Raw genomic sequence first — 57671 nt, 5'->3', positions numbered from 1 at the left:
AGGATGCCATGTGTGTTCACATACTCAAAGAGCGATTGAAGCTTTGTCTTTAGCGACTGCGTAAATGCTTCATTCCCAGCGGGCAGCAGCAGAACTCTGCGGCGGCCGTCAATCGTAATGCAATGATTATCCCGCTCCTTGTTCAAGACGCTCCCGAAATGCGCGAGAATATCCGATGCCTCAAGCCCAGCATCCTTCCAAGTAAGCGGTGATGCCCAGTTCTCCAGAAGCAGCAGCACCATGAACAAACGCTGCTGCTCAGCATCGGCTGGCTTAACATGCTCCATCGCATCCGCCGCCAGCAGCCGCTGAAGAAGTGACCACGCAACACGGTCGCTACGGCTGCGTGACTCGTCTTCAATACGCGCAAGCAAGCGGTCAACCGCCTTGTAAAGGGTCTCTTTCTTAACTGGCTTCAGCAAGTAGTCCGTCACGCCCGTTTGCATTCCCCGCTGTGCATAAGCAAAATCGTCATGGACACTGAGAATAATACCTTTGGTGTCAGGATGGCTGCGGCCAAGCTCGGCCAACAGCTCCACACCGTCAATGCCCGGCATTGTAATGTCGGTCAACACGAGATGTGGGACTACAGATTTCGCTGCTTCCAGCGCATCTTCCCCGTTCTCAAACGCAAGCACACGATGCTGCGGCTCGTATCGCTTAAAGAGGGCCTCGAGCTCCGCAAGCGCCCACCGCTCGTCTTCTACCAAAAATATATTCATCAGTCGGCCTCTCCCTTCACCTTGACGAATTGTTCATACGGGAACGTCAACCTAACCGTCGTTCCACGGTCAGGGGAACTTATCAGCTCTACTCCATATTTGACACCATGGAACAGCTTGATCCGCTGTGCGATATTGGACAGGCCTATCCCCTGCCCCTCCTCGTCGTAAGCGTCCACCGCCTGTACTCTCTCCAACCTTCGTCGCAGCATGTGGATGCGTTCCTCTTCAATACCACAGCCGTTGTCGGACACTTCGATAATCAGCTCACTGCCAAGTCTCTTAACAGCGATGTCGATTTGACCGCCTGACTTGACCTTGCTCAGTCCGTGAACGATTGCGTTCTCAATTAGCGGCTGAACGGTAAGCTTCAGCACCGATGCTTGCAGCAGTGCTTCCGGCACTTCCATATTGAACTCAAATCGATTGCCGAATCGATGCTGCTGAATATTCATGTAATTGCTAATATGCTCCATCTCGTCGCGCAGAGGGATGGGACGATGAAGATTTGTCATGCTGTATTTGAACAGCTCGGCCAGCGATTCTGCCATCTCGGCAACCTCTTCGATGCCTCGAACCCTGCTGATAGACTTCATAATGTTAAGCGTGTTATACAAAAAATGAGGGTTGATCTGCGCCTGCAGCGCCGATAGCTGCGCATTCTTCTCCGCTAATTTGGATGTGTACACTTCGCTGATTAAGCGTGTAATACTATCCAGCATGTTGTTGTAGATACGGCTCAGACGGCCGATCTCATTGTTGCCGGTCACCTCCATTCTCTGGCTCAAATCCCCCTGCTCAACACGCGCCATCTTTTTCATCAAATTACGGAGCGGAAGCGTCATCTGATACGACAGCACATAGGACACAAAAGCAATTAGACCCATCGCGAGCAGGCCAACGAGAAAAAGAATATAAGTAGAATGTTTCTGCTTGGACAGCAGGAATTCGTTCGGAATTAGAATCAACGTATTCCATTTTGTATAGGAGGATTTCGACGTTGTATAGATATAGCTCTCGCCGTTCCACACCACCTCATTCGATTCATGATTGCCTTGGAAGATGGAAAGATCAATTCCAGTGTCATTGCTGCCCGTCAGCTCATTCCTGTCGTCATAGACGACACTGCCTTCATCGGTAATAATGAACGCTCTCATATACCGTTCAACGTCGTTGCTGTCGGAATTGACAAGCATGTCCTTGATGACATTCACATTAATATTAATTTTCATATAGCCCAAAACATCAAGGTATGGAATGCGGCTGATGTTCCGTATGAAGGATATCACCTGAGCTTCACGATCACCGCCCGTATTCTCCGCTGTGACCGGCAGAAGCAGAAATTTGACTCCGGGCATATCCAGTCGATTCTGATACCAGCTCTCGCTTTGAAGATTGAAGCTTATTTTAGGTCCCCCCGCCTTCGATACAAAATAAGCGATGTCGTCCGTGGTGAAAATATAGATGCTCTGGAGCTGAGGGCGCGGCTGAAGATGGGTGAACAATCTATTGTTGATCGTCAGCTCAATTTGGTTCTGCGTAACGGGTTCAGGAATTCCATAATGATCAATTAAGCTTTCTTGAATAATAGGATCGCCAATAATAGACACGGAGAGCTTCTCCATATCCTGAATATAAAGCTCGAAGGTTCGGCTGAACTGCCGAGAAATCGTGTCGGAAAGCGCTAACGTTTGATTTTTGATATCGTTTACATTTTTATAGTAGAAAATAATACAGGTCAGCATGACGATGAACAGCGATACCGCGGAAAAGACGATGAACATTTTACTCTTCAGCAAGTAGTCGTTCCAATTTTTCATCATGGCTTCTCCTTATATAAAGATGTTTCCTCTTATTTTTGCATGAGGATGATCCCACCTATGAAAGCAAAGAACATAAACCTTACACTTAATTTGTTTAATGTATAGTATTGCAAATGCGAGACTGCAAATAATAAGGAGGAAATGAGGATTGGGAGTGTGAACTTCTATTTTCGACACGCATGCTAGTTTACCTTCCATGATTCTATTTGAGATGAATAAATAATCAACTTATTATTCCTTTTATTTAGCCTTTAAAAAATAAAAAAAGCCGCCCTTAGGCAGGGCGGCTGCTCTTGCTTATTTCAAACCCCATAATGCTGGCACATTCGATGGTTCCCAGCCAGCTAATGACGTATGAGGCTGAATACAATAATAGGTTTTGCCTCCGTAAGTAACGAGGTCGTTTGCTTTGTAGCTTACATTAGGTGCCCAAGCACTTACCGTTCCACCGTTTGCATCAGTCGTAGCGGCAACTGATGTGCCGCTCGAAACATTGCCCGCGGCATCTTTCGCTACTACAGTAAATGTATAAGCCGTACTTGCAGCAAGACCGTTAATTGTTGTGCTCGTTCCCGTGACGTTCACGTTGGTAGAACCATAAGTCACGGTATAACCGGTTACGCCAACGTTGTCAGTAGATGCTGTCCATGAAAGACTGACGCTGGAGGATGTTTTGCCTGTGACTTGAAGATTCGTTGGCGCTGTTGGCGAGGTTGTATCACCCGCAGCTGGATTCGTCGTTACTGGAAGTGCATTGCTCGCTCCCGATATATTCCCAGCTGCATCCTTCGCTGTTACAGTAAACGTATAGGCTGTATTAGCAGCAAGACCGCTAATTGTCGTGCTTGTTCCCGTGACGTTTACGCTTGTAGAACCATAAGTTACGGTATAGCCCGTCACGCCAACGTTGTCAGTGGATGCGTTCCATGAAAGACTTACGCTGGATGAAGTTTTGCCTGTGACTTGAAGATTCGTTGGCGCTGTTGGCGGGGTTGTGTCTCCCGCAAGTGGATTCGTCGTTACCGAAAGCGCATTGCTCGCTCCCGAAATGTTGCCAGCCGCATCCTTCGCTTTCACAGTAAACGTATAGGCTGTATTAGCAGCAAGCCCACTAATTGTCGTGCTCGTTCCTGTGACGTTTACGCTTGTAGAACCATAAGTCACGGTATAACCGGTCACGCCAACGTTGTCAGTGGACGCACCCCAAGCCAATGTTACACTATTTGATGTTTTTGCAGTGGATTGAAGGTTACTCGGTACCGATGGCGCTATGATGTCTGCACTACCGGATCCTGCCAAATCGCTCGCCAGCTTGTTTAGCAGAACTTTGTTTCGGTCACCGCTAAACTCCCAGAACATGGCACCACCCAGCCCTTTGCTTTGAATGAAGGCTGTCTTGTGGCCCAGTGATTCTGTATCATCGTAGGAGATAAAAGTACGTTTAACAGCGTTATACAAGTAAGGTACCTTCGCTGTATCATTCCAATACCGTGTGTAGCCGTTTTTATTAATGTAGTTGTTTTCGAGATCTGTATAATCAAATAATCCCGCTTCCCATGTACCCGCAGGCACGCCAGAGCAACTTTGATACTGCCCATTACCGGTCGCTGCGCAATTGGCCCAGCCCCGACCATAGAAAGGAACTCCCAACACAATTTTACTAGCTGGGACACCGGCATCCAAATGCCCTTGCACGCCAGACGCACTGTTATATGTCGCTGCGTTTGGAACGCCCGCCGCTGCTGCTGCAGGGTCATAATTCAGCGGAGAATTGTGGGCGCTTACGGTTTGCCAGCCACCGTTGAAATCATATGTCATAATGTTGATCCAATCAACAATCGCAGCAATATTGCCTAGCTCGGTATTTTGTGCATACGTCGGACTTGCACCTGATGCTATCGTCAGCAGATAAGTTTTACCATCCGCAGCACCCGCAGCATTAAGCTTCTCGCGAATCTTCTGAAGCAGCAGCGTATAGTTTTGCTTATCAGCAGCCCTTACGCTATTGCCAGCTAACCCTCCGCTTACCGGGTATTCCCAGTCGAGATCAACGCCATCGAATTGATATTTTCGCAGGAAGTCTACCGCTGAATTAGCGAATGTCTCCCTTGTGGCTGCACTGGCGGCAACATCAGAGAATCGGTTCGACCAACTCCATCCGCCTACGGAGATAATTGTTTTTAAATGCGGATTAGCTTGCTTCTGCTTAATCAGCTGCCCAAGATTGCCCTTTATCGGCTTATCCCACGTATCCCCAGGGAACGCTTTTCCTGTGTCGATCCAAGGATCGCCTAATACGATTGTCCCATTTGGCACGTTAATCGTACCAACTTCATCCTGACAAGCCCATGTCACAGGATTAGGCCCTGTCGGATCTGAATTTCCGTGAATGCCATTCCAACAAATATCTGCAAACGCATAGTTAATATGAGTTACCTTGCTAACATCCATATCCATGACATTGTAATTTCTGCCATAGGCACCCCAAGATGGATAATACCCGATTATCTTTGAATTTGAAGCTGCTTCTACCTTCTGTCCACCAAATGCTAGGGAGTAAAATAATGAGAGGATGAGAAAAGCAACCAACAGGATAACACTACTTTTTCGTACTGATGCTCCGCCTAGTACCATTTCTTAAATACACCTCTTCCTTCAATTTTGAAATCGCTTTCAATAAGTGAATATCAAATAGACTCTGCCCAGTCACCTCCTAAAGTAAGGATAAAAACAAAGAAAACCGTCACATCATAGTTCTGCTAAGTCGTTTGAACAAGAGAAAAGAAGATTGCACAAAGAAGATCGGGGGGAAATTGCGGTGTAAAGCGAGTATCTGATATGTTTCTCTCTTTATTGTACGAGGTGTCTCCATAACCAAAAAGAAGGTTGATTATGTTATTAAGGGATAAATATCTCTTATTCTTTGAAAATGGGTTTTTATTTCAACTTCATAGAAAACGGAATCGTTTAATATTATCCTTCTATAGCCATTTGTCCCCTCTGAGTTCGTTATTAGCAAAAGATATCACAGCACAAAAAAACACGCTAAACTATAGCGTGTTTAACATAAATGCCCTGTGAAGCTTTCGAAAACCTTACCTAGTGAAACGCTTAATACGTTTTATTCAATACTTTTCAATGATTCAATCATATTAATTTGAGAAACTTTTCGCCGAAGCAGTAAATTAGAAAGCGTAGTAAGTAAGAACGCAAGCAGAATAGAAACTAACATGATCGTTAGGTTTAATTTATCTGGGATTTGCTGATGGGGACTCGACAGTGCCTGAACAATTATTGTGTAGATATAGCCGCTGATCGGTAACGCTACAATGACCGCAAAGGCGGTTAAAATGATATTTTCAGAGAAGATAAGCCGGTTTATTTTATTTTTTTGATAGCCTAATACCTTTAGTGTTGCAAGCTCACGAATCCTTTCATAAATGTTAATGGAAGATATCGTATAGATAGCCCCAAAGGAGAGTATGACCGCACAAATGATAAACATAATGAATACAAAACTATTTTGCCTCAAAATATATTGCGCGGATTTCTTTAGATCATTCTTATCTGCAATGGTGTCTACACGTTGATCCTGCTCAAAGAAATTACGAATGCTTATCAGATCTGCCGAGCTGTTCGCTTTAACTAAAACCGAGGTTGGGCGATAGTCTATGCCTAAGCTATTCATATATTCGGGCGTGCTATAAAACGAAGGATTCGAATACTGATTAGATATTTTTAAAACCTTCATGTTCACCGATTTTTGGTTAAGCTCTGGTGCTGTAAATTCCATTTGGATCGTATCGCCTTCTGCAATTTGATACTTGTCAGCGTAAGATTTGGGTATTAGTACACCATCGTTTTCTAAACGAATTCTTTTATCATTTTCATCAAAGAAATGAACAAGGTCGTTCTCTTTTTCCGTAACCACTAATGTGGCGTTTTCTTTGACATCCTCTTTTATAAAGGCAACAGGGAAGGTGGATAATCCATGGCTTTTTGCAATATTGGAAGGGAGATTAATCGAATCAGAAGATGTTCCTATCGCATAATCGACTCTCAAATCATAGGTATACACCTCTTCAACTTGATCAGCCACTTTCACCAAAGACATTTGTGTGCCAAATGCAGTGATCAATAAAACAGTGCTTACAACCACACCAACGGAGCTCGCTAAAGCTTTTTGTTTATTTAAAAATATATTTCTCAAAATGAGCTTATGGCTGTAGGAAATTCGGCTCCAAATACCCGGAATTTTTTCAATGAGCAGCTTCTTCATCTTCTTTGGCGGTTTAGGACGCATCGCCTGGGCTGCACGTTCATTTAATATCGTTCTGCCACTAAAGTAACATGACAGGATTCCAAAAGCGCTGGAGAAAATAATAGGAGGAATAATAGAAAATAATGAAAGTGTAAATGAAATGTCAGGCATAGAGTAAGCTCTTGCATTCGACGCCGTAATTAATGGAATAAATACAATAGCGGATATGACATAACCAAGAATAGAACCTATGATGCTTGCCAGCACAGGATACCCCATATAATGAAGCATAATATTTCTGTTTTTTACACCTAATGCTTTCATAATGCCTACTTGGTTTCTTTGTGAATCTATAATTCTCGACATCGTAAGGAACAGAATAATTGCTTCAATCAAAAAGAGAACAAGAGGTATAACCTTACTCATCAATTTATTATTATGTATCGTTTGGTTTAATTGAGAGTAATTGAAAGAACGTTCTTTACTTTCTTGGGTTAAATAAGGGAGTTGTTTGGATTGTTCCTCAATGGTTTGACCTATTTTATCCATATCGTAACCCTCTTGCGCCTCAATCATGACTTCATTATAGTAAAAGCCGTCTGCGATTGCAGGAATTGTCGCTTCGCCAATATAAGCGATTCCGCTGGTTTTATGGTCCTGCGTTTCGTTCTTTTTAGTATGTTCAACATTCTCAATCAAGCCGCTAATTGTAAAATTAAAGCTTCTTCCATTCCTGCTAATACTGATTGTGTCACCTAGTTGAAAATGATGTTCTTTGGCATAAGCGGAATCTATTACGATTTCATCCTGTTTTGACGGGATATTGCCCGTAATGATCGTAGGCGTATTTATTTCATTTGTTTCAGGAATTGAATGGATTTTCAAAATCGCTTTATAATCTTCAAAAGCTTGCGTGCCATCAAAGCTATACCGTCCTTCTATTTTATGAATACCTGCAATCTCGCTTAGACGAGCCACATCATCGCTTGAAATTTGGCTGTAGTATACATTTAAATCGCTTAAATGATGTTCTTTAAAATAAACCTTCGTATACGCGCCAAGATTGTCGCTCAAAGTTACAAGCCCCGTATAGAAGAAAGCTCCTACTGCGATAACCAAAACAAAAGCTATAAATTGTCCTATCGATTGTTTGACATCCCTTAATGATTTCAGTAATAATTTCATAATTACCACTCAATCCCTTCAACACTTTGTTTTTCCTCATTTATAGTGATGCTCTCTATCCTTCCGCTTTTAACCTTTATGACTTTATCAGCCATAGGAGCAATTGCAGAGTTATGTGTGACCACAACAACGCATTTTTTCGTATCTTTGTTCAAATCTTGAAGAAGCTTCAACACAGACTTGCCCGTTACATAATCCAAAGCTCCGGTGGGCTCATCACAAAGCAGCAGTAAAGGATTTTTGGCAACCGCTCTCGCGATAGCAACTCTTTGCTGTTCCCCTCCAGACAACTGGGAAGGGAAGTTTTTGATTCGGTCTTTTAATCCGACTTTATGTAAAATATCTTTAGCGTCCAAATGGTTTTTACATACTTCCGTCGCAAATTCAACATTCTCCAGCGTGTTTAAATTCGGAATCAAATTATAAAATTGAAATACAAAACCTATCTTCTCACCACGATATTCTGTTAATTTTTTTTCGCCTAATCTTGTGATTTCATGGTCACCAACAAACACTTGACCTGAAGTTGCTGTATCCATACCGCCAAGTATATTCAAGATCGTACTTTTGCCGGCACCACTTGCACCTAAAATGACAACGAATTCCCCTTCTGATATGGAAAAATCAACACCCGCTAGCGCCTTAATCGTTACTTCACCTATGTTGTATTCTTTGGTTACATTTTTGAAATCGATTAACTTTTTCACTACCTTCATCTCCTTGTATCCTATTTTTTAGAACATGGTTTGTTGTTTCACCGGTTAACTTATGGAGGCAACGCCCCATTGCTACACTATTTTTCCATCATATACCATCCAAAAGAAATGACCTTCCCTCGTTCGATGTATTTTGCGCTCGGTCTCTAGAAGGAAAGCCTCGAATTTAGCTGCTAATTCTGTTGCTCTGTTTGAAAGCATAACATTTGAATCCTGACCTCATGTATGTCTGGTATCAAAACGAAAAATAATAAATCCACCGATTAAATCCTGAAGATATTCAATATGTTTGAACCTGAGCGATGAAAGTTTAGTTGAATACGTTCTGAGCAAGAGTCAATCTTAAAAAAATAAAGTACAAGAACTCATTTTATTTACATTCAAAATGAGTTCTTGTACTTTATTTAGTTGCAGCGTGTAAACTTCTACTTAAAGCTTTGGGCCCATTCAGCAACCCTCCGACTACTTTCTTCTTCTGACAAATCCTCAATCCTAGTCATAATAGACCATCTTACTCCAAAAGGATCCAATATACTTCCGAATCGATCACCTGAAACAAAGTTTATAACCGGTTCCCTTATTTTTGCTCCTCTTGCTACCGCATTTTCAATTGCCTGATCAACATTAATTACGTAAATTCCTAAAGAATAACACGCATTGTCTTCATCTGGCGGCAAGACCAATTTATACGCCGGATTCGCTGCTCCCAGCTGCAAAAAACCATTTCCAAAATCTAATTCCGCATGAGCAATTATTTTATTGCCATTTCCATCAGGATATTCAGTAATATCCTTAACTCTTGCATTGAAAACAGTTTTATAAAACTCTATTGCTTCAGAAGGATTCTTCACTGTTATAAATGGGGTAATCGATGTGCAGCCGTTGGGTGTTCCATTCTTTGTATATTTACCTGACACTCCCATATACTCTCTGCTTTCAGTCATTTTTACTCCTCCTTTAAATGATCATAATCGATCAATTTTATATATTCCGTATTATTCATTTGCAAGTTCTCCTTATTTAACAATTCATCAAGTAATACCAACACTCCATCGGTAATTAATGATTATCATCATTATAAAATAGCTTCACTGACATCTGCTGTCAGTGAAGCTATTAAAGTTGATAATATTCCATTAATTCCGACGTAACAGCAACAAGTTTTTCCTTCAAACTCTGTGGTTCGATTACTTGAATGGATTTCCCGTAGGATAGGAGAAAATAAGGGACATATAGATGAATTGATTTTTCCTCAAGTAAAAAGATTGCTTGATTTGATGACCGCTCTTTCAGATGGTGCCCCAAAAACCAATGCAAGCATAAGTCATCCAATGCCTCTGACCTGCCTCGGATAATTAAAGAAATTAATCCGTCCTTGCCCACTAAATCAGGTAACAGATTTTGCATAAAAAATTCTCGAGCCGAAAAAGCTTCGGAACGCTTAAATAGGATTTGAGTACGCTTGATTTGTAGAATCCGATCTGCCCGAAAGCTGCGGATCTCATTCCTTAAGTGGCAAAATGCAACAGTATACCATTTATTGTTCCAGTAAACCATTCCATAGGGATCTATCACCCTATTCTTGGGTTGTTCTTCATGGCTTGTGCGATAATCAATTTCTACAGAGAATTCGTTTACTACAGCCTGCTCCAATTCCGCCAATACCGGCTGAATAGAAGGATCTCCCATGCGGTTAATAACTTCAAATCCGGCTAAATGACGGCTAAGTATTCTTTCCTGCTCCTGATTCGAATACATTTTCAATTTTGAAGTCGCATTGCTTAATGCCTCACTCAAAGGGTATCCGGCTTCTTTTGCAAAAACAGCAGCTTGAAGTAGTGCCTTTTTTTCTTCAATATCAAATAGCAGAGGTGCTCTGATAAAATTATTCAGCAAGCTATACCCGCCATTATGACCTGTGTCGGATATTATAGGCACTCCACTGGCACATAGTGCATCAATATACCGATAAACTGTTCGTATATTTATTTCTAGCTTTTCTGATATTTGTTTTGCAGTCATTTTCACGCCAGAATTCAGCATCCATAGAATGGCCAGCATATTATCGTTTTTTGGCATAACTTGTATCCTCGCCTTTTATTAAACCTCATTATTTTATAAATATATCGGAACTCTATCAACTGTCACATCTTACATAAAGGGTAGAATCAACTCAATTTCTTAATCAGTTTCTCCACTCGCTTTCGTTTTGTGTCCTTTTCAATATCACCCAGTCGTGAGGAAAGCGTCTTTATGAAAAGGCTTTTGTTTTTATCGTTAACGATGGATATTGCATTCTCCGCATACATTGGAAGCTGATTGGTCGGACATTTCTTAAGCTGTTCGATGAGTAATGTGAATGCATGATCCGCATATGGTTTGATCGAACAAAGTTTAATTAGAATATTTACCCCATGATCTTTGGTGATTACCGAACCTTTGTAGGTAATATCAACAATTTTTTCAAGGGATAAATAAATGACTTCCGGATTTTCAAGAGTTATCGCATTTAGTGCTGTCATAGCCCCCCAAACAAGTCGATTGTTTCCATGATCAAGTAATGTTACGAACTCTTTACTGTATTCAGCAATTAATGATGGCCTCAGATCTCCTATCTCATAGAGAACTTTAATGCAATCGCTTTGGATGTTCTTGTCATTGTTATGCAAGTTATCAACAAGTTCTATTACAGCTCCTTTATCATCTCGATCGGCAATATATTTCGCCAGCTCCTGGTTAGGACCTTCGTCTTTGCGGTTAAGTGACGATGCTAATTTGTCGATTATGGTCATTTGTTTTTCTCCTTCAAAGAAGCTAATGCATAATTTAATTCCACGTCCTGCCCATCGATATATTTCATCTTAAATGTTTGCTCGTTCATCGGAACCGTGATATCGGGAGTTGCTCCGCCAAATCCGCGTTCATCGCTATCGCCTTGAATCGTTTTGTCTTGATTAAGAGATCGGCCATCCGGGAACCGCACGATATATCCTCCCGGCATTTTCATTTCTATAGGAGCGGACACGACTCCGAACGAACCGTTCGTGGACGCAAAGCCGATAATCTTGACATTTTGCATTCCTATTAAGAACAAAGGCAATCCTTCCCCTGAGCTCGCGGTGTTCGAATTAATGAGGACGGCGATTTTCCCTGGAAAGTAAATCCGCGAAGGACGAATGGTTCTGGTTTCAGCGCGGTTGATTTCAAAACGTCCCGTATTTGGATTATAGTAACTGACGTATTCATAGATCTTCTTCTCGTTCACAAAATGTCCTGCCATTTGGGCAACAAGATCGTCGTCTCCGCCCGGATTATCCCGCAAATCGATGATGATTCCCTTTACGCGTTTCTCTTGAAACTCTTTTAATTGGTCTTCCAGCGCTTGCGCGGGATCGGATTGTGTCGTTCCGGGAAGAAAATATCTGATCTTCACGTACCCGTATTCCTCCCGAAGGATCTCGCCTTCTACGGGAGGATCTTCTTTTTTTAGCTTAATTTTCGTTTTCTTCAAGGTCTCGTATTGATCGTCGTAGGCTGTAAGCGTCGCAGTCTTGCTCGCTTCATCATCCCGATTCCGAAATTCGACTTGAATTTCTTTGCCGATTGGAGCTCTTGCCAAGTAACGCCCTTGATTTTGAATCCGATCGCCTTCGGTTGCCGACGGGTTCTCGCTCCAGGACGTTTGGTCCAATGCTTCCCGAACGTTTTTCCCGTCCCACGAAATGATTTCGGCTCCGAGCTTGATTCCGCTTTTGTCAGCCGGGCTGTCAGCTAACAGTAAGCTAACCAATACTTTGCCGTTATCCAATTGAACCGCGCTAATTCCAACTCCGCCGCCGACTTCATTTTTAAACGTGTTATTATCGTCGTACAGATGTTCATTCACGATTTCAATATGGCCGTCGCGGAAAGAAAAGAGGTAATCCCTTAAAGTTTTATAGTAGAGATTCGGATCATGGTTGATTTCCGCTTGGAGGAATAGAGGCTCGTATTTCTTTTTCTTTGCCTCCCAATCGATTTTTTTCCAGTCTCCGAAAGGGTATTCGGCGGACAACCTTTCGTTCATCGCGATAAAAGCTTTGGAATAGCTCTTATGGCTTAAATCGCTCACCGGATTGTAACGAACTTCTCCCGCAACGGTTAATGCCAATAGCGTAGGAAGGGTACCAAGGACGCAAACGATAACCATGACAAAGCGAAATTTCGAAGACATCGGCTTAATGGCCGGTTTAAAGACTCTTCTCGCAGTACTTAAGAATAGGATGGCCGTAGAGGAGTAAATCAGCAGAGCCAGTATAGAGGTATCGCCATTCATAAGGCTAATAACCGCAATGATTACACCTGCGCTCGGTATAAAATCCAACCAGCGGTTATTTTTGAGAATGGGCCAAGCATACCTCAGCAAGACGAACAAGTTTAGCGCACATAAAATCATTTCCCAGACAGTCAACCATTTTAATGAATCGATAACATCTTGAATAAAGCTCATCGTTTCAATTCCTCCGATCAGTTATATGTGAATCGAACTGAGTGTATTGGAGAAATATGAACGGAGCGTGAACTTATTTGCAAATGGCGGAATCGTTATGCAAGGCAGCGGGAAGCGTCACGGTAAACGTCGTGCCCAGTCCGACGGTGCTCTTCACCTCTATGCTTCCGCGATGGAGAGCAACGATTTTGTGGGAGATGGCAAGACCGAGACCATTGCCGCTTCTGTCTTGGGCCCGCGACTTGTCCGCTTTGTAGAAGCGCTCGAAAATAGAGCTTAAATCGTCCGGCGCAATGCCGATCCCGGAATCGCTTATCGCAACGGCAATCTCATGAGGATGAGGCCGGCTGATCGCGATGAGAACTTGACCGGCGCGGGGCGTGAACTTGATGGCATTCCCGAGCAAATTCAACCAAACTTGATTGAGTTGATCCCGGTCGGCCGTTATTTCGGTGCCGGCTCCCGAAGGGGACTCTATGTCGACACGAATGCTTTTGGCCGACCACTGGGGCTCGCACGCGACGATTACTCGTCGAATTTGCTCATCTAGTTTATACGATTCCATCTCGAACGGATGATGATCCGATTCGAGGGAAGCGAGCTTCAGCAGATTATCGCTGAGTCTGGATAATCTGTCGCTCTCGGTAACGATTATATCCAAGTATTGGACGCGATCGTCCTCCGCAATAACCAGATTGCCATCTTTCAGCGCCTTCGCGAATCCGGAGATGGAAGTTAACGGAGATTGGATTTCATGGGACACGTTTGATACGAAATCTTGTCGCATCCGCTCCAATTGCTTGATTTCCCGAGCCATGTCGTTAATGCTCCGCGAGAGAGTTCCAAGCTCGTCTCCGCGATTGATTTTCAACTCAACCTCAAAGTCCCCTTTCGCCAACCGCTTAGTCGCATCCGTCATCGCTTGAAGAGGCTTCACCAGGTATCTGCCGGCAATGAGAATGCACAAGCTTCCGATCGCAAGCATGAGGAACAGAATAGTGAATAATAATCGGAAGATCGTAATTTCGTTCTTGGAAGAGCTCTGCAAAATTAAAGCATAATGTTTTCCATCGGAAGAAAACGGAAGGCCGACGAACGTACCGTTATCTTTTCCATGCGAACGGTACGGTTCTCCGCGCAGTACCATGCGAACCGATTCAGAATTAATCGCTTCGACCTTCTTGCCCTTGGTCGGCACATAGGAATTCATCCCGCCATTGCCGTCGTAAAGCTGCAACGTATAGGAAACCAATTCAGCCATATCATTCATGAACTCATCCAAATCCGGAGGATTCGTTTGCTCGTACACGCGTATTATACGATCGCCGGCCGCGATCATATCGTTTTTACCCGTAGCGTTCAGATCATTCTGGAATAGAGCAAGGGCGAGAAGAAGGGATGAGACCAAGCTGATGACGATGGCGGCCAGAAAAGTCAGCACGACGCGAACGTATAACGATTTCATCCCGGATTCACCGCCAGACGATAGCCAACGCTGCGTGCCGTTTCAATGCGAAAATGGCGGACGTCCCCGGCAAAGCGTTCCCGAAGCCGCTTGATATGTACATCGACGGTTCGGTCGTCGCCTTCGTAATCCATGCCCCAAATCTGAGTGATCAGCTGCTCTCTTGTAAAAATCTGGCCCGGGTGGCCGGCAAGCATGAACAGCAGCTCGAATTCTTTTAGCGGCAATGCTAATTCCTCTTCTCCCCGCATGACCTTATACGTTTTCCGATTCAGCACGATTTCGCCCAACGGTATGACCTGGGACGAGGCAATACGGGATCGCTTCAGTAACGCTTTAACCCGCATCACAAGCTCAACCGGATCAAACGGCTTCGTCATATAATCGTCGGTCCCGAGCTGGAATCCTTTTATCTTTTGACCCGATTCGCCCTTGGCCGTTACCATTAGAAGCGGAATGTCGGGATCGCTTTTCCGAATTTCTCTGCACAAATCCCATCCGTCCATATGCGGCATCATAATGTCGAGGATGACCAGATCGATTCTCGAACCTTTGACGATAGCATGCGCATCGATGCCGTTGTCCGCCTCGGTCAGATTGAATCCTTCATTCTTCAAATAAAGGCGCATCAAGGCGCGAATGTTAGGATCATCGTCCACGATAAGAATATTGACCATATAAACAATCCTCCACTTGGAAAACAATAGCCTTACGTTTGAATGTTGAACGCTGCAATCCCCAACTTATATTTACTGGACGGACCACGCGGTAGCTTTCGTACACAATCAGAAGCACAATATAAAAAGCAGCCAAAACGAATACAATACGGCTGCTTTAAAAGTATAACATCTTCTGATTGTCTGGAGCTTTAAAACTCAATTTTCCGGTAAAAAAATGAACCAAGCATTGTGACATCACAACGATTGGTTCATCACCATCAAACACGATTTCTATGATTGCGGACTATTCCATACTGTACTAGGAACCTCTCGACGCAGCACAGGTACCACTTCAGTAGCAAATCGTTCAATTTGCTCGCGTTGCTCCATTTCTGACAAGCCATCTACACTGATGCTGACCACTTGGTGCCCGTAAGCTTCATGATAGTTTAAAATCTTCTCGATCACTTTATCAGCGCTGCCGATCAAGGCAGGCCCATTTTGTACATTGTCCTCGAGGTCTTTGAAAGGCGAGTTGTTGTGCTGCGATGCAGCCGTTGCATGGAAAGCATCGTAATAGGGCCTATATCGTTTGAGCGCTTCCTCTGTGGTGTTAGCCAAATATAAGCTTCCAAATCCCGAGCCAACCATTGCTTTTTGAGGATCATGGCCATAATGGGCCAATCTCTCGCGATAATGATCGATTAATGCTTTATATTTAGCCTGGGGGTGAAACGTATTGGAGGAAAAAATCGGTTCACCATATTTCGCAGCTAATTCGGTCGACAGCGTACTAGATGCGCTTCCATGCCAGACCGGAATTGAATGTTGAAAGGTTCTTGGTTGTGTAGTCACATTTTCAAGCGGTGAACGGTAGCGCCCCTGCCAGGTTACGTTCTCTTCGTTCCACAAGCGCTTCAGGAGTGCATACCGCTCTGCAAGGGATTCCCATTGTTCGTCTTCCGTAATTCCAAAAAGCGGATAGTGGCGAGGGTCGTTTCCTTTGCCAATAATCATCTCGAGTCGACCTCCCGAGAGATGATCCAGTGTGGCATAGTCCTCAGCAACACGCACTGGGTCGAGAACGCTTAAAACGGTGACCGTTGTTAGCAAACGAATCTTTACGGTTCTGGCAGCAATTGCGGTCAGGACTACTGGTGGCGAAGATGAGATAAATGGTGCTCCATGCCGCTCTCCAATTCCATAAGCATCAAAGCCAAGTTCTTCAGCAAGGACAGCCTGTTTAAGTACGTTCTCGAATTTCTGATGGGTGGTCAATGTCTCCCCGCTTACAGCATTCGGTATGTTCATCATTAGGCTAAACAAAGCAAATTTCAAGATTTACCTCTCCTCTCTAAGCCAGACTCAATCGTTAATAGGTTCATTTCAAACCCACCCTTTGTGAACATAAAAAAAAGCATGGATTTAATAATCCATGCTTCCGGTTGTCCAGGCAGCTTGTAATTCCGATAAGTTTAATATGTTTTATATTTTATAAGTTATCATCGTTGCACAACATTGTCAATCAACGCTTTTTGACCCTTCTTCTTGGGGTTTTATCCTTTATTCGTCGCGGCTCACACGAAAACCTTGATCGGGCCCCATGCCATTTGCCTCAAAATTGCTCAGATAAGATAACTCGCCAACATCACCAAGCCAGCCCCCGCCCTTCACAACTCGGGTAGAGTTACTATTACTTTCCGCGTCTCCAAACCCGTTCCAGCACCATTCCCTTACATTACCTGACATGTCGTAAAGCCCTAACTCGTTGGGTTTCTTGACACCGATGGATTTTGTTTTGTTATGGTTGCTTTCTACTATAGGCCAGTTCCATTCTCCTGATAAAATTTTATCTCCAGCGTTTTTCCAATACCATGCTACATCATCTGCATTATTGCTTCCGCTGTAGGTGTAACTTTTGCTCTTCTGACCACCACCTGCAGCATATTGCCACTCTGCTTCTGTCGGCAATCGGTAACCATTCGCTCCAGCATTGATCGTTACTGTCCATTTTAGATTATCGTTTTCACTTGTATTTTTCGGATCTTTATTATTCTTGTCTATTGAGTAATACGGTGTTAATCCCTCTTTGATACTCCTTTTATTACAATACTCCACAACGTCATACCAACTCACCATTTCTACCGGCAAATTGTCGCCTTTGAATTCCGAGGGATTACTCCCCATAATCTCAATCCACTCTTTTTGAGTTACCTCATATTTGCCGATATAAAAATTCGATAATGCTACTTTTTCACCATAGTAGTTGGACTTCTTGTTCATAAACGGTCCGCCCTTGACTAAGACAAAGTCATCAGGTATTTTATTCGAAGTTTTATCAGGCTTTTCTTGCGAACAAGCGCTGATAACAACCATTATTGCTATGATAAGAAAAACGATTAGTTTTCTCATTGTTATATCTCCTTTAAACGTTTAGGAAAAATTATAGTCCGTGACATACTACAATTCTCCTCTGGCAGCACCGAGGACCGTTCATCTTACGGGAAACGGTCCTCAATGCGTCCAAACTGAAGGATCCAACTGGATAGATTCTAAAAGATAATAGTCAAGTAGCATGTAGGTTCTATCATTTTTTGAAATAGATAAGGCCGCAGGCTGTGAGACCGGGCGACCTTAACATTATCAAAAGATTAAACACATTCTCAACACACTAGATTCATCGTGCGCCAATTCATCGCCCTAATTGAAGATGAACTGTTACCAAACGGTTACGTTAGAGCTGCCACTGCTTTGATATCCTTCTGTCGCTAACACCTGATAGGACCAGCTGCTTCCGAGATTCATTCCTTTACTCTGCCATGCACTTACGTGGTTGCCAAAAGTGATAGCGACGTTGCTGCCTGTCGCTCTCTTAGACTGGCGGACACTCCAGAACTGGGTGAATGTTTTTGTGCCGTCGATGGAAGGTGCATTGACTCGTTGCGTCGTATAAATATCGTATGTTCCTCCATCACTGGACACTGTGCCTTTAAATGTTCCTGTAGGTCTATAAGTGCCCCAGCTATCAACGACGTAATATTCAATGAGTGAGTTTCTTGTCCATCCATAAAGAGTCAAATACCCGTTGCCGGACGGCGCCCAGACGCCTGCATTATAGTTTATTGTTCTAGATGGCGATCCAGTATTCCAGCCTTTACCAACCACGAAATTTCCGGTGTTTGACCAGCTGACACTGTAATTCCCACCAGATCCATTAGTAGCATTTACTGTTCCGCCACCATCGGTCCAATTTTGCCAGTAGTCTGTCGCTGCACTTGCGGATACTGCAAATAAGCTGGAAATACTCATTGAAGCTGCAATAACTAGCGTAAACACTTTCTTTTTAAACTTAAACATATATTATTACCTCCTAAAATTTAGTGTTTGTTACTGCTTGCCTACACACTACTTGAATATTACCTTTTATAAATCTCTCTCCTTTCATTGTTTGTCGGTTGTTTTCCTTGCAGTACAGTGCGTAACTTGTCCTGTTTCAAATAACGTGAAATCTGTCCCTCCTAACTAAAGGAATTTTTCTTTCCATACAAGACAATTCATGTCTTGAATAACTAAATTATAGAAAGTAAGCGCATACATTACAACTTAACAAATTATAGATTTGCCCCCACATATTAACTAATATTTCGAAACGCTCAAGGAACCAAGGTTACAATGGGAAGGACCTTTACGTTGAAAGAAGCTCTTGAATAGATGCTACATACCGGCGTTGCCATTTCATCAAGGTTGTAATTGATATTTCAAATTTATCCTGCTGAGACCACAATAAGGCCAAGTTCACCACTTTCTTTCTCTTCGAGAATAATAAGTTTCTCTGATGCGAAATATTCATTTTTAGATATGATAATTCTCCCCTCATAGCAACAGATTTTTTATTATTACATTTAATTTGGGGAGCATATTACAACAAGAGCAGTCTTTTTAAATGTGTATTTCTAATTCTTAACTTTTTAAAACTCATGAGAAAGTTTCATCAACACCCTTTTCTCAATTTTAAAACATAGCTCTAACTACTCCCAAAATCCTTCACAATCTCCCGCTGCGTCCGTTCATCATCGTCATAATCTAAACAAAACCATCCAATGACAACATCTTTCTCAATGTCATCAATTAATTCAATAGTCAAAGGATGGAGATGGATTTACAATAAGGTAACTTTTTAAGGTTTGCATTATCTGAAATATTCTTCTTTAAAGTTATGTTACTTCTACTTCAAATCATAAATCAAATTTATTATTTTCTCTATAAAGTGACTGAATCTTATAATTTGAATAATTAAATTTACTTCTGAACTCTTCAAAGGTAGTTTCCTTTTTGAATAGCCGTTCTATCACTGTTTTTTTTAGTGTACCATTTAAATAAAAGATATACGGAATAAATTCTTCTAAGATCCAATTGTGTGTGTAATCAACCTTCCATTTCATTTCATTATTAAATCCATCCATTTTATCAATTAATGGCGTATATCCCGCTTTCCAAACAATATCAACGTAATTTTTATTGATATCTCTAACAAATAATTCTGCTAGTATATCTGCTTTTATTTTATTTAAATGATTTTTATAAATAATTATATGATCCTTTTTTTGTAAATTAAGAGGATGAAAGATATCCCATTGTGTATTTCCATAAAAATGATCATGTTTCTGAGCAAAATCTACCATGGCGGTCCATAAATATAGTGGTGTTCTAATTATATTAAATTCTCCTTGATTAATTTCCTCATAATTAATCGCCCCAATAATTTGATATAGCTCACGCTTTGTTAATAAGTATTTTTCATATAAACAACTAATTAGTATACAAAGTTGTTCTGCAGTCTGAACATCAGTAATAAATCTATTATTTGGAAACTGTATACCTACTTTTTCACTATCAATATTCAAAATAAATTTCCTTTTTTCACTAAAGCCACTGTTATGATCATTAAACAATATTTTTCTTATTTGATCTTCTTCAAAAGTAAACATACAATCAGACAACCCTGGTTGTTGAAAACTTATGAGACAAGATAGTTTTTCTTCTATACTTACTGGCAAATAAGCATCTATTCTAACCTTACCTAATCCATATGTGTAATAACAAATATGTTTATCTCTTACAATTATTTCATCGATATAGAGACTTTTATCTTCTTTCAGCATTTTAATCTTTTCAATTATTTTATTGCTGTACTCAGCTTTTATAAATTTAAAAATCTCATATAATTCTTTAGTTTTCATTTTTGAAATCTCTTTCACAATATCATTAGTATCAAGTAGATTGTCTTTATATGAAAAATCAAATTCCACATATTCTATTTCTTTTCGATGTTTCCCTTTATCACCTATTATCAATATAGAAATAAAATCAAAATCCTCATACAATTTTTTAGAACAATATTTATCGAGGGTCTCTTTAATCTTTCCGAAAGTTGAATTAGTAGTTACTTGAAAACAAATACGTTTTTCTTTATCTCCCAAATCAATTGCAGGAAAATTCATTTTAAGTTTATTTAAGTTTTCTAAGTTTAATTTATATACTAAATTCAATAATCCACAAAAAAAATCTTCGCTTTTCCGATTGAAATCAAAATTACCAATGTCATTATTTAGTTCAATATACTTTATTAAAATACTAAAATACTCTATTATCTCTTCTAATAATTCTGATGATCTTAACATTTTTTACTCACCTCTATTTATATAAAGTGCTCTCCTTATTACTCTATTTATTAATTAATACTTTTAAATAATATTTATATAATACTAACAAATAGTATGTAAACTTACAAAAAAATAAAGTCGACTTTTTCTTAATTAAATGGACTAGAGAGTAATTTAAAATAATGTTTTGATTTAAATCTAATATCCAAAGAATTTATGCAATTGATAGGAATATTCAATCATTTGATGTTGTCATATATATTGTGTTTGCATGTAAAGTTGACCCTTCTTCTACCTTAAATTTCTCAATCTTAAGCAGCATCCGATCCCCAACAACGTCGCCACAGTACCAAGGATATCAATCAAACGAGATCTCTTTGGCTTCCTTATCCGTGCCAATTGAATCAATCAAGGATACGTCCTTCCGGATTTTCTTAACCGATCTTAATTACATAAGCATTTCGTTCTCAATTACAATGGGCTGTTACATTAGAGAGCTTCTTCCATAATAGCCGTCGACATTCCCTTTTTAAAGTAAGATCTATCAAAAGGGTCCCTATCATTCCGCTCGGAATAACAGGGGCCCTTCGCTATAACCTAGTATGCAAATGTGAGATACGGACACTTCAAGACCCAATTTGAGCTAGCCTTCGACGGTTATTCTCGGCTTGGTCATCTTGTTACTCCATTTTGCTTAGAGCAAGCTTGGAAAACAGATCCTGAAATACCGCGTCACGGTCAATATAGCTTGCACAGCGTATCAAATGTCTTGTGCTGTCCGTGCTCCAGCGAAAGTCATCCGAAATGATTGGGCTTGGAACAAGCCGCGAAGGAACCCACTTGGGCTGATTCAGCCATGCAATAACCGAGATATCCCATATCACTCTGGAATAGGCGAAATGATCATCCTTGCAGTTTTTGTATGTCTCATAGAGGTACTCTCCAATTGCGCCGGATGGCTTCACATAATCTCTGACCTCCGATAGTGTCGTACGAAGGTTTGAAGCGACTCCCATGCATGGGATAAGAACCAAAGGCACTCCGCAGTTCATTACGGTTCTCGATGCATGAATATCCTGTTCGAGATTAAACTCACGAGTGTCAGGCCAATCCAGTGCATGGCCTCCCAGCCAGACTACAACGATGCGCTCAATGATTCGCGGCTCTATTAGAATGGCACTCGCAATATTCGTAATGGCACCGATACCGACTACATATAATGGATCATTTTTATCGCTTGCCATTGCACGTTCTACCAAATTCAGCGCTGCCTCGCTGCGAATCGGGGAGTTAACAGCAGGCAAATAAGCTTCGGAGCCGCGATAGACTGGGACATCCTCTCGATTCATTAGCTTAAGAATGCGAATGATTTCCTTATAGCTTTTCTCCATCCCGTCATCGGGCCCCGTAGAGAGCTCATTATGAAACGGTGCTGCATATAGAGCCTGAAGCTCTATTTTTTCTGGTGACAACAGCGCATAAATAACCGCAAATTGGTCGTCGATCTCGTTAAAAGTATCCGTATCGAGCACCATTTTAACTCTACTACCCGGAGCCTCCAACTTGCGAACCAACTCATCTACGGGCAATGCCCCGAAATCTAGACCCATATCATCTACCTCCATTTATATAATGAATTGGCTTTTCAGCCATGCTATAATGAATTCATTTTATAAATAATTTAAATAATGTAGTAGCATCATACGGTCGTTCTATATCACGAATTGGCTACGATGACAGGAGAGCTATGAATGGCAACCTCATTGGATTTCTTTTATCAAGAAACGAGAGCGAAGCATGAGCATATTGCAATGCATCACCATCAGTGTTATGAGCTGGTTTATTACGACTGCGGTCAGGGGACAACTCGAATCGGGGATGCCGAACATGTTTTCAAGGCAGGTGATTATGCGATAATAGCACCTTGCACGCCTCACGATGAACGGCATGGCAAACCGTCGAAGGTTATGTTTACGGGATTCACGAGCACCATCTATCCTCCCTTGAAAGAAGGAATCTACCAGGATTCCCCGTCAAGGCCTATTCTTGGCCTCTTGCAGATGATGGCCAAAGAGCTTCGTGATAAGCCCCCCTTCTATAAGCAATTGCTCGATAATTTGATTTCGCGCTTATATTTGGAAGTACTGCGGGCACATCCTGCCCAAGAACCAGATAACCGTCATGACATTATCCGATTCGCCCAGGCTTTCATCGACGAGTACTATACGCAGAAAATTGACTTCCAAGCTCTAGCCGACCAATCTGGTTATAGCTATGACCGGTGACCGGTTTCGTCATTTGTTCAAAGAGAAGATCAAGTTATCTCCCAGCCAATATATTTTGCAGCGTAGGATCGAGCATGCCAAAACAATACTTAGGCATACCCCCTTGCAAATATCGGTTATCGCGATGGAATGCGGCTTTTCAACGGATGCGCAGTTTTGCAGCCTGTTTAAGCGGGAAACGGAGATAACCCCGAAGCAGTATAGAGAGCTCGCCGGTGATTAGAGGTGAATGAGTTACTTATTCTCATAAGGTATTAAGCCGTAGTTCATAAAAATACTGCACAATGGGATGCTTTAGCTTCATCTTCTCGGTCATGTTTAAAAGCCGCTTTTTTCCAACTCGTCTGTCCACCAAAGCTAAAATATTCAATAAAATATCATTGCTCTCTAGGCTTTCCTCTATAGAAGTGGATAAAAATTTATTAGCTACAACGACAAAATTTGATTTACTTAATGATAATTGTGCTGAAAAAATTTCCTTAGCATATTCGGATAGTTTTCTGCTTCTTGCCATTACTTTTAGACGATCCTCAGGAACTTTCCCATTGGTATCTTTTCTCACCGTTTCAATTTCTTCAAGGTTGATAGGAATTTCGATAGCTGAATCATTCTTAATTTCCAGCTCCGTCTGATACCATCTAATTAAAGTAGTACTATCACTCATACTGAGTACGTTCTTTTTATCTACCGCAATATAACATTGACCTGCTTTGTCAGGTAAATAACGATAGCTGGTTGCACGATATTCGAACCTGCCATGTAAAGCAGGAGAGAGAAAACTCTCAAGCTGTTGCTTCAATTTGCTCCAGGACATATTGCCTCCTAATTTCTATGTTCTATATTATAGATACCTATTGAGGGATTCGTAGCATAAAAAAACCTCCACCGCTGTGAGTGGAGGCCAACATAACGCTTGCTATCCATTATAACAAATTCTAACGTTTATTGACGGTTTCTAAATATTACCCTATCGAGCGCTGCTGAGCCGATCCATCACTTAATCTCAGCCAAGTATCAAACGTTCTGGATCCCTGTTGCAATTCAATCACTCTTGCACCAATTGGAATATCCGTATCCCATATAATATAGCTTGAAGAGCGTCCATAACAAAGGCGAATGCCATGATGCTCGCCCGAATAATCATTTCCGTGATCATGCCCTGCAAAGGTCCCCATAACATCGCCCATCTCTACCATTGCGGAAAATAAACCGCTGTTAATACGAGGGCAAGAAACCTCTTCTCTCTTTTCGCCATGGCACTCGGACTTATCCCATACCTCTTGATACTCCGGCAGTGGAATATGGAAGAATGCCAGTGAAGGGATAGGTTGGCCTCCGTTCTGATCCGTGAATGCCTGCGATTGTGCCGCATACCAGTCAATTTGATCTCTGCGAATCCAATCGTATCCATGAATGTGAGGCAAGGCAGAATAACTCCCGCTATCCAAAAAATATAAAGCTGCCGCGAAACGTTCATCACTACCCTGTATTCTCAACACATAATTGCCTACACCGCTGATATGCTCAGCCGTCCGTTCAGCGGCGCAATAGCTATAGCTCAGTTGAATATCCATTAGCTGTTCCCTTGTAATTCCTGCTTCCGAGTCGTGATTGCCAAAAATAGCAACCCACGGGACTTTCATCGCTTCTATAGTTGATACTACATCTCGGAATGACTGCTCTGGATTGCTGCAGCGCAAACTGCCTATGACATCACCTGCAAATACAACAAGATCAGGCTGCTCCGTCTCCATGACGGTTCGCATCATGTCAGCGGTTCGCTCATTTAGGTCAGCGGCATCATCCATATACTCGGTATCAGAAAACTGGACTATTTTGAATGTACCGTCTGTACGAAACTTTAATGCTTTATCCATTCCTAATCTCCCCAACATAATAAAATGATAGCTCCTTAATAGCAGGCTCGCCTTGCGACTTTGTAACGGTTAGAGAGACGCCTCGAACTTTAACTGGCGGAATTCGTACAATAGCTTTATGACCAATGTTTTGTCCCTCATATACCGTTATGGTTCGATGCGATTTCTCTGTCATAATATTGATTTGAAAATTGAGAATATGCTCCCCAGAAGATAAATCCTCTTGAATAACAATATGATCAATCAGATGTGGATGAGCAGGCTCATAAATCCATTCATTCTGGTTGTGAGTACATTGCTCCAAGGTCGCGATGGGGCTGTCAAATCTTCTTCGTATTTCTGCACCCATTGCAGCCAGTCGGCTTGTGTCTTTCGAAGGCAGCAAGCCTTGTCTATCCGGGCCGATATTCAGCAGCAGATTCGCACCGCGCCCTACCGAATAATAGTATAAGCCCATGAGCTGATCCAGACTTTTGATCGTATGCTCGTCGCTATCGCTATAAAACCAATTCGCTCTCATCTGCACATCACATTCCGCAGGCAGCCATAGCTTATCCGTCAAAGCTTCCTTTTCCTCGGTCATGATCGAAAACTCAAGCGAATCCACGACATTCCAGCATGGAATCGGCGCAATGCCATCCTCGTTCCCCACCCACCGGAAATCAGGATCTCCCATATTAAAAATTAAAATATTCGGTTGAAGGCGGCGAATTTCTCCGATGATTCGTTTCCAATCATATTCATGATCCTCCGAGCCACAACCGTCAAACCACAAAATATCAATCTCTCCATATTGACCTAGCAGCTCAGTAATTTGATTTACAAAATAATCATCGTAAGCGCTTGCATCCTGGTTATAGAAATCCGCAGATCCGTCAAAAGGAGAATAATATAAACCAGGCTTTACATCATATTTTCGACAAGCCTCTATAAACTCCCGGACAACATCACCCTGACCATCCTTCCATGGCGATTGTTTCGTAGAGAACGAGCTGTACTGCGACGGCCAATTAGAAAACCCATCATGATGCTTAGCCGTCAGTACAGCATAATTCATTCCGGCTTCCTTTGCCGTACGGATCCATTGCTCACAATCCAATTGCTGCGGGTTAAACAACTCGGGGGACATGCCTCTTGGATCAAAATCTACATACCCTTCATAAAACGTTCGTAGACCAAAGTGCACAAATAATCCGAACTCCCAGGATTGATACTCGAGTTGTTTCGGGCTTGTCTTAATATTAGAATTAGCTGTCATCATAAGCACCTCTTCTTCATTAATGGGGTATTTTTATTCACACTAGGAAATAAGCTACTAACACATTTTCACTTTATTGTGATATTCATTCGAGCTAACACGAGTATATTCCTTGATTTTTTATAAAACTAAACCAATTTCCGATACTCTACCTCTAGAAATAAAGACCACTGGAACTCAAATTGTTTTGGGCGCAGATTGTTGGAAGTTTCATAATTTTTTGAAAAACTCCAGCTTGTATATTGAATCTACTTTTTCCAGTACATTTCGACTTTCCTGCATGAATTTTACAAGCTTAATTTTTCCCTTGTTGATGAAGACACCCGTTTTCCCCCTATTCACTCCGAATGCAGCTTCATAAAGTCGCGCACCCCCCTTGCTTGGAGCGGAAAAGAAAAGATTGCGAATCGGAATCATGTATATTGGCATCCCCGAACTTCCGTTGGGTCCTAGGCAAACACTCCTTATTTCGATACCTTCTGCAGAAGTTGACTGTGATGACATAATTTCCACATAACGTCACATGTCATAAATGCTAAAAAACCGATTATCGTGAATAGATTGCATCCTTGACGGTCTTTCTCTTATCAAGCTCGTTTCGTTTAGCCCATGTGCTTTTACGGAGGTTTTTTTCTGCTTTCGCTGCTGCTAGAGCTCGTTCAGGAGGGTGCTTCATTCATATCTACGTTGAAGATAACCGTCCAACCCCTAGCACCCTACTAGCCAAATCTACTTGCTCGTGATCCAACTTGACTGTAACAGGTCCTATACGCCGTTGCTCACGCCACTCTCGTAGATCTTCTTCCGTCTCCAGCTTCAGCTCAGCAATCTCTAAAGCTCGGTCGAACACATACTTTGAGGTGTACAAGAGCGTATAGATCCCTCGTCCCCCCGGAATGATCGACTTATCCCGTTTTACCCATTCTCCTACCGTAAACTTCACATATAATTTTTCTTCTGTGCCTGGTTTTGCTGGCCGCTCGGTAATCTCTTTGCGCCGCACGACCTTCCAGTCCGAGATTGTACCGTACCAGTGAATACCCGTTTCCCCGCGTGGCTCAAACTTCTTTATCGACTGATAGAGTGCCACGTATTCTAGCTGAGTAAGCAGCTTGTGATCGGAGATGTTCTCAAGCGGTACATGATAAAACTTAAGTTGTAACGCATCATCGAGCTGCTGTACCTCCCGGAGTGATCCTACCAGTACATTTTTGCCGATAAGCTTGTTCTCGTAATAATTTTTCGTTCCACGCGGCCTTGCGGAGCGTTCGTATGCCTTCTCTGGACTATCCATAATGATTTCATCCAGGAAGGCTTCCATCAGCTTGGTGGATCCCGGCAAGAACGGTAGCGCTCCAACATTGATCAGCTCAATGCTTTTATAAAATTTATGCTCTACATACTGCTCCTCATTGTGATAGGGAAATAGTACATAAGCCCCGAACATGCTGCGTTCTAGTTCTTTCCCGCCTCCCTCTGCGTACACAATAGCGTCACGGTATCGATGCATCGTATTAATATCGGACTCCTCCGGTCCCGGAAGCTTGTAATCCCTTCGGTAGGGAGCCCCCTCATACGCTGGATTGAGCCGATACTTCGCATCAAAAATATACTTATATTCCGCATCAGAATCGTTCTTCTTCAATGTCAGTACATTGTCGGGCCTTTGAGAAATCGTCGGCGTTTGCTCACCACTTGGCAAGGTGTTGTAGTACAGCGTAAAAATCTCGCCGTTCTTCGGATTACGGTAAACCATCTTTGCCTTTTGCGATTTGTCTAGAGTAACAAACACGCCCGTCCGGTTCACCTTAATAATATCTTGCTTCAACAGCTCATACTTACGACTCAGCAAGTCATGAATCTTGAGAAAACACCAGTATTCATATAGCTGCGCCAGATCCTTCATCGATAATCGGAACAGATCACTCTGGATAGAGAGCCCCTTCATCAACATCAAATAGTTACGATACACCTCACGGTATCCCGGCGCCATCTGAAGCACAAGCGATACGGAGAGCTGTCTCATCTCCTTAACGTTCAAAAAATCTAGCTTGAGCAGTCTTTGCAGCTGCGATTGCATATCATTCAGCTTCCGCGCCAGCAGTGGATCCTTAAGGCGTCCCTTCTCAGTTAGACGAGCCTTCAGGTCTTTAAGCTTGCTGGCAATACGGAGCAGAACCCAACGAATAAAACGATTCTCGTTCGTATCGTAATCCACATGCCGCTTCGTCTCAATCGCATGGCTCGGGTAATAACGTTGTCCGTTCATTGGAATAAAACCAAGCTTATCGTCCTGTACGAGCAGTTGCGGACGCTTGGTCAAATAGGAAATGCTCTCCTTCCCTGTCTTCTTCAAACGTCCTGATTCTACTACTCGGTTCTCCACTTGATGCTTGGAGTGAGGCGAGCTATTAATCCGTTCCACCGCCTGCACAAGTTGAGCGAATACATGCTGAAGGATCGTGAAGAACTCTGTTAAGCTTTGATGACGTGTTTCCTTGAGACTCGTTAGATTATACGTTTTACGCAAAAAATCGAAAGATAAGTTATAGATTTGTTGATTGACGTCATTTAATATCATTTGATAATCATTTTTATAATCCATTTTGACTGGAAAAACTTCAAGCTGAAGCTGTAAAATAGCCTGTCCATTCAAACGCAGCTCCAGATCAGTCAGTCCAACCTCATTCTGAAAGTTTAAAACGCCTGATAGGATCATACTGCCCAGCGGCTTGACCGCTTGCCTTAAATAAACATTTTCATGGAAAAAGGCAAGCGGAATGTCTTGTTTTTTTTCGATGACAATCTCGTAAGCCTGCGTTTCATAAAAGAGTGGATAGCTCGGTATGCCCGTCTTCCAGTCCGATAGTTTCTTTGTCTCAGGATGAAACAATGAAACCTTTTCTATTGAAAGAGCTGTCGATGGCGCAGAAATTTGCAGTTGTGCTTCTATGAGCTGATTGTCATCATTTCGATGCAATTGCAGCGTATCTACCGTTGGATGGAACGGCTTACCCTGTATGTACAAATTAAATAGGCTCGTTTCGACCCGGAGCAGCTCAACACTCTGATTAAGAGAGCCAATAGGAGGTGAATCCATCTTCCTCTAACCTCCGTAACATAAAGGCTATTTTCCGAGTACTCATCGGGTATTTAGCTCTTTCTTCAGGTTCTTGCGCACTCCACTTCATGTACAGATCGGAGGCGTCATCCATCAAGCTATTCACAGGCAATACTTTGCCTAACGCTTCCTGCATAAGGAGAAGAAGCACGCGCTTGACCGATGAGCTACTGCCTTGTACGCGTGGCAATATTTTCTGCAAAAGCTGTAAATCGAATGCTTCATCCTCACTCATAAGACTGAACCGTTCGTTGTAGATCATATAGAAGCAAACGGCATCTCGTATACGGAATCCAACATGCGAATGAACCTGCTCCAATATGTTATTCACTTTGACCAGTTTCGCTGTCACTTGCTTCACCAGCTCTTGATACTCCCCGTAAGCATCAATGAGCTGTAAATACTCACTGCGTAGAAAAGCATTTGTGGCCTTAACAGTTGCTTCATTCAATTGAACAACTTGATCTGGAAATTGCTCAAGATTAATGTAGTTAAATTCAATCGTGTTGGCGCGGTCCAGTACCTTTTTGCTAAAAGGATGCGTCGTCTCATCCATATTCACCGTTCCAATCACATAAACATTATCCGGGAGCGATAGGTTTCCGTAAATCGGTTGGTCTTCTGCTGCAAGAGTGTACTTGTTAATAAGAGGCATCGTCACGATTGCCTCACCCTGCCACTCCTGCGTTTCAATAATACTAAGTAGATCACTGAAATAGTGCTCTACTCTAGCTAGGTTCATCTCATCCAAACAAATGAAATACGGCTTGTGTCGATTGCTTGGTTTTGAAGCCTCAACAAGCACCTCCGCCAACCGTCCTGGACGAAACGCACCCGATAAATCCTTATAGCCTATAAGGTCCGACGGATCACTCCAGTCTGGACGCACAGGAATAAGCGTGAATTGATAGTTATGACTAAGAGCGCCTTGTGCTTCCGCGAATAATTTCACTAGCTTCGTCTTTCCCGTTCCAGAGACACCAGCAAGAATGACAAAGGGTTTTGTTTTGAGTGATAGGTATAGGTTCTCGATTAATTCATTCGGAAAGTGAAAGCCTTTGTTACGGATGAAGGATTTGATGTACCTAAGCCTTTCCGCAACCGTAATTGTATCCAAGGGCTCGACCTCCTCATCTACTTGAAACACATATTGATCTCCTGTTTTCTTCACAAATCGAAGCTCCTCTAACCAATTCAACATAAAGCGAGATCTGTTCTCTTGCGTAACCGTTCCCCATTCTTCTTCAAGCCCCATTGCCGAAATAAAAGCGGTATTGAATTCGTCCAGCGAAAATCTACCAAGCTCCTCCACTAATGAAATAGCTAGATTCATTACTTTTGCGAGATTAGTAGCATGTTCTCCATTTGATTCTCCCAGATAGCGTCTTATTATTTGAACCTGCTCTGGGCTCAATCTCCATTTATTTTCATCAAAAACCAAATAATACTTTGTCCCTTGAGGAGTTAAAGAATAGTACCCATTTTCTACTGAAATTTGACCAAGCTCCTGTAAGGCTCTCCCCACATGTTGAATCCGTTCTTTGGGGTTCTTAACATCGTCCCCTGAAATAAGAACGGTTGCTTGATTGGAAACCAGTTCATCGATGTTTATAGGAGTATAATTGTTGTTACCTAAGTAAGAGATAATTCCTTGACCCAAATAGAGATGTGCCATTGTGTATTTAAAAGTTGGAGGAGCTGCTGGTTGTTGTTGTTCAGTTACATGATCAGCGTAAATCCTATAGTTATACATCATGTTTTCTAGATCGGCAATAAGAACTTCATCATCAGGGATGTTGTTTCGATCATAGCGAGCATATGCAACAGTCGATACTTGATAATCTCGTCCCAATCCACTAGCAGTTAGATGAATATCAGCGTCCTTGTGTAGGTTTTGAAGCGGTAAGAGCTCCCTCATCTCCCTCACCTTTTGCTCTAAATATTGATATCCATCTCTTTTTCCACGTTCTCTTGTAGGTACTGTTACTCCTTGAGCAAGAGTTAAATAGACAGCACTCATGTCCTCTGCGAACAAATAAACGACGTACTCCCCTTGCTGAGTAGTTGTTGTCAGACGCTTATCTAGAATAGCCAGCCAAGGGATGTTGGCCCAATTGCCTTGACCAATCGAGCCCTGTATCTTATAGTCTCCATTCATAAAAGGTAATGCTCTCAGATACTCAGGTAACGATTGCCTAAAGAGCTTGCCTAGCTGATGATTAGCAAACTGTTGAGTTTTAGCTTCAATGTATGTATTTAAAATCTGCGAAAGAGACTCCTGTAATGATATTGTCGGAGCCGAGCTCAATTGGTTGTTGTAGTTCGACAATTCAATGCGAGCATAATCTCTTAATTCGGCTAAAACATCGTCATTCAATTTATCCCATATATCCGGTTTGAAGGTAATGGTCTCGGATGTTGCTTCCAGAATGGAGGATAAAGCATCAATAGGTGTTTTAAGTAACGACTTGGTTTGGCCCAGTGTAAAGTCACTCCATTTAAACGCTGATCCCTGAGGCGGATAATCTACTTGTGCTCCATTCATACTGCGATCCCTGTAATACGATAAAAACCGCTCAGCCACTTGGTTGAGCGGTACCCTTCGATTGAAAGACTGTTTATATTCATCAAGAATAGATAGAATTAAGACCATTTTGTAAGATTTTTGTCGGCTCCGAAATATCGAAGCAAGCTCTTGTGGCAATGTCATATGATTTCGCTCCAAACTATCAGTTAGACTTTTTGGTTTTTTTGTGTTGGGCTTTAATCAAGATATGGCGTCTTTTCCTGACTTTAAGTGTATCTCCGGTAAAAAATAGAATCAATCTATATTGATCTTGTATGCCTACATTTAGGAAATGAAGTACAACCCCAGAATTCCCTACCTTCTCTGCTCTTTCTTTTTATCATTGGAGCTCCACACGTGCAGTTAGATTCTGATGACACAGTTAGTTGGTTTTGAGTTGTCTGTAATTCAGAAATTGTGGATTTCAAGGTTTTAGGTATTTTCTTAGACTCCTTATTCCCCGGTTTCCATTTGCCCCATGTTTTTAATTTTTGTTCAATTATTCCTCCGTGCCAATAATCAACTTTAAACTTCTCCGCCTCTGTTCTAGCTGGGCCTGTTAGATCTGATGTTGTGATAAGAAGGCTAAGAATACAATCATGATTTCGCTTAGCTCCGACCAATTCTCGAACAACCTGTACGCCAATTAGATTGTGACTTGCATAACATTTTGCCTGTACAGCTGTTTTCTCACCTCTCTGATCGATGATGACTAGATCTACACCACCGTCCTTCCCTCCGATACCGACTTCACGAACCGTAAATCCTTGATCGCTGAAATAAAGGGCAAGTAATCGTTCAAATTCAGCACCAGACATACTTTCTAATGAACTGCTTAAAATCTCTTGGTCCGGTCTACTTTGCTTTGAATGCAGTCTTTGAGATTTATTGCTATTATTTGATTTCCGATTTGTTTTCCTATCTCTCTTTTTCTTTTTACTTGGAATTAGACGTATAACAACGCCAATTGTGACTATCAAGAAAAACATGACTATAATCATAGCTGTCACATTCCAAGAAGCAACTAAGCTTTTTACTTTTTCATATTGATTTACACAGGTCATTAAAATATAAGCAGATCCAGCAAACCCAACTAAGCTCGCAAGCTTTTCTGGTATCCAAGGGCTGAGAAATCGGTAATACAACACTGCCCCTAAAAATAAGAAGAAGAGGATGCACATGAATATAAAGATTAATGGAGCTAATAAACTTTGATTCATTAATTGAGCGAGTTCATTATTCAACCAGAATACCCCTTCTTAAGTAAAGTTATATAAGATCAATAAACATTCAATATTTTATTCTTAGTACGCTTGAATCCCAAACTTCAAAAGCTTCTTAGGTAATAGATCATCAAGGTTTTGGATATCGCTATCAACAAGTTCTATTAAATTAAATCCATATTTTGAATAGATCTTTATCTTTTCTTTTTTTCGTTCTACATATCTTTCATCGTTTTCTAGACCCCAAAACTCAATATATACTTTTCCAACAGGAAGATAGAAATCACAATAAACCTCTTCTTCCACTGGTAATCTCCGTTCATAGGCATGGACGATTTCCGACATATACAGCCAGTTATCAATTAACATTTCTGCTCTAGAACGAACGTAGTGTCCATCGGCTGCACGATGCTTTGCCTCAAACTTATCACGAAAATTAGAACTAGAAGGTAGCTTATCTTCTTTAATATCTTCCGCCGGTGTTCCTTGAACGGACTGGAAGGTTTCGATAAGCCTTTTGTTTGTCAGTATACTTGAATCCCAACAAACATAAGGGACTCCCGTTTGCTCATATTCAAATTGTTTTCCACCTAAGCTTTCTCCAAGCTTTGTTACGGTCCAACCCTTTACATTTTTTTGAACCATTCCAAGCTCTGATAAAATTGGGTTAATTCTAAATTTTGATATATTAAAATGCTTACTCAGTGTAATTGCACTCAATAATTTATCAGATCCACCAATTTCTGAAAGATATTACTTTATCCTTCCACCCCACGCTATATAGGTACCATGCTGTGGATGGCTCTTCATTGTTCCCCCCATCTCGACACCTTTATTGGTTAATACCCAAGCCTCATTTTCTCTTAGAATGCATCCTGCATCCGTTAAAGATTGAAACAGATGCTTTGCTTGTAACCCCAATTCTTTTGCTAATACTGTCGTTGATATTTGTTTCTCGCTCATCTGATCCTCCTAGTTGATTGACTCTTCCAAATCAAATTATATGTTGTGGCTATGTTTACTGCTTATAGTCTAATTTCATTACTTTCTGTTAGGACTCCTTATAACTAACTAGAGTAAATTGTTGAAATTTCTTAAGTGTCATGTATTACCACTAATCGGAAATCATTACCTTTGGTAGATTTCGACAAAATAGTACAATAGTCCTTCTTTGTGGACTCTTGAATCTCAATACTCAATAGTAAAGCTTGAAAAAAAAGACACTGCTGTAATCTAGCATACGTCTTAACCTTATTCTCCAATTAGCCCTCTTAATGTCCTTTGTCATTACTTTGCACACGATATAAAGACTGAGCGTGCATCAGATGCATTCAAAGAATCGATTTGTAAATCCTTGGATTGATCGAAAGTCGAAACACGCGCATTCCCAATTTTTGTTGTTTTATTACTCTCCTATTGTCTATTTAACCATCGATCGCTTTAATTAATATATTTTGAATTTTAGAGGAGTAAATAGACTGTAACAATGATCTATTTTTGGTGTTTTATGCTGATTTTCATAAAGTCTAAAAAACGATCGTTTATTAGACTTTAAGTGGCCACTAGAGTAAGCGTAACAGCCCCCACCTTGTCTTCAAGTTGAGGGCTGATCTATGCTGTATAATCAGGATTTAAACATGCGGCAAGTCAGTGTCAGAGATGTTGACCAAGGCAGCAAGTTGTCCAGCGTTTCTGAATCTTTCTTATCGGGAAGCTGCGGGAGTTTCTCGAACAGGTACATCAAGTATTTAAACGGGTTTACCCCATTCTCTTTAGCCGTCTCGATGATGCTGTAGATGATTGCGCTAGCCTTTGCGCCACGGGGCGTATTGGCAAACAGTCAGTTTTTCCGCCCAATGACAAACTGCTTGATCGCTACGGTTGTTGTCGGTCTCCAAACGGCCATCTTTTAAGAACGTCGATTACGTTTTGGTACACTTGAGATCGGAGTGCTTGATGGACCATGTTGGTATAATTTTAGATTAATTTACTTTATCGACTTCCACTACTGATGATTTAATAAACTTTCGGTAATCATCCTGAGCTTGCTCAAAAACATTCTCAACATAGTAAGAAAGAGATTGTTCGTCATATCCATTTTTCATCAAAATAAATTTGATAGCTTTTTTCATTCTTGCTACACCGCTTGTAAATTCGGTCCAGTCCACTGAGGCATTTTCCACAAAAGTATCGAATAGCTCTATCAGTATTCCCTTATTGTAATATTGTGATGAACTAAGAATATTAGCATAAACATCTGCGGAAAGCGATTCAACAAAACCCTCTATCTGGATAGTTTCTGACTTTCTTTTATTAAGTGAAGTATCATTCTTTAAAAATTTATTTTCCTCACTTTTAACAGTAGATAAGTCCTCAGAAATAAACCCATCGTTACCGTCCTCAATTCCATAATCATCAGGAACATATTCAAAAAGCTGCATCTTCATATTAACTGTTTCATCCGCATGTAGTAGTGTAGCCTCAATTCCGTCAAGTACCATTGAAGCTATCTCATAATTCCCAAGTACTATTGTTAGGACAATATCTAAATGGAAACTTATTTCAGCAGAAATGAACCCTCTTTTCTCTGCATGAAGAGTTCCCTTCAACTTAAATTTATATAGAATGTCACCAACTTCATTAAGATCAATAATATTATCGAATAACTTTAATTCCGTTACCTCACATTTAGTTCCGTTCAATTCAATTGATTTTAATTTTTCATTCTCTAAGTGACTCATAAATCGCGGGAATACACTAGTAAGATTCCTATGAATTTTATCATATTTAATTTTTATGTTTTTCTCACTTGAGTACCTCTGGATGTATATATCTACATTTCCTAACTCTTCCTTATTGAATATATTAATATTCTTCCCAGTTTCCTTTTTAAACTCTATGGATAACTGATCCTTAAACCTTTTATCATTTGTTAATAAGATAAATTCCCCATCGTTCAGCATGGCGAACTCCAGAATCGACTCCCATATTACTGCATCTTTGAACCCTTTGTCTGAATTTCCTTTTGCTCCACCTTCAAACGGCGCGTTTTTGTTTAAAGCTCTGTTAACAATAGAACTAAATCTACTTTCGCTGCATGTTACTAAGATTTTAATTCCATTTTGATTAATATACTGTTCTTTCACAGTTTCCAAGAAAGTACGATATTCGAAATCCTCATTTATTTTTAAATCGACTTCATAAATTTGTTCACAAACTGCATACGCTGATCTAAGACTTTTGATATTCTCTTCAAAAAATTCTAATTGATGTTGAAATAGTTCGCTAATTGTTATCTCAGGTACAAGGACCTCAAACTGATTTTCAACATCGTGCCTCTCAATTTTCCCTCGAATTTCATTGAATATTTGATGTAAAGTAAACTTTGAATAGTCTTCATACATTCTCTGATATAAAATATTACTATCGAATATAATAAAGGTTTTCACTGTTTTATTTCCCCCATTATATTAATGCTCTAAAGAATGTACCATATAGTAGTTTAGGTGGAAACAAATTAGTTTTAGTGGAATATCGTTGCTCCCTAAATTTTAAAAATAGCGTAGCTAAAACATATCACTTTAGCTACGCTCTATTGTATTAATACATATATTCTTCTGTCTCTGTTTGAGCCATTAACTCAGCCTGTTGTAGCACTAAATCAATAGCCATCTTCTCTAGATCTGGTGGATACCCATATTTCTTTAACAACCGTTTAACAGTAATCCTCATCTGAGCTCGGACGTTTTCTCGTAGAGTCCAGTCCACTTTAATGTTATTCCTGATAGCCTGCGTCAGTTCATGTGCAATTTGCTTTAATACTAAATCGCCCATTAGTTCTTTTGCTGCTTCGTTGGAGGCAAGGGCATCATAGAATGCAACTTCTTCCTTAATGAGTCCAAGATCTTCACCGAGTTTAACTGCAGCATTCATTTCCTTTGCCATTTGAATAAGTTCTTCAATAACCTGCGTTGTTTCTATTGTACGGTTGTTATACTTGCGAACCGCTTCTTCGAGCATTTCTGAGAATTTCTTAGACTGAACAATACTAGTACGTGAAACAGACTTCACCTTTCCCTGGAGTAACCTTCTTAGCAGCTCCACTGCAAGGTTCTTCTGCTTCAACCCTCGTACGTGCTCTAAGAATTCATTCGACAATATCGCGATGTTTGGTTTCTGCAAGCCGACTGCTTCGAGAATATCAACGACTTCATCAGACATAATCGACTTAGAGATAAGTTGATTTAGCTCAGCGTCCAGCTCATTCGTCGTTTTCTTTTTGTTCTCCGACGTGATAATTTTGACGATACCCGATTTTATAGCCTTGTAGAAGCTGATTTCTAGGTTAACCAGTTCAGCCGCTTCTGTCGTTGCGCATAGGGCGTAAGCCTTTGTCAATTCCGTTGTCCAATTTACAAAATTACGTTTGCCTTGGTCCCCGAGCCCCAGTACATAGTCCACTGTCTCAACAATCGCCTTCATCCGCTCAGATGCTTTCTCTGATGCGAATTTCGAGAAATCATGTCCATGCAATTGTTCGCGGATGAGTTGCATTCGCTCCAGCATGAAATCAGCCGCTTGATCTGTATCGATACCTGCAGTTTTGCGATCATTTTCCGTGTACTGTTGTAGCGCCGACTTCAACATGTCTGCAATCCCGATATAGTCTACGATCAGACCGCCCGGCTTGTCACGGAATACCCGGTTGACGCGAGCAATCGCCTGCATCAGGTTATGGCCCTTCATCGGCTTATCGATATACATCGTGTTCATACTCGGCACGTCAAACCCGGTTAACCACATATCTCGCACGATGACGATCTCTAACGGGTCGTTCAGATCCTTCATTCGTTTGGCCAGATGCTCCCGACGACGCTTCGTCCCGATATAAGGCTGCCATTCCGCGGGGTCGCTGGAGCTTCCTGTCATGACGATTTTGATTTTACCCTCATTGTCGTCATCACTATGCCAGTCTGGTCGAAGCGCGATAATCTCTTTATACAAATTGATGGCAATTCGCCGCGACATGACAACGATCATCGCTTTACCGTACACGGCTCCTTTACGTTGCTCATAGTGATTGACCATGTCTTTGGCCACTTTTTTAATTCGTTTCTCCGAACCGGCCAACGCTTCGAGCCGAGCCCATCTAGACTTAAGCTTCTCTTGCTGCGAATATTCCTGATACTCCGTGATTTCTTCGTATTCCTCATCAATCACCGGTCGCTCTGTATCTGACAATTCCAATCTCGCAATTCGACTTTCATAGTAAATCTTGACGGTCGTTCCATCTTCCACAGCTCGGGTCATGTCGTAGATATCGATGTAATCGCCGAAGACAGCAGGAGTGTTCTTATCGGTCAACTCAACCGGCGTCCCTGTATAGCCAATATAGGAGGCATTCGGCAAAGCATCACGCATATATTTCGCATAGCCGTACTTAATGTTTGCCACATCGTCTGATGCAACCATCTCTGCCTGGAAACCGTACTGACTGCGGTGTGCTTCATCTGCAATAACAATTACATTCCGACGATCGGTAAGTACCGGGTACTTGGAGTCACCTTCTTCGGGTGAGAACTTATGAACCGTCGTAAAAATAATCCCGCCCGACTCCACCGCCAACAACTGTTGTAAATGTGTGCGATTTTCAGCATGTTGCGGGGTTTGACGGAGCAAGTCTTTCGACTTGCTAAACGTAGAGTACAGCTGATCGTCCAGATCGTTACGATCTGTTACAACCACAATCGTTGGGTTATCGAGTGTCAGCACCAGCTTCCCGGCATAGAAGACCATGGATAAGCTTTTTCCAGAACCTTGCGTGTGCCAGATGACTCCGATTTTTCGATCACCTTCTTCCAACGTCGCTCTTTCCGTACAGGCTATCGCCTTGTTGGTGGCGTGATACTGGTGATAGCCCGCCAGTATTTTGAAGAGATGTTCCCCATCCGTCTGAAACAATACAAAATGCTTGATGAGATCCAGAAAACGGCTCTTCTCGAACATGCCCTTGATCAACACTTCAAGCTGCGGCAGGGAGGAGGAGGCCACGTCTTCGCCGTCTATGGTGCGCCACATCATGAACCGTTCTTCATTAGCCGTCAACGTGCCCACTCTGGCATTTACACCATCACTAATCACCAAGAATGAATTGTACGTAAAAAGTGAAGAGATCGCCTTTTTGTAAGTTTGAACTTGATTGTAAGCATCACTGATTCCCACTTCTTCGTTGGAGGCGCTCTTCAGCTCTAAGACTGCAATCGGAAGACCGTTGACGAAGACCACCACATCTGGACGCTTATCCACCTGATTCTCAATGACCGTAAACTGATTAACGACCAGAAAATCGTTATTGTCCACGCGATCAGGATGCGTATCGAATAACCATACTTTCTCAGTCGGATAATCGCCATTCGCCGCTCGATACTGGACATCGATTCCGTCGGTAATCATTTTCTGAAAAGCTTTATTGTTGATTATCAAGCTCGGGCTGCGAGGCACCTCAATGATGCGAATCGCTTCCTCGATCGCTTCCCTAGGCAACTGCTTGTTAATCCGAATGAGTGATTCGCGAAGACGTTCTTTCAGAATAACGTTCTGATAGAGTTGTCTTTCAGGATACTCACCTTCAGGGGAGATTTCCGGTCCATATGCTTTGTTGTAGTTCAGTTCTTCGAACCATTCCAACGCGGCCTGTTCCAGGTCGTTCTCGGTGTAAGATGTGGTGTACAGGGCCATGGATGCACCTCCTTTGATTAGGTAGTGGGGTATTGTTCTTTGCTTTTTACTGCCATTGGCAGGTCAGTAATCTGTACATATTCTCGCTCTATTGGGACTCGTATCTCGCCGGATATGAGTTTGGGAAGGAGTGAGTCACGTATATGAGCAAGATCTGTGTTATTTCTTTGATTCATTATGATCTTCTCGAAGAAAGAATGATATATATCAGTAAATTTTTCAACAATGTTATTAACAGGCATCAATATATTCATTTGCTTAATAACTTCCCTGCCTAATTCTGTTTGCCCAGTACTGCCTGTTGCAGCATGTTCAAAGTTCTGTTGCATCCTTTTTAACAGACACCCCATATAGCCGAGTCCATTCCTTATATTCGGACGAATTATTGTGACATGTGAATCCACTGTATAGTTAGAAAGTTGCTCATAAACTTGAGTTACTCTTCCCAGCGTCCCCACACCGGTAGAATTAACAAGAATATCACCAAACAGTACCTGCTTTTCATCACTAACTTTAGTATTGTGAGTTCTTGCTAAGGCTTTATTTAGTAAACCATCTCTTATACATTTCTGATTAATAACTCGTTTTTCTGAATTGTCTTCATATTTTGGTGCAATGCCTCGGCTTACGAGTTTTGTACAATCCCCTAGCTTTTCCACTGCCCACTCCTTGGGGATCATTCCCAGCACACTTTCCTCAAACTCACCACCACTGGACTTATACGGCTCTCCGTTTTCATTTGGAAACTCAAAATCCACAAACCAACGTTTGAAAAGAGCGTGAGCCATTTCTTCAAGGTTTTTGTTGATAGCGTTGTTATGTTCAATCTTGTCATCAAGAATTGTAAGTAAATTTGCTATTTCCTGTTGTTCATTTAATTCGGGCAATTCTACATCGAGTGAATAGAAATCACTTCTACTCGTTGAAGGTATCGCAGATCCGGAATCTAAATTATTAATATCTTTGTTACGCAAATTGTAATAGGCCCATTTTAAGTCTAATTGATTTATTTTGGGCTTTAGAAAGTATGCTGTATCAATAACATAAAAGGGTCTCTTGGAATAATGGACACCTCTGTATGCACCTTTTCGACCAACTATTACACCAGGTTGATCAGAAAGATATTTATCCGTATGTCCTATTAAACCATTTGTTCCGAACACCGGATATCCAACTTTATTTTCTTTATAATCCCTAAGTGCTTTTCCATATTCCAGTGTTGAGATGTCTCCCCATTTACACGTTTTCCATTCTAGGTTAGAACTCAAAACCGATCCCCCCAAGCCGCCTCCGAATCTCGTCTTCCAAATGTCGCGATTTGGCGAACTGCTCCGCCAGTTCCGATGTCAGCCGAGCCATCTTGTCCTCAAACGGCTCGCTATCTTCCTCAATATCTTCTATGCCAACATACCGCCCGGGCGTCAAAATGTATTCGTGCTCTTGAACCTCTGCGAGCTTAGCAGCTTTACAAAAACCTTTCGTATCCTCGTATGCCCCAACTTCAGACTGACCACGCCAAGCATGGTATGTATCCGTAATCTTCTTGAGATCCTCCGAGGTTAACTCACGATGCGTACGATCCACCATTTGGCCCATTTTGCGAGCATCGATAAATAAGATCTCTCCGCGGCGGTCACGCTGCACTTTAGGAGCTTTATTCTTAGCCATAAACCAGAGACAGACAGGAATCTGTGTCGAATAGAACAACTGCCCTGGCAATGTAACAATGCAATCCACCAAATCCGCATTAACCAGCTTGCTACGAATCTCGAATTCAGCTGTTGTGCTCGTAGACATCGAACCATTGGCTAATACGAATCCGGCTACGCCACTTGGAGCAAGCTTGTTCACCATATGCTGAATCCAAGCATAGTTGGCATTGCCCGCAGGCGGAATGCCATAAGCCCAACGAGCATCTTCTGTCAGCCTAGTACCGCCCCAATCGCTGATATTGAATGGCGGGTTCGCCAGAATGTAATCCGCCTTCAAGTTCTTGTGAAGATCGTTATGGAACGTATCCGCATGATGCTCGCCCAAGTTGCTATCCAGACCACGGATCGCCAAGTTCATTTTGCACAGCTTCCAAGTTGTTGGGTTAGATTCTTGGCCATATACCGCGATATCACCAAGTTTGCCTTGATGCTCTTCTACGAACTTTTCACTTTGAACGAACATTCCGCCCGAGCCACAACAAGGGTCGTAGACCCTGCCTTTGAAAGGCTCGATCATTTCTACCAGCAACCGGACAACACTGTTCGGCGTGTAGAACTCACCGCCGTTCTTGCCCTCTGCGCTGGCAAATTTACTAAGGAAGTATTCATACACTCGTCCAAGCACATCCTTGGAACGGCTCTCTTCATCGCCGACCTTGAACGAGAATAAGTCAATGACTTCGCCGAGTCTCGTTTTATCCAGAGCAGGTCTGGCATAATCCTTCGGTAATACACCTTTGAGTGAAGGGTTTTCTTTCTCTATGTCGATCATCGCTTGATCTATGATTTGACCAATTTCCGGTTTCTTTGCGTTTTTCTTAATATTGCTCCAACGAGCATCCTTCGGTACCCAGAAGATATTCGCAGCAATATATTCGTCCCGATCTTCTGGATCGGCATATGGTTCTTCTTGTAATACCTTTTGTTTCTCTTCAAAAGCATCAGATACGTATTTAAGAAAGAGCAAACCTAACGCCACATGCTTATATTCCGCAGCATCCATGCTGCCGCGCAGCTTGTCGGCCATGCTCCATAATTTTTCTTCAAACCCTAGACTAGCTGTTGCCATTCCCTCAATATCCTCCTCAGTAAAGATCACTGTATAGTTTGTTCTTAACTTGCTCCCAGCGAACCGTTGCTTCATGGACAGCGTCTTTAAACCGCTCCTTCTCCTCAACATAGCGGTTTATTCGAACTATCTGTTCTTCTTTGGAGAGAAGAGGTATTTCGATTTCCGCTACGTCCGAAGGATTCAAATTCATGACGGTAGTACCGCGTTGGAAACTCTGTATTAGAGTCATTCCAACTGGACTTTCCAGGAATATTTTCGCAAATCCACTTAGGATAGCTGACTTGAACCGTATAACGATTATGTTTGCAGTAGCAATGACCGTACCTTCTGATTCCGGAAATATGGCGAGTTTATTCACCGTGCCACGGCAGGCCATGACGAGATCGCCCGGAAGTATCTCATAGCGCTTGACCTTCCGTTCTTCCTCCTCAATTGTTTCCATCTGTTCTAAATGCACATCGCCGTCTTCTATATTGGATATATTAAGCACCCTAATGTTCCCTACTCTTAAATCCTGCTTGAGGATGGATTTCCCCCGAAAAATATCCGCGATGTCCCGCAGCTTCATCTTAGGAACATGAGCCTGCTGAAAGGAAAGGAGCGTGTCCTGATCTTCATCTAACAACATATCAATTCGCCAATTATTGAGTTGACCGAATGCGTCGGAATGGAACGTGATTTCTCGTTCTGTTACCAGTGACATCTTCTGAAGTTGTAATCGACCTAAAATGACTTCTTCATTTGATGACTTACCAAATTCAATCTGGTATGTTTTGACCGAAGTATAGGGTCGGAATAACCCATCCGGCAACATATGTACGGATTGAACAGGAAACAACTCGTTCGTCTGTTCACGCCATCTCGCGATACTTCCCGATTGAAACATCATCCTCGCGGGAAAAGTGACGCTAACTCTTCCTCCGTCCTGCAAGAGAGGGAGCAGGTAATTAACTGCCACACCTTCAGAGTCTCTAATGAGACTATCGTCGTCTTCATCCATTTTCAAACCAAAGTTTGGAATGGTTAAGATAGCATCGAATGTTTCAGTAATAGGCAATGGATGATAAATAGATCCTTGTATGACTTGTACGTCAGGATACGGTTCGAAATAAGTCTTCAGCAGTTTGGCAATGATGTAGTTTTCAGTGAGCATTGTTAACTTTAATGGTTGCTGGTAACATTTCGATTCCACTAGACCGCGAATGTACTTCTCTGTCTCCGTTATGAGTAGAGAATGGAACTGGTGTCGTTGGCACATAGCTACGAATCGCTCCATAATACTGGAATGAATAATAATTCCTCCTGTAACACGGTCTTGCTGCAATGTCTGTAAAGCATAGTCCAATAAGTCGATATCTTTGCCTGCTTGATACAGTCTATAGAATAATTCCCGATCTCCGGGAAAATGACCGAGCTCTCTCTCACCAATATTATCTTTCATCCACCTGAATAACATCTCCGGATCAAGCACAGATGTGTGTGCTGCTCCTTGTTGCTCTAATATCTTTCTTGTCAACTTGACTCTTATCGCTTCTCGCAGTAATTGATCTCGAGAGCTAATGTCATGCAGCAAGCAAATATTCCAGAACGTTTCAATCAATGTATCACCCTCTAGACATAGGAACTTACACCTAAATAGTACCACAACAAAATTAAGTATTTCAATACTAAAAATAAAGAACCGATCTATTACGGTTCTTTACTTCATTAATTTGCCTGCAAGTCTAGAAACCCACACGCGAATCGTATCACTCTGAAGCGAATCGCGGCGGTCGCCGCTAGCTTCCACCAAAGGCCCCGCAAATGGCTTGGATGTTCCCCCTACTCGTTATGATAGCTTTTAGGGATCGATGTTACTGTTCTACGCAGTAGAGTCAAGCACAGAGAATACTTTCTTTGTGCGGTGGAAGTGCTATGACGTATATCATCAAATTCCAGCCACTCATCAAGATCCATTCCGAATGATCGAAAATAACATCCATATCTGGGATCGGTTCATTGTAGGTAATCTGGAAAAATACACTATATAAAATGCTAATTGTTACGTCCGACTATTTATGGTAACAATCATTTTTTTCAGCATGCGAATCATCTTGTCATACCATTCTGCCTCAGATGGACAAATTGCCCACATGCTGTACATCCCCACTCACCCAGAAACATCCACAGCTTTTGGATTTTTAACCCCTACCGAACGATTACTTAAATTGTTTTAATACTGTTTTGGCTAATCTCAACGTATTTAAACATAAGTTACCTACGCCCCAATCATGATCTGCGAAGAAGTAAAACCTCCATCTATCAACCATTTGAGCTACTCCATCAGGTGTAAGCTCTCCAATCAATGATTTGCCTTCATAATGGTACTCATACCACGAATCATTATTAATATTTAGAGCTGCATATATTTCACCTAAATTTGTTTCAAGCTCAGTAAGTACATCTCTACACGAATTATATTTTTCATCGAGCAATGTTTTCTCATCAAAAATATCGCCACGAAAATCCTCCTCTTCCGAGTCGCTGTCTGTATCAATTTTGGGCAAATCAAGGGCAGCTGCATATATTGTCGATATTATTTTGGCTAACTCTCTAATGGCTTCTTCTACATCCGTACTTCTAACATTTTCCAATAACTTATTGTACTCCCTCACCAAAAACTGGAACTTTTTGACTGTGGGATTAAGGATTCGCTTGCCGTCTTGGTTAATATACACCACCCCATAACGATCCATTGGTGAGTAGTTTTCGAGATCTTCGCCATTTTCCCATAGTTCGATTATTTCTTCAGCCTCTTGCACTTGATCACCCGGTACTACAAGGTCGGTGTAATAGGTTAATGAACCATCAAGTGTTTCGTAATCGTATCTTTGGATTCTCCATCTGATATGTGGTGCAATTCTTTTTAGTTCTTCAACAATTTCATCAAGCTCCTGATTACTTGACGAATTCAACGATACGGAAAACCAGTCCATACTGCAGGCTCCCTCCCAAGAATATTACATTCCCAAAATTATACTTGATCACCCTCTATTTTAAAATGAAGTCAGAGGAACGTAGAGAGTGTGGAGAGTAGGGCTTGCAGCGCTTCTGCATGAGGCATCGCAGCACTACGGGCACTGTGTAGAAGTCTCCCAAGAGTTGTGCAAAATGTTCCCTTTCAAGCCCGAACGGCTATCACCACCGTATTTTCGCCTGTTCGCTTCCCCATCAATCTCAATATGTACAGTTCAATAATAGTGTAGAATCAAAATGTTAAATAGGACTTTTTTCTTAATATAAAAACCTTTAAAAAAATGGCTCCAGGAGCTGACTTTCGGCTTCCGGAGCGTATTTTTTTTAACTTAACAGATTGTTCAATTTGTTGATTTAATTTTTACGGTGTTGCCATCTATGACAGCTAATACTCCACCTAAACAGAAAAAGAGGTCTCGAGATGCTCAGAATCATGGCAAAATTCTAGTGGGGGTACCTACTGGTAGCCCCTTTTCTTCATGCAGATTCCACAGAACTTATACGGCAGCCTCTTGGATTCCATCTCGTCGATCAGATCCTGAATGTCCGTTGAGCATATCTTTGGATGTTGGTCTGTAATGTGTCGATCCCTGTTCTCCATCCGGGACTGGTCTAGCGTTGAACATCCGCCAGCATCATGAATAACGTTTTTGGTTGAAGAGGCATTGGTGCTCCAGGTATTGATATTCAGCACAAATCCTGAAGGATTTGTCTTGCGCCATTCTAAGTAATCGACTGCTTCGCTTTCCTTCGCGAACTCTCTCATACTACCCATCCATCCCCACAAGTGCATTACAGTTAGCCCCTCAATGAAACCAGTAACGGTATGATAACTCTCCCGAACTATTCCTGTGGATTCATCTTCTATCCCCTTACTTTCGTGCTATCATATCTATCAAGGTTCACCTTTCTTAGATCAAACCAGCTATATGAATTCTGTGATGATTGGGTTATTGCAAAGACCAAAGACTTCATACTTTGTATAAACAATGGTGTTTCTGTACTGCCTTAACCCTAACTTCCCAATCAAGATATCCCTGTTTACGTAAATTGTCGAGTTATTATTTTCCATGACAGTGATCACTCCTCCTGCTTAAGCATCCATGATCATTTCTGCAATTCTGGATTCGGAAAATTCCCACTCATCAGGAATCTTATCTATGGTTCCAGCGCCGAATGCCCTATCACTCCATTGTTTATACTCATATAGAATGGTCTCGCCTCTACCATTTGCGCTCTTCTTTAGATGCTCGGCAATATTCAGAGGAGTAGCAAGAAACACTCTTGGCATCTTGTCTATTGGCACATTCTTGAACTGAACGAGACATACTATCGTGCGTGGCTTATGTTTTTTGCACCAGGCGTCCGCCGCTGCGTAGTAGTTTGCATCAGACATATACGATTGAGTTAGCCCCCAACCGCCATCTTGACTACCTTTAACTGATACCTTGAGCATCTTATCACCTTTAGCTATCATCAAATCGTATTCAGGTTGATTTGCGCCATATTGTACAGAAACGTCATATCCTGCTCTTGCAAACAACGCCGCTGTTATCGCTTCCGCTGCTACACTAACTTGCCACTGATTCATCCCAATAACTGTTTCAATCTTGCCTATGTAGAGCGGTATATCCTTAGGAACAAACTCTCCTCCTGGAATATAGAGTGGTCCGATAAGTTGTCTTGTATTAATAGGATTTCCAGTTAGCTTCATAACGAATGACTGGAATGACTCTTCATTTTGCTTTGCCTTCTTGGAGGATTTTCCGAATGGAACAAACTCATGGATGATAAATATAGCTTGTGCTGCTTTCTGATTCTTAGCCTCTATCAGCGTTCCTGCAACCGCGTGGATAAGCTGATACCTTAGTGATCCGACATCCTTTGTTCCGAATATCGCTTTAGAGAGTTGCTTGATGCGATCAAGAATTTTAGAACGCGGGTTGGCTTTTACGCTTCTAGCAACATAATCATTCACAATATCTCCAAATGATTCATCTACTTTTGCTTCCACCGAGATTACCGTTTTCTTCCCGTTCACATCACCTACGATAATCATATCGTGATTGCGGCCGGTACCTCTGAACTCATCCAGCTTCGTTTCATACTCTGGTACAGCCCATTCAGGTTGAAAGCTCAGGGTGTCAGGCAATGACAATAACAGATCAGATAGATCGGAGGGCATTTTCGGCCCATTATTGGTCATCCAAGCTTTTGCAAGTTCCTTAGCGCTTCGTCCATCTTTCCAGTGATTCTCACCTTTGGCTGGGGGAGCATATTGAAGCCACTCATTAAGTGAATGAATGGTCTGTCTGGCCTGATTTGTAATAATCATGCTTTACACTCCGTTCTGTATTCGAGCCCGTTCCAATCATTGTTAAGTATTGCTTTGACAACTTTATGTCAGCGAACCCTCGTTCGGCAATTAGTTAATAGAAGCCTGAAAACCACCAAAATTTTCAACCTTGTAAATGATACTTGACTCTCCATGGACGATACGCTTACCACGACATTAATTTTGATCCCGAAGTATTTAACAATCATGTGTTATCCACCGCCGACTAATCCATCTTTAGTCCTAATATTCAACAAGGAGCGTTATAACCCTGCTTTTGGGCAAAAGAATAGCGCCGAGTGGGCGCCAATAAATAATACTAGGATTCAAGAATTAAGCTTATGTTACTGTGACTATTAATTACATTTCCAAATAATCCATTTTCCATTAAACTAATCCTACTTATTAAATTCAATTTTCATTAAGAAAATAATACTTACTTGCGAATGCGGTGCAAATAAAACTGCTGCCTTGAGCAATATCAGTTCCAGTGAACCACAATTCGGGCAATCTATCCTTTCATGTGCAACATCTCGCCGCAAGCTTTACATTCTTTATAACTTGCATCCCGCTCTGTGCTCAACCTTTCCACGTCACAGCCGTTAACCGACTTTACGATCTATTTAAGAAAAGATCATTAAACTGTTCACGAAATTCTTTTGCATGATGAGACGGATGGAATAAGTGACCTTCTGTCTTTACCTGAAGCCTCTTGCAAGCGGCTTCGGCCTTCCTTCCTACCGTGATAATCATTACGTCCGGGAAGAGTTCAAGCACCGATTGAAGCACTTCCAAGCCCCACTGAAGTTCGGCTACCGAAGGCGTCCTGTTACCTCCGTCTTTACCCCGTGGATGAAGCGGAAACGCATTCCACATAATAGGCGGCTTAGACAACCGGCTTACTTCCCCCCAGACGACTGTTGCTGAAGCTTCGCCTTTTTTTCCTTCCACGACAAAACGTGTCCCCCGAAAATGTCGATCAAGATGCCCTTCATGAATGAGTTTCTCCGACGTAAAGGGTATGCCTGTTTTGACACAGCCGTGGATCCCGGGAGCCTCCCCGATAAACATCCATTCCGGCTTAAGCCAGAACAGTGCATTGAAATATTTGATCAGATTCAACTGCTTCATGTCCGAATCGGCATAGAAATTGCCGGCATTAAGGAAGTCCCTATTTATGGCCAAGCGTTTAACCAGTGTGCGAGCCTTCTGGTCAAATACTTCTTCCTCATCCACCTCGGGGTAAAACGATGCATCTCCATCCTCAGAGTAACCTTCACCTTTAAATATTTTCCGTTGCACGGTAGGAATTACTTTGATTACTTTGCGCTCAAGCATCTATTATCGCCCCTCTCTTGAAACCATTATAGCGCACCAATTTCTGGTGAGCGATTGCCAAATTAGACCGTTTTTCCTATCCATTGCTTAGGAAATTCTTAGAACGTTTATAGGTCAATCTCTCGATTTCTTACAATTCCTCATTTGACAGACGGCTCCATCGACATTAGAATATCCTGCAGCGTGAAGGTAAAAAGTCGCCCGCCTGCTACAACTGTGGTGAGTGCATTGCTCGCTTCCTCCCTCTCCACGCTCGTACGATGTGCAGGTATTTTATTACCCCATTCAGAATTGCGTAAAGATAGGAAGGTGCGTTCAAATCACTAATCCCTCTCCTGGGCCTTATAGTGGCATTCTTCTCAATCATTTACAAGATGGCACTTTATAGAAGCTTCGCTGGTCTTTATTTTAGGATGTAGATCCAATTTAACAGATTGTAAATTTGGTTAATTTCGGTGTTTCCGATTTAGCTATACATCACCTGAACAAAAAAAGGTCCTGTGGATGCTTTCCCACGGAACCTTTTTAACGATACTTTTGGAATCCTAATTATTTGATACCTTACATGTGGCTCTTTATGTTTATGTATTGAGTGAAATCTTACATTTACCGCACTTCTTGAATTGGTATAGCCGATAATTTAACATTGACCATGATTCGGCTTCTTCGATGCTTGCAAAATCGTACCACCCACCATCATCTTTCATTTTTCGAATTCCCTTTAGCGGTGTATCTTCATGGAGTATAAGGCCACAGCTGGCTTTATGAACTGTACATAGTCTATCCGGAATATCTACGTTTATCCAAACCATTTTTTTCTCCCTTCGTTTATAAAGCCACCTTTCAAGATGAAAGATTAATCCCACACTCCCACAACTTCAAACGTCATTTCCAATTGATCACAATCCGGGCAGCGGCATTTAGAGCGATATATGTCAAAGATTTGTTCACCCTGTGTTGCTTGCCATGTTTTTGAATCATCTATGTAAAAGGTCAATCTTTTTCGGCAGCCAGGACAGCGTGGACGTTTACTATTGTAGTTAGTTGCATGAAATCTAAAGCAATATAAGCAAATAGCCGGCTCTGGATTCCATTTATCTTCTATATAATTCATTCCTGATCCCACAAAAAGAGAATCCGTGATAAATCCACACGGACAATTTGCTTGAACAATAGCTCCCATGGCACCATTCGCCTCTTTCGGTTCCTTAATACTCCGGATTATATGCATCCCAATTTTAAGATCAGAGGAACATGATCACTTGGGGCATCATACCTCCATTCATCATACGTGCCGACGTCAACCGTCTCCAGTCTAGCCATCCAATCAACGGGTATAAACGCGTAATCAATGTGAAATGGCATGTTACGATTATAACGGAAGTAATGAGTTGGCCGTGTCTCTTGTCCTTGCTCTTCGCCATAAAACCAATGATAAGCACTTTCTATCCCGTACTTTCTTAACATTTCAACAACTTCTGAATGATTCATCCACCTTTTTTTATCCCAAATGACATTACTATTAAGATCACCAATGATTAGACACGTTTCTTTTTGGAGTAACGACTCGTATTGTTGCAATGCCATGAAAAGTTGAGCTATATAACTCAGTTTCTGATTCTTAAGTTTTTTTGTCCAAACGGCAATTAGAGTAAAGTTCACTGCTCTATCATTAGTGACCCTAATTGGTACAACCCACTTAAATCGTTCGTCATAAGCCGGATGCACCGATAGTTCATAGTGGCCAGTGGAAAATACTCCTAATCCTTTGGTCGGAGAATCCCCAAACCATACCGCTCGAGGGAACATCCCCTTACATGATTCACCCAACTTCTCCAATGACTCACATTCGGGGATAATAGCGAGATCAGGCTTAATGGATTCAAGAAGTAAATGTTTTTTATTAAATGCTTGAGCACAATTCCATGTAACGATGGTCATACGTTCTTTCGTCATAGATTCACCGTTAAATAAACGTCATCCATTTCCTCTTGCGTAATTCCAATATAACGGAGGGTCGTGGCTGGGCTATGATGGTTCAAGATTTTCTGCAGCAGCGTGATGTCCGTTCCACTTTTATTAGCGTGATAGGCAAAGATCTTTCGGATGGTGATCCGGTCTTTTACCTTTCCTCTCTCATCCAACACATCAGCAATGATCAGTTTCAGCAAATCGCTTACACGAAGCCCTCTATTGATGCCTAAAACGAACAGGCAATGGTCTCTTATGTTTTGACTCTTCAGGATCATTTTCATGGTTTCTATCTTTTTCTGATCTCGAATCGACTGAACAAACTCTATGACGGCCTCCCTGCTATTTATCATACTTATCTATTAAATTTTAATATTTATGTATCATTATATCAGTGATTCACTGAGTGAAGTAGATTTCAAAGTCTAGATAAATCCAATAACCGCGCGGGTTGGTAACATTTACCGAATGATACAAAACTGACTTATGTATCATTCATAATTAATCAGACGTGAATGTTATTATCCTGATAGAATAGAAGGAAATCCCTCGAAAAGATGCATTGTTGAAGAAACAAGCTATCTTCAAATAAAAAAGGAAGAGGCAAATGGATTACTCCTCTGCCCCTCCTGTTTCTCAATCCCCCCGATGTAGCCTTAACTGTCGCCGCTCACTCCGCAGGCACCGTATTAGGAAACATAATTCACAAAAATTTCGCCCTATTTATGATACGGTTACCGCGCTGTCTGTAACGGCAAGTAAAAAAAAGAGCAGCTCACCAATGTGAACTGCTCAAAGTTAAACTAAACTATATCTTCAGTTGGGTTGGGTATATCTTCGAGTATTTCATTCCTATCGGAAAACTTTAGGAAGAAAAATAGTGTTGAATCAATTACCCTTAGTGTTCTATTAGTTCGGTCGTAATCAAATAGTGGTGGGACAATTGACTTTTTACTCTGTAAATCACCTAGCCCATGCAACAAATTGGTCATGTCATTTGTTCTAACATCCCCCGGGCGATAGTGAGCATCTTTAATCTTCCTATGGAGATCTGCTCTTGGTAACCCCTGTTTTAAATCATCAATCTCTGATTCCACGATTACTTTTACAATATAATAAGGGAGGAACAGTCCTCTCTCATAAAGTCTACTGGCATCAGCTATGCTCTCTAACCCTCTAAGGTGCCTTGAACTGTAATCTTCTACCTTCGTATGTATTGCTTTTTCTAGTAATTGTAAATCACCAAAATTTTGCCTTATAGCTTTAGTATTACTGATTTCAGAGACTACACAAAACTGTTTGCATAATTCTTGAACAATTCCTATGTTTCCAAATGAATTCTCTTTTATTCGAATTGTTACGTCACCAGAAAACTGAATGTTAAGTAGTTCCGTGCCCTTTTTAATCACTCGATCAAAGTCCCTTTCTTCCCAAGGCTCAATTGGAATCTCAACAATTCTGTCTACAAGGTCCCCATTAAATTGATTTAAGCGATTTCTCTCTCTCCAAATACCTAGAATAATGAACCTAATTCCAATCTCCTGGAATGATCTCAGATCAAAAGCAAGCTTCTTCTGCACCTCATCAGTTAAGTAGTGAAAGTTTTCAAGAATTACGAACTTTTTAAAATAAGCTGTATTTATTACTTCTCCAATATCCTGTGCTAATTCAAGATTAATTTCTATCGCTTTGTAATTAACTGTCTTCTCCGTTGTTTCACCAGACTTCCCACCGGCTTCGACTTGAGCCTCCCCGAATAATGGAACCATGGCTTTAACGCGTAATTTCGCATTTATTTCACCATTTGCGCTGGTTTTTTCTGTGGAAGAGGACTCCAATTGTATTCCTAATTGCCTTAATATAGACGAGTATATATCTGACGTATCATGTAGAGGTCCACATTGGATTAGTACTTCATCTTTTTCCTCTAGATGCTTCTGACGCAATGCTGACTTTCCTTGTTTAGAGGATCCGTGTACAATTATGTGCTTATCCGTTTGCAGCGCTTCTTTAAACTTTCCATCAACTTGATCCCTCTCCATATAACTTAGTACCATTTCCTTACTCACACCAAACACCTGGACTAATTCGACCATTTAATCACGACCATTTCACTTTAAATTTACTTATCTTAAAAATACGACAAATTCCATTCTTTTCCTTCTTTTGAAGTTCCTTTTTTAAAAAAATTTCATTACTCACCACTTACTTCCAAAAAAATCTACCTTAAGAAATAACCTAGGCACCTCTTTAGCAAGGGCCTTCCAATTATTTAAGGAGTCGTTTACATGCAAACCAATAAGTACTGGCAATTCGATCATACTAATTAAACTCTAATTCCTACGAGAATTTACTCATGAGACGATTTTCCCTTAGGGATTAGTCAAACATTACAACAAAAAATGCAAAGTCTAAATACACAAGCATATATCATAAGGAACACATGCAAACTATCACAAACCGTCAGGACATCGATGAAATTCGCCTGGCCGCAACCATCCCCGCACCTCTAGTCGACCACGTTGACTGGTACTTTCGGCAACTGGAAGCCGAGTTGACAGAGGACGAGGGGGGCACATTTTGCCTTGACAAGTATGGTGCAATTATTTTACTAGAGTTAGGTGACGACATACTCCACATGTACTTTGACGGACTGAAAGACGACTACTGAGATCTTCTCCAACGTATGATCGAGTACGTCGAACCACTTGACCTTGGCATTGTGCAAGCATTAAAAATCATGGTACTCGAAGCAAMAAAACAACGACTTTTTCAGTGCTCTCCCCTTAGAAACACATCTTTTGTAACGGGAAAAAAGGTATAACCCTTGATGAATTCGGGGAAGTGACGCTTACCTAATGCCCCAAGATATTTTTATTTTTCCTTATAATACGATCACAATGCTTAAAAACAATGGTTCGAAACCAATTGGGGAAAGTAGCGTTGTCCGATAGCTGATTCAATTTAAAGAATGCATCAATAAACGCCTCTTGTGCCAATTGTATGTCCCCGAGAATAAATAAAGCATAGCCCACAGCCATATCCTGAAATCGTGAAACGATCACACTGTTTGCTAGTACAGAGTCCCAATATCAAACCTAAAGCCAAAATGTTCAATTTAACTATACAATTTATTCAAAACGTTAAATATATGTCTTTTCTTTGCCTCAAAAAACAGCAAAAATATAGCTCCGGTAACCATTTTTCGACTGCCGGTGCAAATTCTTTCGATTTAACAGATTGGTCATTTTGTATACCGGCAATCGCGCAGTGCGCGACCATCCACGCCATTTTTTGAAGGGATTCTGCAGCTATCTGCATGTGGATAGTTATCCCGGCTTCCACAAGTCAAGCTAGCTGGATGCTGGGCGCATACGCGCCGAAAATGCGATGAGGCGCTAAAAGTACAGAATTAATTGGCCTCGTAACTTTTAAGAAACAACAATTTCGCTTTTTCAAATTGCTCATCGTTCATGATAGTAATCTCAAGGTCACCAGTCCCATAATGCCCAATTTTTCTCACATCCCTTGTAAACCCTGGCTCAATTACGAGGGAATCAGGATTTACCTTCACGTAAACAGTAATCCTTCCTATTTGCGGATGTATTTCAACACATGCAAAATTCTTTATTCTTCGAAACGCGATATAATGCTTTAATGTTTTCTCCTGCACGTCATCTCCTAGAGCCATTAGAAAGGCCCGTAACAACTCATAGCGATCCTTGAGGGTAGTATCCGATTGGTTGAGGTATTCTGTGACAGTTTTCTCTTGAGACTTATTAGTGGCTGCTGCTTGTCTGACAGGGTCTGACTCAATATTATGAGCAGATGTCGCATTCACAAGATCTAATAAAAGCAATTCATGACCAAACTGTTTGTAGCTGTATAACTCAATGTTTCGGTTAATTTGTTGTACGGCATGTCCATCATACTTGGTGAAACCTCCAGCAATACAAAGTAGACGCGGAGTTGACCAATCGATAAGCTCTGCTACATCACTACCGTATTTCTTCATAACAAGGAGTGTAAACTCCGCTTTATGGTCGAGCAACCAATCTAGATAATATAACCCTTGGTTGATGACATTTTCGTTAATTGACCTTTTGTATTCGATGATTACAGGGGCATTATTTTCATCTAAGCCCAGGGTATCGATTCGCCCACCATGCGTTTTACCAGTCGAATATTCAGTAGCCAGAAAACGAATTCCCAGCATTACTTCAAGATGTTTCTCAATAATCGTTTGAAGAGACTTTTCAACCGCAACCGATTTTCCCTCTAGTTCTGTAACACTTCCTTCATACAGCTTAAAGAGCTTAATATCTCCCAAAAACTCCACCTCTATCTATTAAAGCTATTTTCTTAGTAGTTTCAACGATCTGCTCCACGCTCGAAGATCAGAGTTGGAGTTCGAATTGGATGGTGATCATTCTAAGTCAGTTTCCTACGATGTTGGTTCGATCATTAATTCGCGTTTCGATCAGCACTAGACTGTTCTTCTCCCTTCGACCAGCGGAAAACGCTGCTTCACCTCAACGGTCGGAAAGAACAAGAAGATCGTCAAGATTGAAATGATTTTCGACGAAATGACAGAATACCATTTTAAGAGCAGCCCCTTCTACCGCGACATCGGTTGAAGGGGCTTTTCCTTTGTAAGGGGAAGCTCCAAAGCTCAAGAATATGCTATTAGTAGTCATATTAAGCATTAATAATTAGTCAATAAAACCCTTGCTTTTGACTTAACCTCTTTACTTACACTAGCGTGGTTGGATTCAATGGCCGCTTTAAGCATGTCCTTCTCCCACTTATTCGAGAAGATTGATACAGTGTAATTAATTCTTGTGTACTGACCAGTAATTGACGTCGCTTTTGGATTTGTTTCAAGCAACTTCTGCGCAAGCCTCTTCTTATCCCCCTTAAGTCCCGAAGATTGCTGTTCATAGTATTGTCGATAGTCCTCGTAATACTCCACAAAATTTGATAGTCCCACAGATGCCTTCGCACGTTCAAAAGTAATCACAAACAATCATCCTCTCAACCCGTTTACAATAACATTACCACAAAAAAGTACAGCAAATTAAGCATTCCCACAGCTAAACATGATGTTTAAGCGTGAGCAGTTATTCAAGGCTAGAAGCACTTGTGTGGTATAATTATACAAAAAAATCATGGGTGTGGGTTCAAAATGACAAATAAAGATCGAGTTCTCTGCATTATCGAAATGATTTATTATAGAGGTTTTCTTCGTGTCCATCTAATCGGGGCAAGGTCAAACTTTCTTAGGACTTGTTGTGTTTTTTCATCATTTTCCTAGATATGTGACCACTGTATGACCAAAGTGACCATTTGAAAAAAAATATCCCCGACCTATAGTTAGGAGGTGGTACTTTATATGAACCAGCAGAGTATACCGTCATTCCTATCAACATCCGATATTTCAGGCACTCACCGTTTTCTATAAACTTCCGGAATTCGAATCCCAACTTTCACCCTTTCACTCCAATGTCTGGTTTACTTAATTACTGCTCCAGTACCTAGCCAAAACCGATTCTAGGCTGCAGCTGCCGCTTGCAACATATCAAGCGACAGCTGCAGGCAGCAACGAACGTTTAAAACCTTCCCATATGCCTGCCTATAGATAATATTTTATTTTTAGTTCAGCCCCTTTTCCTTTTGGTGGAGCTGACAGCTCTTGATCAGAGGGCTTCATCTTTTGCTTCATAACGGAACAACATGTTGGCATACGATGATTTGGAGAAGGATACCCTCCAACTCGAGAATGTAGTTCGCCGGAATTTACCACCACATATTTCTTTCCGTTTTCACGCGCATTAGTCAATATAGATTCTAAAACTTCCCTAAAGGTTTCTACTGTAGGTATCATTTTTTACAACCTCACTTTTTTTGTTGAGTATAGTACAGCACATATCTTGTAAATCAAGTGGAGTGAGCATGTGTTGTGAGTTGTGTTGTGATTCAACATATTACAAAATATGCCGACAAAAACGTAATAAGGGCTGCCGGTCGTGTGAACTGCACCCCGTCAAGTAGACATTACAAATAATAAAACCTGTTAAACGGCCTTAGTCCTAAACTCCATTGGACTGAGGCCGTTTAGTTTCGCCTGTAATCGTTCGTAATTGTAAAAGTGAATGTAGGCTTCAATGTCCCGTTCAA

At 41.5% G+C, this 57671-nt stretch carries 44 protein-coding genes and 2 pseudogenes (1 of these 46 running past the window's edge); 3 read left to right on the top strand and 43 right to left on the bottom strand.

The genetic code is table 11. From position 1 onward, the window contains the following. The 16 genes from AC1DOV_RS27600 to AC1DOV_RS27525 all read right to left on the bottom strand — a co-directional run. Window positions 1-722 carry the 5' end (the start) of a response regulator transcription factor gene (locus AC1DOV_RS27600; protein ID WP_477551538.1) on the bottom strand. Its footprint begins 781 nt before the window's first position, so the window shows 722 of its 1503 coding nt (coding positions 1-722); its start codon is at window positions 720-722; its stop codon lies off the left edge, out of view. After that, complete coding sequence (locus AC1DOV_RS27595; protein WP_477551537.1) at window positions 722-2545, bottom strand: sensor histidine kinase; 1824 nt, start codon at window positions 2543-2545, stop codon at window positions 722-724. Before AC1DOV_RS27595 ends, AC1DOV_RS27600 begins: the two co-directional genes overlap by 1 nt. A 297-nt stretch (window positions 2546-2842) precedes the next feature. Next, on the bottom strand, window positions 2843-5179 hold the full coding sequence (locus tag AC1DOV_RS27590) for a glycosyl hydrolase family 18 protein (protein ID WP_477551536.1): 2337 nt from the start codon (window positions 5177-5179) through the stop codon (window positions 2843-2845). Window positions 5180-5666: 487 nt separating this feature from the next. Then, window positions 5667-7991, bottom strand: a complete 2325-nt coding sequence (locus AC1DOV_RS27585) for an ABC transporter permease (RefSeq protein ID WP_477551535.1) — start codon at window positions 7989-7991, stop codon at window positions 5667-5669. A 2-nt stretch (window positions 7992-7993) separates the two neighbouring features. Continuing rightward, window positions 7994-8698 (bottom strand): ABC transporter ATP-binding protein, encoded by a 705-nt coding sequence (locus tag AC1DOV_RS27580; RefSeq protein WP_477509201.1) that lies wholly within the window; start codon window positions 8696-8698, stop codon window positions 7994-7996. Window positions 8699-9132: 434 nt separating this feature from the next. Beyond that, window positions 9133-9651, bottom strand: coding sequence for a VOC family protein (locus AC1DOV_RS27575; protein ID WP_477551534.1), 519 nt, complete (start codon window positions 9649-9651; stop codon window positions 9133-9135). 172 nt (window positions 9652-9823) lie between these two features. Further along, entirely contained in the window at window positions 9824-10786 is a 963-nt protein-coding gene (locus AC1DOV_RS27570; protein WP_477551533.1) for a helix-turn-helix transcriptional regulator, read from the bottom strand. Between the two features lie 89 nt (window positions 10787-10875). After that, entirely contained in the window at window positions 10876-11499 is a 624-nt protein-coding gene (locus AC1DOV_RS27565; RefSeq protein WP_477551532.1) for a hypothetical protein, read from the bottom strand. Then, window positions 11496-13196 (bottom strand): S41 family peptidase, encoded by a 1701-nt coding sequence (locus AC1DOV_RS27560; RefSeq protein WP_477551531.1) that lies wholly within the window; start codon window positions 13194-13196, stop codon window positions 11496-11498. Before AC1DOV_RS27560 ends, AC1DOV_RS27565 begins: the two co-directional genes overlap by 4 nt. A 73-nt stretch (window positions 13197-13269) precedes the next feature. Continuing rightward, entirely contained in the window at window positions 13270-14661 is a 1392-nt protein-coding gene (locus AC1DOV_RS27555; protein ID WP_477509205.1) for a sensor histidine kinase, read from the bottom strand. Next, window positions 14658-15338: a response regulator transcription factor gene (locus AC1DOV_RS27550; protein WP_477509206.1), complete on the bottom strand. Its 681-nt coding sequence runs from the start codon at window positions 15336-15338 to the stop codon at window positions 14658-14660. The genes AC1DOV_RS27555 and AC1DOV_RS27550 overlap by 4 nt, the downstream gene beginning before the upstream one ends. A gap of 273 nt (window positions 15339-15611) precedes the next feature. After that, window positions 15612-16658, bottom strand: a complete 1047-nt coding sequence (locus tag AC1DOV_RS27545; protein ID WP_477551530.1) for an LLM class flavin-dependent oxidoreductase — start codon at window positions 16656-16658, stop codon at window positions 15612-15614. A 225-nt stretch (window positions 16659-16883) separates the two neighbouring features. Beyond that, a complete protein-coding gene (locus tag AC1DOV_RS27540) occupies window positions 16884-17732 on the bottom strand; it encodes a formylglycine-generating enzyme family protein (protein ID WP_477551529.1) in 849 nt (282 codons plus the stop codon). A 306-nt stretch (window positions 17733-18038) separates the two neighbouring features. Continuing rightward, a complete protein-coding gene (locus AC1DOV_RS27535) occupies window positions 18039-18677 on the bottom strand; it encodes a glycoside hydrolase family 11 protein (protein ID WP_076269489.1) in 639 nt (212 codons plus the stop codon). 878 nt (window positions 18678-19555) lie between these two features. Beyond that, a complete protein-coding gene (locus AC1DOV_RS27530) occupies window positions 19556-21001 on the bottom strand; it encodes an SMEK domain-containing protein (RefSeq protein ID WP_477551528.1) in 1446 nt (481 codons plus the stop codon). A 662-nt stretch (window positions 21002-21663) separates the two neighbouring features. Further along, window positions 21664-22593, bottom strand: coding sequence for a nucleoside hydrolase (locus tag AC1DOV_RS27525; RefSeq protein WP_477551527.1), 930 nt, complete (start codon window positions 22591-22593; stop codon window positions 21664-21666). A gap of 141 nt (window positions 22594-22734) precedes the next feature. On the opposite strand from AC1DOV_RS27525, the gene AC1DOV_RS27520 reads away from it, so the two are divergent. Both AC1DOV_RS27520 and AC1DOV_RS27515 read left to right on the top strand, forming a co-directional pair. Beyond that, a complete protein-coding gene (locus AC1DOV_RS27520; protein ID WP_477551526.1) occupies window positions 22735-23268 on the top strand; it encodes a cupin domain-containing protein in 534 nt (177 codons plus the stop codon). After that, the gene (locus AC1DOV_RS27515; protein ID WP_477551525.1) at window positions 23258-23491 is read left to right on the top strand and encodes a helix-turn-helix transcriptional regulator; all 234 of its coding nucleotides are present in this window, start codon (window positions 23258-23260) and stop codon (window positions 23489-23491) included. The genes AC1DOV_RS27520 and AC1DOV_RS27515 overlap by 11 nt, the downstream gene beginning before the upstream one ends. Before the next feature lie 21 nt (window positions 23492-23512). Here the strand turns inward: AC1DOV_RS27515 and AC1DOV_RS27510 are convergent, their stop codons facing one another. The 23 genes and pseudogenes from AC1DOV_RS27510 to AC1DOV_RS27400 all read right to left on the bottom strand — a co-directional run bounded on the left by AC1DOV_RS27510 (window position 23513) and on the right by AC1DOV_RS27400 (window position 53563). After that, the gene (locus AC1DOV_RS27510; RefSeq protein ID WP_477551524.1) at window positions 23513-24082 is read right to left on the bottom strand and encodes an SF0329 family protein; all 570 of its coding nucleotides are present in this window, start codon (window positions 24080-24082) and stop codon (window positions 23513-23515) included. Between the two features lie 148 nt (window positions 24083-24230). Then, the gene (locus AC1DOV_RS27505; RefSeq protein WP_477551523.1) at window positions 24231-25145 is read right to left on the bottom strand and encodes a metallophosphoesterase family protein; all 915 of its coding nucleotides are present in this window, start codon (window positions 25143-25145) and stop codon (window positions 24231-24233) included. Continuing rightward, complete coding sequence (locus tag AC1DOV_RS27500; protein WP_477551522.1) at window positions 25138-26406, bottom strand: alpha-L-fucosidase; 1269 nt, start codon at window positions 26404-26406, stop codon at window positions 25138-25140. The genes AC1DOV_RS27505 and AC1DOV_RS27500 overlap by 8 nt, the downstream gene beginning before the upstream one ends. Window positions 26407-26613: 207 nt before the next feature. Next, complete coding sequence (locus AC1DOV_RS27495; protein WP_477551521.1) at window positions 26614-26820, bottom strand: hypothetical protein; 207 nt, start codon at window positions 26818-26820, stop codon at window positions 26614-26616. A 265-nt stretch (window positions 26821-27085) separates the two neighbouring features. Further along, the gene (locus AC1DOV_RS27490) at window positions 27086-29503 is read right to left on the bottom strand and encodes a DUF2357 domain-containing protein (protein ID WP_477551520.1); all 2418 of its coding nucleotides are present in this window, start codon (window positions 29501-29503) and stop codon (window positions 27086-27088) included. Next, window positions 29475-32234, bottom strand: a complete 2760-nt coding sequence (locus AC1DOV_RS27485; RefSeq protein ID WP_477551519.1) for an MrcB family domain-containing protein — start codon at window positions 32232-32234, stop codon at window positions 29475-29477. Before AC1DOV_RS27485 ends, AC1DOV_RS27490 begins: the two co-directional genes overlap by 29 nt. Window positions 32235-32350: 116 nt before the next feature. Next, a complete protein-coding gene (locus AC1DOV_RS27480) occupies window positions 32351-33334 on the bottom strand; it encodes a restriction endonuclease (protein ID WP_441879641.1) in 984 nt (327 codons plus the stop codon). A gap of 60 nt (window positions 33335-33394) precedes the next feature. After that, the gene (locus AC1DOV_RS27475) at window positions 33395-34033 is read right to left on the bottom strand and encodes a glycerol kinase (RefSeq protein WP_477551518.1); all 639 of its coding nucleotides are present in this window, start codon (window positions 34031-34033) and stop codon (window positions 33395-33397) included. Window positions 34034-34066: 33 nt separating this feature from the next. Then, a complete protein-coding gene (locus tag AC1DOV_RS27470) occupies window positions 34067-34276 on the bottom strand; it encodes a phage antirepressor KilAC domain-containing protein (protein WP_477551517.1) in 210 nt (69 codons plus the stop codon). Between the two features lie 661 nt (window positions 34277-34937). Beyond that, a pseudogene (locus tag AC1DOV_RS27465) lies at window positions 34938-35235 on the bottom strand (transposase domain-containing protein); the annotation flags it as partial. A 60-nt stretch (window positions 35236-35295) separates the two neighbouring features. Next, window positions 35296-36762, bottom strand: a complete 1467-nt coding sequence (locus AC1DOV_RS27460; protein WP_477551516.1) for a PIN domain-containing protein — start codon at window positions 36760-36762, stop codon at window positions 35296-35298. A gap of 151 nt (window positions 36763-36913) precedes the next feature. Further along, on the bottom strand, window positions 36914-40051 hold the full coding sequence (locus tag AC1DOV_RS27455; protein WP_477551515.1) for a type I restriction endonuclease subunit R: 3138 nt from the start codon (window positions 40049-40051) through the stop codon (window positions 36914-36916). A 17-nt stretch (window positions 40052-40068) separates the two neighbouring features. After that, complete coding sequence (locus tag AC1DOV_RS27450; protein WP_477551514.1) at window positions 40069-41319, bottom strand: restriction endonuclease subunit S; 1251 nt, start codon at window positions 41317-41319, stop codon at window positions 40069-40071. Next, window positions 41309-42832: a class I SAM-dependent DNA methyltransferase gene (locus AC1DOV_RS27445; RefSeq protein ID WP_477551513.1), complete on the bottom strand. Its 1524-nt coding sequence runs from the start codon at window positions 42830-42832 to the stop codon at window positions 41309-41311. The genes AC1DOV_RS27450 and AC1DOV_RS27445 overlap by 11 nt, the downstream gene beginning before the upstream one ends. 16 nt (window positions 42833-42848) lie before the next feature. Further along, window positions 42849-44435, bottom strand: a complete 1587-nt coding sequence (locus AC1DOV_RS27440; RefSeq protein ID WP_477551512.1) for a restriction endonuclease subunit S — start codon at window positions 44433-44435, stop codon at window positions 42849-42851. Window positions 44436-45033: 598 nt separating this feature from the next. Then, complete coding sequence (locus tag AC1DOV_RS27435; protein WP_477551511.1) at window positions 45034-45810, bottom strand: hypothetical protein; 777 nt, start codon at window positions 45808-45810, stop codon at window positions 45034-45036. Between the two features lie 497 nt (window positions 45811-46307). Next, on the bottom strand, window positions 46308-46616 hold the full coding sequence (locus AC1DOV_RS27430) for a hypothetical protein (protein ID WP_477551510.1): 309 nt from the start codon (window positions 46614-46616) through the stop codon (window positions 46308-46310). Window positions 46617-46943: 327 nt separating this feature from the next. Then, window positions 46944-48185 carry a DUF6946 family protein gene (locus AC1DOV_RS27425; RefSeq protein WP_477551509.1) on the bottom strand — a complete coding sequence of 414 codons (1242 nt, stop codon included), beginning with the start codon at window positions 48183-48185 and terminating at the stop codon, window positions 46944-46946. Between the two features lie 612 nt (window positions 48186-48797). Continuing rightward, entirely contained in the window at window positions 48798-49523 is a 726-nt protein-coding gene (locus AC1DOV_RS27420; RefSeq protein WP_477551508.1) for a uracil-DNA glycosylase, read from the bottom strand. A gap of 856 nt (window positions 49524-50379) precedes the next feature. Continuing rightward, a complete protein-coding gene (locus tag AC1DOV_RS27415) occupies window positions 50380-50706 on the bottom strand; it encodes a hypothetical protein (protein ID WP_477551507.1) in 327 nt (108 codons plus the stop codon). Between the two features lie 38 nt (window positions 50707-50744). Further along, window positions 50745-51479, bottom strand: a complete 735-nt coding sequence (locus AC1DOV_RS27410) for an exonuclease/endonuclease/phosphatase family protein (RefSeq protein WP_477551506.1) — start codon at window positions 51477-51479, stop codon at window positions 50745-50747. Continuing rightward, window positions 51476-51778, bottom strand: coding sequence for a site-specific integrase (locus tag AC1DOV_RS27405; protein ID WP_477551505.1), 303 nt, complete (start codon window positions 51776-51778; stop codon window positions 51476-51478). The genes AC1DOV_RS27410 and AC1DOV_RS27405 overlap by 4 nt, the downstream gene beginning before the upstream one ends. A 519-nt stretch (window positions 51779-52297) precedes the next feature. Then, complete coding sequence (locus AC1DOV_RS27400) at window positions 52298-53563, bottom strand: hypothetical protein (RefSeq protein WP_477551504.1); 1266 nt, start codon at window positions 53561-53563, stop codon at window positions 52298-52300. 1302 nt (window positions 53564-54865) lie between these two features. Here AC1DOV_RS27400 and AC1DOV_RS27395 point away from each other — a divergent pair. After that, a pseudogene (locus tag AC1DOV_RS27395) lies at window positions 54866-54910 on the top strand (hypothetical protein); the annotation flags it as partial. On the opposite strand, the gene AC1DOV_RS27390 reads toward AC1DOV_RS27395, so the two are convergent. The 4 genes from AC1DOV_RS27390 to AC1DOV_RS27375 form a co-directional block, all read right to left on the bottom strand. Beyond that, window positions 54907-55824: a DUF5655 domain-containing protein gene (locus AC1DOV_RS27390; RefSeq protein WP_477551503.1), complete on the bottom strand. Its 918-nt coding sequence runs from the start codon at window positions 55822-55824 to the stop codon at window positions 54907-54909. The pseudogene AC1DOV_RS27395 and the gene AC1DOV_RS27390 sit on opposite strands and share 4 nt — an antisense overlap. Window positions 55825-56199: 375 nt before the next feature. After that, a complete protein-coding gene (locus AC1DOV_RS27385; protein ID WP_477551502.1) occupies window positions 56200-56514 on the bottom strand; it encodes a hypothetical protein in 315 nt (104 codons plus the stop codon). Between the two features lie 612 nt (window positions 56515-57126). Beyond that, the gene (locus tag AC1DOV_RS27380) at window positions 57127-57378 is read right to left on the bottom strand and encodes a hypothetical protein (RefSeq protein ID WP_477551501.1); all 252 of its coding nucleotides are present in this window, start codon (window positions 57376-57378) and stop codon (window positions 57127-57129) included. A 189-nt stretch (window positions 57379-57567) separates the two neighbouring features. After that, window positions 57568-57660: an IS3 family transposase gene (locus tag AC1DOV_RS27375; RefSeq protein WP_477510785.1), complete on the bottom strand. Its 93-nt coding sequence runs from the start codon at window positions 57658-57660 to the stop codon at window positions 57568-57570. Between the last annotated feature and the right edge of the window lie 11 nt (window positions 57661-57671).

Source organism: Paenibacillus sp. 01T47 (genome assembly GCF_056398245.1).
This window is presented reverse-complemented; position numbering and strand designations above follow the sequence as displayed.

Coding starts and splice junctions, on each gene's coding strand:
- AC1DOV_RS27595 (WP_477551537.1), bottom strand. CDS start 2,545: ATGATGAAAAATTGGAACGACTACTTGCTGAAGAGTAAAATGTTCATC.
- AC1DOV_RS27590 (WP_477551536.1), bottom strand. CDS start 5,179: ATGGTACTAGGCGGAGCATCAGTACGAAAAAGTAGTGTTATCCTGTTG.
- AC1DOV_RS27585 (WP_477551535.1), bottom strand. CDS start 7,991: ATGAAATTATTACTGAAATCATTAAGGGATGTCAAACAATCGATAGGA.
- AC1DOV_RS27575 (WP_477551534.1), bottom strand. CDS start 9,651: ATGACTGAAAGCAGAGAGTATATGGGAGTGTCAGGTAAATATACAAAG.
- AC1DOV_RS27570 (WP_477551533.1), bottom strand. CDS start 10,786: ATGCCAAAAAACGATAATATGCTGGCCATTCTATGGATGCTGAATTCT.
- AC1DOV_RS27565 (WP_477551532.1), bottom strand. CDS start 11,499: ATGACCATAATCGACAAATTAGCATCGTCACTTAACCGCAAAGACGAA.
- AC1DOV_RS27560 (WP_477551531.1), bottom strand. CDS start 13,196: ATGAGCTTTATTCAAGATGTTATCGATTCATTAAAATGGTTGACTGTC.
- AC1DOV_RS27555 (WP_477509205.1), bottom strand. CDS start 14,661: ATGAAATCGTTATACGTTCGCGTCGTGCTGACTTTTCTGGCCGCCATC.
- AC1DOV_RS27550 (WP_477509206.1), bottom strand. CDS start 15,338: ATGGTCAATATTCTTATCGTGGACGATGATCCTAACATTCGCGCCTTG.
- AC1DOV_RS27540 (WP_477551529.1), bottom strand. CDS start 17,732: ATGAGAAAACTAATCGTTTTTCTTATCATAGCAATAATGGTTGTTATC.
- AC1DOV_RS27535 (WP_076269489.1), bottom strand. CDS start 18,677: ATGTTTAAGTTTAAAAAGAAAGTGTTTACGCTAGTTATTGCAGCTTCA.
- AC1DOV_RS27530 (WP_477551528.1), bottom strand. CDS start 21,001: ATGTTAAGATCATCAGAATTATTAGAAGAGATAATAGAGTATTTTAGT.
- AC1DOV_RS27525 (WP_477551527.1), bottom strand. CDS start 22,593: ATGGGTCTAGATTTCGGGGCATTGCCCGTAGATGAGTTGGTTCGCAAG.
- AC1DOV_RS27520 (WP_477551526.1), top strand. CDS start 22,735: ATGGCAACCTCATTGGATTTCTTTTATCAAGAAACGAGAGCGAAGCAT.
- AC1DOV_RS27515 (WP_477551525.1), top strand. CDS start 23,258: ATGACCGGTGACCGGTTTCGTCATTTGTTCAAAGAGAAGATCAAGTTA.
- AC1DOV_RS27510 (WP_477551524.1), bottom strand. CDS start 24,082: ATGTCCTGGAGCAAATTGAAGCAACAGCTTGAGAGTTTTCTCTCTCCT.
- AC1DOV_RS27505 (WP_477551523.1), bottom strand. CDS start 25,145: ATGGATAAAGCATTAAAGTTTCGTACAGACGGTACATTCAAAATAGTC.
- AC1DOV_RS27500 (WP_477551522.1), bottom strand. CDS start 26,406: ATGATGACAGCTAATTCTAATATTAAGACAAGCCCGAAACAACTCGAG.
- AC1DOV_RS27495 (WP_477551521.1), bottom strand. CDS start 26,820: ATGATTCCGATTCGCAATCTTTTCTTTTCCGCTCCAAGCAAGGGGGGT.
- AC1DOV_RS27490 (WP_477551520.1), bottom strand. CDS start 29,503: ATGGATTCACCTCCTATTGGCTCTCTTAATCAGAGTGTTGAGCTGCTC.
- AC1DOV_RS27485 (WP_477551519.1), bottom strand. CDS start 32,234: ATGACATTGCCACAAGAGCTTGCTTCGATATTTCGGAGCCGACAAAAA.
- AC1DOV_RS27470 (WP_477551517.1), bottom strand. CDS start 34,276: ATGAGCGAGAAACAAATATCAACGACAGTATTAGCAAAAGAATTGGGG.
- AC1DOV_RS27455 (WP_477551515.1), bottom strand. CDS start 40,051: ATGGCCCTGTACACCACATCTTACACCGAGAACGACCTGGAACAGGCC.
- AC1DOV_RS27445 (WP_477551513.1), bottom strand. CDS start 42,832: ATGGCAACAGCTAGTCTAGGGTTTGAAGAAAAATTATGGAGCATGGCC.
- AC1DOV_RS27435 (WP_477551511.1), bottom strand. CDS start 45,810: ATGGACTGGTTTTCCGTATCGTTGAATTCGTCAAGTAATCAGGAGCTT.
- AC1DOV_RS27430 (WP_477551510.1), bottom strand. CDS start 46,616: ATGAGAGAGTTCGCGAAGGAAAGCGAAGCAGTCGATTACTTAGAATGG.
- AC1DOV_RS27425 (WP_477551509.1), bottom strand. CDS start 48,185: ATGATTATTACAAATCAGGCCAGACAGACCATTCATTCACTTAATGAG.
- AC1DOV_RS27420 (WP_477551508.1), bottom strand. CDS start 49,523: ATGCTTGAGCGCAAAGTAATCAAAGTAATTCCTACCGTGCAACGGAAA.
- AC1DOV_RS27415 (WP_477551507.1), bottom strand. CDS start 50,706: ATGGGAGCTATTGTTCAAGCAAATTGTCCGTGTGGATTTATCACGGAT.
- AC1DOV_RS27410 (WP_477551506.1), bottom strand. CDS start 51,479: ATGACGAAAGAACGTATGACCATCGTTACATGGAATTGTGCTCAAGCA.
- AC1DOV_RS27405 (WP_477551505.1), bottom strand. CDS start 51,778: ATGAAAATGATCCTGAAGAGTCAAAACATAAGAGACCATTGCCTGTTC.
- AC1DOV_RS27380 (WP_477551501.1), bottom strand. CDS start 57,378: ATGATACCTACAGTAGAAACCTTTAGGGAAGTTTTAGAATCTATATTG.